This window comes from Shinella sp. S4-D37 (assembly GCF_040812195.1).
Taxonomy (GTDB): Bacteria; Pseudomonadota; Alphaproteobacteria; order Rhizobiales; family Rhizobiaceae; genus Shinella.
Genome location: NZ_JBFNXL010000002.1, coordinates 337788 through 392876, shown reverse-complemented (window position 1 = coordinate 392876; position 55089 = coordinate 337788). Strand labels below are relative to the sequence as shown.

Here is a 55089-nt window from a genome sequence, read left to right as displayed (position 1 = left end):
TTTGCGGCGGTCTCTCCTTCCGACCAATTGATCCTCTCAGCCGAAATCCCGCTTACTGCGAGGGATCGGCCGCGTTGAACTCACGCATCAGCTCCGGCATTCGTTCTGCCAGCCACCGCGCAAAGACCTGCTCCTTTTTCGGGATCGTCACGGTCGTTCCCGACAAGGTAGATTTCATGCGACCGAAAACGCGGCCGCCAATAGCGAAATCAAGAATTTCTTCCTGAACGTGTTCTTCCACCTGAGACAGCGGCGACGTGGTCGCACGCATTGCCTGGGAAATACGCTCGGCACCATCTGCCTGTTGAAACTCCGCCGTGGGGACAATTTTTCGGACGGCGTCAACCTTACTCGCGTCTTTGAGCAGCTCTGCAAGCGCAGTCCATTTCGGGCGACCCACGGCCTGTCCTCGGCCTATTGCAAAGATGATGTCTTCCGGAATGACGGACGTTACGCGGAACATTTGTGAGACCGTGACTTCGGATAGCCCCATGATGGAAGCTGTCTCACGCTGAGAGATGCCACTACTTTTCAGCTGCACGGCCCACATAGCTTTTTCGATCCAGCTGAGATCCTCTCGTGGACCATTCTCAAGCGTCTGCTCCTCGATCAACTGGCGATCAGTCAGGTCTCGTACATAGGCCTTGATCTTGATGTTTTCAGGACGATCAGCTTCCGCCATGATTGCCAGAATGGCGTCGCGCCTACGACGCCCATAAGCCAGTTGATAGTGATCGCTCTTGGTTGGATGAGGCCGGACAAGGACTGGGATTCTCTGGCCTTCCGTGGCTATTGAGAACTTCAAGGCACCGAACTTTTCATCGGCTTCCGCATCGTACTCAAACCTGTCCTTGAAGGGCGAAACCTCCACTTTCGACGGATCGAGAGAAACAATGACGTCTTCGCTGAGATGGGAAAGCGCCCTTCCGACGTTGGAAATGACTGGCGATGAGTGGCGACGAGTAAGACCAATCCTGTCGGCCCCATCGCTCGCAGGAGCCGCATCACCACGATTTTCGGCATCCGCCGCCATGCGTTGGAGTATGCTCTTCTTCATGTGCTACGCCCCCAAACCTTGCGAACGAGTTCAAGAATTTCGAAGTTAACGCGGTCGGCGCTTTCGATGGCACGCTTGAGCGCTTCTCGACCGACCTCGCCCGCTTCAAGCTCGTAGAGGGTCTTCTTAGCGACCGCGGCACCGGCAATGGCAGTCGATTCCAAGGCATCGGCAACCAGAACGTCGCTTCCGAAAAGACGGCGCATAACGCCCGACATATATTTCTGCGGCCCATCGTTCGGGTTTACGCGGGTCAGTAGGAAACGGAAGAAGTCGTGCTCGAACCGGGCACCGAATTGCGCCAAGGTTTCACTGAGATCGGAAATCATAATGAGAAACTGATTGCACGACGCGACATCCAGCATGGCGGGATGCACCGTGATGATCAGGGACGTAGCCGCATAGAGTGCTGCAAGGGTGGAGTAGCCGAGCGACGGCGGCGTATCAAGAATTACGATATCGTATCGATCTTCGACGCCAGCGATCGCATTGTTGAGCCGTTCAAAGAACAGTCCGAGATCGTCACGATTTTTCTGCGAGAGGTAGGAAGGGGTGTCGAACTCAAAGTCCATGAGTTCCAGGTTTCCAGGGACGAGATCGACACCCGGAAAATACGTGGTCCGGATAACGTCTGCCAGCGGCCGTCGGTCGTTATCGTACCGGATTGCGGCGTAGGCCGTTTCATTCTCCCCGAGATCGAATTCCGGCTGGAGACCGAACAATGCCGTCATTGATGCTTGGGGATCCAGATCAATGCAGAGAACGCGATAGCCTTGAAGACCAAGAAAATGGGCAAGATGGATGGAGGTCGTCGTTTTGGAACTGCCGCCCTTGAAATTCGCTGTCGCGACTATCTGCAGTTTCTCCCCCGCACGACGATGAGGCAACAGGGTTTGGGCTTCGTCCGGACGAAGCCCCGCGAGAAACGCGCGAAGCTCCTTCACCTGTTCAATAGTATAGGTGCGTCGATTGTTGTCGGCCCGCTCAGGTACTGGCCCCTTCCCTGCGATGGTGAGCTGCCGCAACGTGCTTTCAGGAACGTTCAGCAGCCGAACGAGGTCGTTTGTCGAGAATGTGCGCGCGAACGTCTTCTTCGCGGTCGGCGGATAAAATCCTTCGCGCATCTCGTGCAGTTCCGCCGACAGCTTCGACGTATAATTGCCGATCTTCGATGCGGTATCGGTGACGCTTCGAGAAGCCGGTTGAAGCATGTGTTCCTCTTGACGGTTTTGGACGCGATACGCGATCGTTTCCGTCATGGTTGCCAGACAGACTCCGATTCTTCAAGGTGTTTTTCGTTAACGAAAGATTAAGGCAGGCAGCGTGTGGAAGCACACATATTTCTGATATGGAATTCGAGCGATCAAAATCGTGCGACTTAACAGCTGTTAAGTTCACATGAGACGGCACAGTTTTCTCGGCGATATGTATTGGCCGCATAGATCGCAACTTAACAGCTGTTAAGCTGCAAAACCTCGTGCTGAACCACGAATCTAGCCCGCCCAATATACTATAGATACCAGGCCCACCCCAGGGAGAGGGATAGGGGTTTGGGGAAAGAAAGGAGGGAACCGTTCCCGTTCCCAGGGGTGGGTTCACGCGAGGGGCTTGCCCTTCCCTTCGGGAGGCGGTTTGAAGGAGGGGGCTTACCCTTTCCTCCATTGGGGTGACTGTTGAGAGAGGGCTTGCCCTCTTTCAGTCGGCGTCCGGTCCCCAGAGCGGATTGCGTCCCGGATCCTCGACGCCGTCATAATCGGGCGCCATCGCATTGATCACTGCCGTAATCTCGCAGCCGCCTATATTGGTACGACCCTACGCCACAAAGATGCTCACCGCAGTCTCGTTTGCCTCGATCGCCCGGATCGCATCCTCCATATCATCATGAGGGCGGAGATTTTCGATGGCGATCACGTCGCCGTCCTCGTCGTAGCCGCCGTGAAGATACATCGGTGCATCGGCCAGTCGCTTCGCAGCCCGCTCCGCTTCGTGGATCAGGCGGAAACCCTCCTTCCGCTGCCTCCAGTATTCTGCGCTGCTGCCGTCGATAACGGTGATTTTCCGTTCTGTCATAGAAGCCTCCTTTTCGCTTTGACGAAAAGGAGCCCGCATTGGCGCCCCAAGCCGTCAAGGGCGCGCAGCGACCGCCGAAGGCGGCGGGTGGGGGAACCGAAATGCGTCAACATTTTGGGGGGCGCCCGTCCTTTACGGCGCAGGGCCGAATGCTACACTAGGAAGTCAGAGAGATGAGCCCGCGGCCCCGATCAGGGGCCGCGACCGCACGGGCCGGGGAGGCTTGGAGGGGGTGGACCACCCCCTTCATGGGTGGGGGTTTGAAGGGGCGGGGCTCTGCCCTGCCCACTCATGGGGGCGAGTTTGAGAGGGGCCGGACAGCCCTCCTCTCAAAGATGCCCCGGCCGGTCAATCCGGCGGGGGCTTCTAGCCTGTGCCCTGCAATTTAAAACAGGCGCAGTTGCCCATTTCGTTCAATGGCTGGAGCGTCTGGCCCTTGATTCGGTGCGGCGGGGCCGCCGGCTACCACCGCAGCCCGGCGCGGTACGGCAACAGAAATAGCCCTCTTCTCCTCCCCTGCCCCGGCGTTATCCCTTGCGTGCCGCAGTTTGGCCGACCACCCGCCTATGACATGGGCCATCGTGTGCCATTCCTCCCGAAATCGCATTGCCAGGCTGTCGCCCACGATCACTGTCGCCGGGATATGAAGAAGCGAGAATTGAATATAGGCCATATGGACGGCGCGCGGGTCGATGTCCACCGCGGTCACATGGAGGAGCTGCTGGTAATTGAAGCCCGATTCAAGGATAGCCTCGGCCAGAGCAATGATCATCGCCCCGCTTCCTGCGGCGGGTTCCTACGCCAGCATCAAACCGCGTTCCGGCAATCACCTTCTGCATGTCCTCGGCACTCCCGGCGGTGATGCGGGCCATCAGCTAGCAGACTGGATAGGGGGTATAGAATTGCCCCTCGCCTTGTCGTGTAATCCGAGCGCATGGAACGTAGCACCCAAGATATCCTGCGGCCCCTCTTCCAGCGCCATGACCACCTCGCCCATGATATGCGAGAACGTGGTCATGGTTTCCCGCCCATATTTCCGGGCGATTTCGAGAAAGCGCGCCTCACGCTTCTCGAAATTCACCAGATCGACGGCATTGCTCATGGTGATGGCGGTGCTCTCGCACCAGTCGCTAAAGACGGTATAGAAGTCATGCTTGTAGCGGCAGGTTTCAAACAGCTTGACGATGGAATTGAGACGGGGGGAGGTCATGGGATCACCTGTCCGGGCCGGGCCGCAGGGCGCGCTTCGCCAATCGCCGGGGCGTGGCCCGGCGTTTCGTCGCGGGTGGTTCTTGGGAGATTCAGCGAAGGGTGCAGGCCGCGCCGGAGACTGGCGCGACCTTGCGCAACCGATTACTCGGCTGCTTCGGGGAACATCTCGCCGTTCGTTACCGGCTTTTCATCAATGTCGAACGGGCATTCGCCGTCATCGTCGGCATTGGCTTCTGCCAGCCGTTCGCGCTCCTGCTCTGCGGAGAGGGCAATCCGCACCAACTCGGGAAGCCATCCGGTTCCGGCAATCCTGCGCGAGGCAAGGTCCACCGCGTCGGCCTTCGACATGCCGGTAACGCCGAGTGCGTCGTCCTCGCCTTTGTTCGGTGATCGCCTGCTTGATGCCGGTCTTGCTGATCCGGCTGAAGTAGTTTTCGCCGGTCGGCTCGTACCATTGCGTCACGTCGATCTTGAGGGCTTGTGCCAGCCGATCGGCATGGGCGCGCTGCAACTTCCGTTCAAGGTAGCCCGACTTCACCGCGTTCACCGACTTCGCCGCTGCATAGGCCAGCAAGTCGAGAAGCGCTGACGTCGGCTGTTCGAGGCACCAATCCATGAGATCGCCGGGATTGCCGGGAATGGTGTGGCCGTAGTTTTCCTTGAGTTTGTCCAGCGCCACAATGCCCTTGCATGCCGCCGGATCGGCAATGCTAGTTTTGAGCGGTTCGCGCTTCACCGTCATTTCAAGGCATGTATGCTCGTTGCTGCCGTAGCTGCCGAACAGGTTCACCAGCATTGCATGCACCACCGCCGCAAGGGCGACGTTCGGATTATGTGCAAGCTCGGCCCGGATGGCGGCGGTCTTCTACGCGGTCAGTTCCTTGACCATCGGCTCGGGAAGCTTGAAGGGCCGCTCATAGCTCGGTTCAGGGTGAGGGGTAACCGTGCTGCCGCCCTCCTCACTCTCATCGGTATCGCTTTCGTCCTTTTCGTCGCCTTCCTCTTCTTCCTTAGCCTTTCACGACGTGGTCCTCCTTTGCGATCATCAACCGGTTTGCCGGCGAACGACTATTCGCTCGCAACCTGCGCTTCGATCGCCGCTTTGTCGATCACGGAAAATACATCGGCAATCCTGCCGTCCTTGATTTCGTAGAAGACGTTTTCCGTGAAGGAAATGCGTCGGCCGTCGACCTTCAACCCGAGAAAGCTGCCTTTTGGAGAGCAGTTGAACATCAATCTGGCGGCGATCAGCGGCGGTTCGCAGGCCAGACGGTCAATGACGAAGCGCAGATCGGGAATGACCTCGAAATCCTTGATCAGCATCGAACAATAGCCCGCAAGCCCAAACGGCCGCCCGTTGTGCCGGGCGTCGTCGGCCACAAACCGGCCGAGTTCATCCCAAGCCTGCCGGTTCAGGCAGTCGATATAGGCATGATAGAATTCGCGTAGCATCCTGTTTCTCCCTCATGGGGCGTCTTTGACAGGCACGTCTTTCACCGCGTCAGCGAACTTGCGCATGAGACGAACGAGTTCATCGACGTCGGGCGCATCCCACGATGCGAAGATCGCACGAACATTCCGCTCACGCGCGGCGTCGATCTTGTCGGTCATCGCCTTTCCCTTCGGTGTGACCACGGCTTCCGTGACGCGTCGATCGACGGCACCCTGTCTGCGCTCGGCCAATCCAAGGCTTTCGAGCTTGGCAACCTGCCGGCTGACAGTCGTGTAGTCGCGACCGGTCCGCTCGGCGAGATCGACAATGCCGATCGGGCCACGGCGCTCGATCCCCACAAGCAGCGGAAACAAGGCGCCATCGAGCGAAATCCCGGCTTCACGCACCATTTGCTCGTCGCGCTGTGGCTGGTTCATGATGCTGACGATATCGATCAGCGCCCCGTGCAGCTCGCGGATCTGGCGGCCGATATGTGCATCTTGCACATTTTTTCTTGACGACATTACGCTTCTCCTATTATGTGCAATATACACACAAGGAGATAGGAATGACAAATGATTTTGCAGCAGATGTGCTCATCTGCGGCGCGGGCGCGGCTGGTCTGACGCTTGGGATCGAGCTGGCACGGCGCGGCGTGTCCTTCCGGCTGATCGAAAAGATGGCGCAACCTTTCCCCGGCTCGCGCGGCAAAGGCATTCAGCCGAGAACGCAGGAGATTTTTGAGGATCTTGGCATTTTGGACAAGGTCGTCGCAGCCGGCGGCATCTATCCACCTTCGCGTGAATATCACCGCGATGGTAGCTATACGGAAAAGGACACCATCGAGCGCCACGAGCCGACGCCGGCTGAGCCCTATCATATCCCGCTGATGATCCCGCAGTTCCTGACCGAACGGATCATGCGCGACCGTCTGGCCGAGCTCGGGAACCGCGTCGAGTTCGGATGTGAGCTGGTCGGGTTCGAACAGGATGCCGACGGTGTGACGGCACGCACCGTCGGGCCGAACGGTGAGGAAACAGTCGCCGTTCGCTATCTCATCGGCGCCGACGGCGGACGGAGCTTCGTACGAGGTGCGCTTGGTGTGAATTTTCCCGGCAAGACGCTGGGTGTGCGAGCGATCGTCGCCGATGCTGCGTTGACCGGGCTCGACCGCGAGGCGTGGCACCAGTTCAACGATGGCGACATGCAGCGCATGGCCGCCGTCTGCCCGCTTGCCGGAACCGACCTTTTTCAGATCCAGGCCCCAGTTCCGCTGGAGGGGGAGGTTGACCTTTCGGGCGAAGGACTTGTCCGGATGATCGCGGAGCGGACAGGCCGCAGCGACATTCAGGTCCAGGCGGTAAGCTGGGCCTCTGCCTATGCGATGAATGCCCGGCTTGCGGATCGCTATCGCGTCGGCCGGGTGTTTCTGGTCGGCGATGCGGCCCATATCCATCCACCGACCGGCGGCCAGGGCCTGAACACCAGCGTGCAGGACGCCTATAACCTTGGCTGGAAACTTGCTGCCGTACTCCACGGCGCCGAGGATCGCCTGCTCGATAGCTACGAGCAGGAGCGGCGTCCGGTGGCGGAAGCCGTTCTCGGACTTTCGACCCGGCTGCTCGATGCGCAGAAGCAGGGCGGGATGCGCCGCGGGCGTGAGGTGCACCAGCTCGATATCGGCTACCCGGACTCGCCACTCTCCAAGGAATTGCCGAAACGGGTCGATGGTCTGCGGGCCGGCGATCGTGCGCCGGACGCGCCAGTCAGGGGCGCGGCAGGCCAGCCGCTGCGACTGTTCGAACTCTTTCGCGGACCGCATTGGACACTTCTGGTCAATGAAGCCCCGCACGCGAATGTCTCGCCACGTCCAGGACTATATGTCCACCACGTCGGCCGGGGAGGGGACGTCGTCGATGCCTGGGACCATATTCGCAATGCCTACGCCTTGGCAGCGGGGGAGTGCGTGCTGATCCGCCCCGACGGATATCTCGGCGCGATGGTTGATGTGGGCGAGACCGTGAAGCTCGAAATCTACCTCGCTCGCATGGGCCTGGCTCAGCTTGAGAGAGTATCCGAATGACCGGCAAGGAGTCGTCAGAAGATCAGGTCGATGCGCCGCGGAAGCTCGACTGGCGGCTGATGCTGCCGCCATTTGCCGTGATCGGCCTCTATGCGGCCGGCATCGGCGCGGTTCTCCCCGTGCTGCCGTTCTATTTGCGTGAGATGGGAGCAAGCCCGCTTGTCTTCGGCATCGTTCTCGGCACGGAAGCGCTGAGCCAGTTCGCATCCGCGCCTCTGTTGGGCCAGCTTTCCGACCGTTTTGGCCGCAAGCGGGTTCTTCTGGCCAGCCAAAGTCTGGCGATCGTCAGCCTGCTGCTGCTCGCCCTTGCGCAAAGCGTGTTCGTCGTGTTGCTGGCGCGCTTCCTGTTCGGGCTTACAGCCGGCAACTTCTCGGCCGCCGCTGCCTATGCGGCAGATAACAGTTCGCCGTCCACCAGGCGGCAGGCTATCGGGATCGTGAGTGCCGGCGGTGGCCTCGGCGCTATCGTCGGCGCGGGCCTCTCCAGCGTTCTGGCCGATATCTCGCTGACCGCTCCGATCTACATGGCGCTTGCCTTGTCAGCCGCCGGAATCGCCGTAACAGTCCTCGGCCTCAAGCAGGGTCATCTAACGAGGCCTGCGGCCAAGCAGGCGGACCGGGAGAGGATCTCGTTTCGGGCGATAGCCGGCTTGCCGGTGATCCGCGTCCTCATCATCGTCATGCTCTGCCACTTCTTTGCTTACGGGATGTATACTTCGCAGCTTCCGAATTTTCTGCCCGAGCGAGTCGTCTGGAACGGCCAGGCTTTGGGGCCGCGCGAGTTCAGCTATATCATCGCGGCAGACGGCGCCATCAACATCCTCGTCCAGCTGTTCCTGGTCAGATGGCTTGGCCGGTTCTTCTCCGAACGGGGCCTGATCCTACTGATCTTCGCCCTCATGGCGATAGGGTTCACCAGCACTGGCATGGCGGGCACGATTCCAGCGCTTGCCTTTGCTGTCTTCTGCATCAGCACCGGCGATGCCCTTGCCAAGCCGACCTATCTTGCCGCGTTGTCAGTCCACGTACCATCCGATCGACAAGGCGTCGTCATCGGAACGGGACAAGCTCTCGGCGCGATGACAGATGTCGTTTCTCCAGTACTGGCGGGGTTCATTCTCGGAACGGGCTTTCACAGCGTCTGGATCGGAACGGTGGTGGCAATCGCGATCACCGGGGCTGGCGTCGCGGCCACGCGCCTGCCGCGCAACGGCAATCCAGAGACGCCATGGCGTCATCGCTAAAGGCCGGTTTACCGATACATACGTGCAGCGGACAATCTCCATCCAGGCGTGGCGGTAGGAGACCCGGGCCGAAAGCCAAGCCCAGGAAACCGGTGGGGCGGGAAGGGAGTTTGATGGTGTGGAACGGCCCTCCTCAGGCAACTGAGTTTGCCGCATACTCTCGCGAGAGTTCACACAGGGAGCAGTTTCATGGTTGCGATTGCTACGATTGGTCTCGATTTGGCAAAATCGGTATTTCAGGTCCACGCCGTCGATGCCGCAGGAAATATTGTGACGCGTCGAGCAATCCGCCGATCTCAACTTTTAGACTTCTTTGAACGAACTCCTCCTTGCCTGGTCGGGATGGAGGCCTGCGCCAGCGCTCACTACTGGACGCGCGAGTTCGGCAAACTCGGCCACCGGGTCCGCATCATGCCCGCCTCCTACGTCAAGGCTTACGTGAAGAGGAACAAAACCGATGCCGCGGACGCCGAAGCCATCTGCGAGGCTGTCACACGACCGACGATGCGGTTTGTGCCGGTGAAGTCGGATGTCGAGCAATCCGTCAACATGATGCTCAAGGCTCGTGATCTCCTTACCAGGCAGCGTACTCAGACGGTCAATGCGCTACGCTCTCATCTCGTCGAGATGGGTATCGTGGCTGGTGCAAGATTTAAAGCAAGCGCCAAGCTCATCGAGATAGTGCGCGACGATACCGATCATCGACTGCCACCGATCGCCCGCTTTGCATTGATTGAGATCGCGGACCAGATCGAGCGCCTGACAGAGAAAATCATGAAGCTGGAAAACGTGATCGTTTCGTCCGTTCGAGAGGATGACGTCTCTCGACGCCTGACCAGCATTCCAGGCGTCGGCCCGATTACTGCAGCAGCGGTGAGGGCGCTCGTACCGGATCCAGCTGGGTTCGATATCGAAGCGGGGCAATCCTCAACTGCGAAGTCTCTTCATGGTGGGCGCCATGGCGATCCTCAGAATGTCAAAATACGGAGCGACTATGCAGCCTTGGGTCGCCAGCCTTCTGAAGCGGAGGCCCTTCAAGGTCGTCGCTGTGGCCATGGCCAACAAGACAGCCCGTATCATCTGGGCTTTGATGACCAAAGACGGATGTTACGAACCGACATCGAGAGTGTCGCACGCGTGATATTTTTACGGAACTCCGGGGCGATAGCGCCGGAATGAGAGGCAAGGTGCAGCTGAAGTGATGAACCAAGGGGCGAATTCCAATGCAGATCAGACCATTCCCCTCTTTGCGCGTTCGAGCGCGTGTGTTTGATTGGGCGATCCAGCATTACGGAAATCATCATGGCCAGCGGTCGCATGCCCGCGCTGATAGGCCGGACATACGACCGCACCGCCCGACTTGGAAAATTACAGCAGCAGCGTCTTGCTAAACGGGCCGTTCCACATACGAGGGGTGGGGCTTTGGGGCACCCCTCGTCCTGTTCAGCGCCGCTCGACGCGGCGAGGAACAGGCACCCGACCAAGCGCCTCGCCGGCCCGCACTATCGCGGGGTCTCAGTGTCCCAACCGTCATGGGGAGACGGCCGGAGCCGCCTCCAGGTCTCCCATCAATCGTCGTCGTCGCCGTAAAACGGCTCATGGCCGATGCGCCAGCTCCCGTCGGACCACATGGACGGGACATAGGGGTCATTCCCGAATTCGTAGGCGATAACGACCTTGCCGCCCTCATAGAAGATTCCGAATTCGATCTTGTTCTCAATCAAATGCAACAGCGCTGCGGAGATGAATTCAGGCGTGGCTCTGGTCGGGAGGTGGACTTCGGCGTCCCACGCGGCGCGTTTCGGGTCGCGATCGTCGATGAATTCGGCGGAGTCGTTGTTTTCGACCTGCGCCATGAAAAATCTCCTTGCTGCTCGGTGTGGTCGATGCGGCGCCGGATAGCGTCTTTGTAGGCCTTGCTATAGCCTTGGGCCTTAAAACGGGCGACCTCTGCGGCAACCGCCTTCGTAAAATCCGTGTCGTCCATTGCAGTGAGGCCACCGCGTTCCATTTCAGCCCTTTCCATAAGCCTTCCCTCCGGGGGTTTTATATCGATCTGGCATTTGCCTGAAGGGGAAGCCCCCTCGGGCGAAGCCTCCCCGATCAGAGGGGGGAGGGCGAAAGCCCGCCCCATGGCGGCGGTCGTTCGGGTCAAGGGGTCGTGACGGGGAAAAAACGGAAGGTTCGGCGCGCAGCGGTGAAAGCCGTTTTTTTTTGCCGACGCGACAAGCGGCTTGCCGCGCCTGCCCCTTGATACGAACGCCCGACGATGTCAGGGGCGAAACAAACGATGCGGCCCAACAACGGGCCTCATTGCCGGGGGCTAGCCGCCGCCCGGACAAGCGATCGTTACCGGGATCGGCGGAGACGGCCGCAGGCTGGCTCCGTGCTCGCATAGAGCGCGGCCGACCGGAACGGGCGGTGGTCCCACCAACTATGTCATTGCATATTCCGCATGAAATACGTATATTAGGTACATTCAGAATCGAGGCCGACAATGAAGCAGTTCACCTTTTCCGACATGAATCGGGCATCCGGGGAAATCCTCGAAGCCGCCCTTATCGAGCCCGTCGCGCTCACCAAGCGCGGCAAGCAGAAGCTGGTGATCCTGACGGCCGACGCCTATCAGCGCCTGAAGGGCGAGACACATGCCAAGGCGTATCGCTTGGAAGACGCGCCCGACGAGATCCACAATGAGCTGATGACTGGCATCGACGCAATCCTCGACGATGCAGGCCGCGATGTTTGAGCGGGGGCAGGTCGTCCGTTTCCATTATCTGTGGGCGCGGCAAGCAAGCGCGGGCGAGGAATCCGGCCGCAAAGCGCGTCCGGTCTGCATTGTCGTGCGCTCGCCCGGAAATCCGGGTGCGGTCTATCTCTTCCCGATCACGTCGCAGGAGCCGCAGAGCGAGCGCATCTCCCTTTCTCTTTCCGAAATGGAATGCCGCCGTGTGGGCTTGTCCTTTCCCTGTTGGATTATCCTCGATGAGTACAATCGTGTGGAGCTCGACAAGGCGTTCGACTTCGACGCGACCAAGCCTATCGGGAGCGTAAGCGCGGCTTTCCTGGAAAAGATCGCGGCCGTCATCAAGCAAGCTTCCGCCAGCCGCCGGGTCAAGGGCGTCAACCGATCACAGGGGGAATGACATGGCAATGACCGATCACGAACGCGCCGCGTTCGAACGTCTGCTGAAAATCGCGCGAACGTCTTCTTCGCGGTCGGCGGATTCGATCTGGCGGACCTGTTCGGCGTCGATCAGGCGATTGCCGCCGATATGGGAACGGTGTTCATCTGCCTCGGCCGCCAATCCCAGGCGTTCTACCCCAAAGACTATCGAACGGAGATCGAAGCCCTTATCGAGTCTTGGCGGCCCGAGATCTGGGCCGCAAGCCAAGTCTGACCGGCATGACGGGCGGGAAGGGTGTTTGATGGGGTGGGGCTTCGGGGTACCCCTCGTCCTGGCCCGCGCCGCTCGATGCGGCAATGGCCAGGCTCGTGGGAGAGGTAGCCGCCGATTACAGCCTTGCAACCATGCACGTGAGGGGCGCTTTACGCGCCCCCGGCTCCGTCCTGAAGCTGCTTGACGACGCGCTGCCGCCCATCGGCCGTTTTCGTTCAAATGACGCTGCCAAGCGCCGTGCGTGGGCGACCAACGGAAGCCGTTGGATTTCAGGAGCCGGCGCGTCTCGTCATCGGGCTTACCGGGAAAGACAAGCTCAATGCGCGCCGCGTCGGTGTTCTCGATGATCTCGATTTCGCCGAGGCTGGTTTCCACCGTCGTTTCGACATCCCCGCGCTCCTGCAACCGCTCCAGCGAAGCGAGGCGGTCTTGCAGGCGGCGAATTTCAGCGCGATCAAGCGTCGTGTCGAATTTCAGGGGCGAGCCGTAGGCTTCCGCGTGCTGCAAGGCACGGCCGATGACATGGGCTTCAATATCGGTCTGCTCCACCACGGCGCGAACGATCTCCGCCATTTCGGCTTTCCTTGTGCGCATCGTACGGATGATCCGGTTCGCGGTCTTCGCCTGCTCGCAGTCGTTTTCCAACCCGGCGATCTTTTTCCTGATCTTCTCCAGCGCCTCCGGATCATTCGAGCGGATTGCCTCGCCCTCGGCGCCGTAGGGAAAGGCACGCCGCTTTGCAGCTTTACGGGCCTTCCTGTCGTGTTCGCGGATTTCGGCGCTGCGCGCATCGGCCGACCGCTGGCGCTTTTCGTTTCTCGCGACCGGGAAGTTTGCCGCGCCGGTGACGAACCAGCTCATGCAACGGCTCTCGGCCGCCCAGAATGCGCGGGTGATTGCCACATGCTGCATGGCGAAAGCCTGCTTTTCCTCCGTGACATTGAAGCCGACGTCGACGCTCTCCTGCGCGGCGAGCTGGTCGACATAATCCCCGAAGCGATTGATGCGGATGGCCAGATCGGACAGTTCGAGCGCGGCCCGCCGCTCCGGGAAATGGCTCAAGGCATCAAAGCTGCTGATAATGCTGCCGGCGGTGATGCTGGCTGCATAGCTGCCGACCGTCACGACAAGGGTATTGTTTTCAACGACTGCAATAGTCATGCCCGTTTTCCTTTTCGGTTTCGCCGGGGGCGAAGCCTTCTTCCTTCGCGCCGAAGGACGTGCCCACACGTCCTCGGGACGAAGGGAGGGGGCGAAGACCGCTCCCGGCAGGGCGGCGATCCGGTCATGGGTCGGCCGGGGGGGAAATCGGAAGGTTCGGCGCGCAGCGGTGAAAGCCGATTTTTTCGCCGGGCGACAGCGCCTTTGGCGCGCCAGCCCATTGGCCAGATCGGCGGCATGTCGTACGAGCGGCAGGGAACGAGCGGCCCGTCACCGGGCCTCAATGCTGGGGGCGCAGCTCCCTCCCGGACAAGCGATCCGTCACCGGGATCGGCGGAGACGGCCGCAGGCTGGCTCCGTGCTGGCATAGAGCGCGGCCGACCGGGACGGGCGGTGGCCCCACCAGGCTATCGAAGAAGATCACCATCATGAAAAAACGCCCGTTCCCCACGAGGCTCCGGGAAACCCTACGGCGCTCCTATGACGATCACGACTGAATGTGCACATGGTTATTCTGGCACCAAAAGCGATGCCGTTACAAGATAGGGACTTGGCGGGTGTGCTGCGCGGCCGTTGCCTGACGACGATTGATCAGGCACCTATTCGGTCGTTTCCTCGTAGGTGCCTTGCTCTTTCAGAAAATCCTCGAAGGGGTCGCCGAGAGAACTGCGTTCGATTTCCGTGCTCAAGTCACGCCGCTCATCCGTTATTCTTCCAGCTTTAATGCGGGCAGAGGTGAAGCCTTGTCGGCAACATATTCCAAGGATCGATCATTGCCGTACATGTACCAAACTTGGTACGTCTACACAAAGGGTCTCAAGAGAGACGCATATCGCTGGCGGGGCAGGGGCCACCGGCCGGAGCGGTCGATGGCCCTCGATCCGATCAAACGTGTCTAGGAATGATCGTGCACCCGGCTTTTTGAAACCAGGTTGAAGAGCTGCGCGATGACGTCGGTCGTGTAAACCTGCTCCCCGTCGCGCTCGTAGCTGGAATTCGATATCCGGGATTCGACATAGACAAGGTCGCCTTGCCCGACGTTGCGTTCGATCCACTCGGCCTGCTTCTTGTCGAGGATCGTCACCTGGACCCAGTCGGTCGCGTTTTTCCGATCCCCATCCGCCAGCCATTCGCGATTGGTCGCGATGTTCACTTTCAGCACATTTTTGAGCGGTATCATATTGCCAACATGGCCAAGAAGAGTGTGACGATTGACAGTTCGCATGGATTTAAACCTTCCTTAAGTGCTCGAAACCGTTTATTTGTGCAACTCGAACCAATGCCGCTCGGTTTGGCCAGAGGTGTCATTCTTGATGTCGAAATAGTAAGGCTCTGACCTGAGCGGTCGGGACATGGAGACCGTTTGTATGCAGCTTCGCTGCCGATCAGAGTTATAGAGACCGTGCGTATTGCCCTGGCAAACGTTGACTGTCTTAACGCACAAGTCGCCGTTCCTGGCGAAGCCGCTGCGGTCCCTGCTGCTCCCGACCTGATAGCCCTCCGGGCATTGCGCATACCTCTCGTAGCCCGGCGCTCCCGTGCCACCTTCGGGGCAGGTCGGCCAGTCGAAGCCCGGCTTCTTCATCGCGGAGATCAGCCGGTTCATCGGCGGATGGCAGGCGGGCACGCCCCTCCAGGATGGGTTGGAAGACGAAGCGCAAAGCAGGACTTCGCAGCCCCACTCGCTTGCGAAAGCCGGAGAGGGAAACACGGCGGACGTCAGAAGCATTCCGACGATGATGTTGACGGGTGTGGCTTTGGCAGACATCGGCAACTTTCTCATCCAACACACTAATTCGTAAATTATAGTTTATCCGACGATGGCGAGCAAGCGTAAGAAGCCTGACACTGATCTTGGCACGATGATCCTGCGAAACATGGCGATGGTCATGGAGCGCGAGCGGGAGAAGCGTGAGTTGACGAAAAAAGAGATGGCGCGTCTCTGCGAGATCACCAGTCCCTTTTATTTCGCTATTCTCAATGCGACAGCCAATCCGTCTCTCCAGGTCATCACGCGGATCAGCACGAATTTGAAGGTTCCGCTGCAAGAGCTGATGATGGGCATTAAATCCAGCGACGGCTGAGTTTCACGGCCGCGCGGCTAAACCGATCCGACACTGCTGTTGCGGATTCCATAAATTATAATTTATCATTATCCCATGCGCTTCGCACCGGACATGGCGTTCGGGCCAAAAGGGATGACAATCTTGAAATACCCGCTGATTTCGGCGCTGCTCCTGACGGCGTCCGCGGCATGGGCTGCGGACAATCCGATGTGGCGTAGCGGCTTCACCTGGTCCTGCACGTTTTCGACGGTCATTCGATGCGAGCGGGCGACCGATTGCGCATCGAGCGGGGAGGCGGGCACGATCGCGGTGACCTATCGAGAGAACCAGCTGGTCGACGCGGAAGGGAAGGCCCATTCGATCAAGCGTCATTATGTTCAGACCGTCGCCGGCAGTCCCATCGGGAGCGAGGTGAAGATCGAGCTCGACACGAACGAGATGATCTGGCTTTCACCGGCTGATGCGGCCGGAACATTTTCGGACAACTGGATCGGAGCGATGCTTTCGCCGAAAGCCGGCGTGATCGTGCAGGAGCTTCGTCCGCTGATCTGCAAGCCGATGAAATAGATCGCGGTGGCCTCCAATGGCTATCGTCTGAAGTAACGCCTATTGTCCTTGAGCCACCACGGATACCGTGGTCGCGCAACGCATGATCCTCGCCCGCTTTGGCGGCCGCCTTCCGGCAGGCCGCCACTTTGGTCCTGTTCCCGCTACGAAAGAGTTCGGGAAATTTGCGACAAGCGAAGGCCGCAGTGGGTGGGAAACGGACTGACAGGTTTCGGGCGGCTACTTGGGGAAAGCTGCCATTCATATGGCCAAAGAACTTCGGCTGAAAGCCACTCCGCCAAAGCCAAGCTGACGAGGTAGGTTTCCACCGGCGGCTATCCCTCGTTCCAGCGCAGAAGTTCGTCTCAAATATCTCGCCCTACGGAAACAGTCAGGCAATCGAGCGCAATACACCGCCGTCCACACGCAAGGCTGCGCCGGTCGTCGCCGAAGCTTGTTCTGAAGCGACATAGACCACCATGTTCGCCACTTCTTCTGTAGTTGCGAAACGCTGGATCAGCGTGGTCGGGCGCATCGTTTTCAGAAAGCCCTGCTCGGCCTGCGCGGGCGTGATGCCTTGGCCGTGCGCAACCGATTTCATCCAGTTGGACAGGATTTCCGAATCGGTCGGACCGGGTAACACCGCATTGACGGTGACGCCGCTTCCGGCAACGAGTTCGGCCAACCCGCGCGATACGGCGAGCACCGCGGTCTTGGTCACTCCGTAGTCGATCATTTCCTTCGGGATGTTCAACGCCGATTCGCTACTGATGAACACCACGCGTCCCCAGCCGCGTGCCGTCATCTTCGGTAGGTAGTGACGCGCCAGGCGCACGCCGCTGAGCACGTTGAGGTGGAACAGGTCGAGCCATTCCTCATCGGTTTGATCGAAGAAGTTGTTCGGGCGCGCGGTGCCGGCGTTGTTGATCAGGACGTCGGCATCGGGCGCTTGCGCTATCAGCGCGGCGCAGCCTTCCGGCATGGCGACATCGGCAGCAACGCCATGCAGTTCTGCCTGCGGCAACAGCGCGCGCAATTCGCGCAGCGCCATGTCCACGCGTTCCTGCGTGCGGCCATTGACTACGACCGACGCACCAGCGCGTGCCAGTCCTTCGGCAATCGCTCGGCCAATCCCGGCGGTAGAGCCGGTCACGATGGCTTTGCGGCCTTTGAGTTGGATGTGCATGTGATTCTACTCCGGTGGATGGCGGCCCAAGTGGCTGCGTTCGCGGCTTCGGCTCCCGCTAGGCGGGCGAGGTGTTCGACCCAGTCTTTGTGATCGGCGCCCCGCGCGATGTGTATCGTCGACTCAGCCGATATCGACGTTCATGGCGAAGTCCCAGGTGCCGGCGCCGTTTTTGGCAAGGCCGATCATCATCAGGCCGAGCGCCTCGAGCGTCTGGGCCATGTGCAGGCCGCCGACATCCAACAGACGCAGCCCGAGACTTTCTAGGAAAGTCGAGACGCGCGCCTTCGCTGCTGCATCGTCAGCTGCGATGAACGCGTCGAAGGGGCCACCCTTGGCAAGTACGTGACCGAAGATCGTGTTGAACGCCTTCACGACATGCGCGCCAGCGGGGAGGCCCTTGGCAGTCTCCTGTGCGCCGGAACTGCCGGAGGGAGTGACAAGGCCTGAAAGGTCGGGGGCAACCGGATTGGCGATGTCGATAACAACCTTGCCGTCGAGCGCGTCCCCAAAGTCGGCCACCGCGGCTGCCGCGCCGGAGTAAGGCACAGCGAGGATCACGATGTCACCTTTCGGCGCGGCGCCGTATGTCCCTGTGGTCGCGCCGGACCCGAGCTTGTCGGCCAGCGCCTGCGCCTTGGCGGGGTCGCGGGTGATCACCTCGACGGTATGCCCGGCCTTGGCGATACGGCCGGCGATCGCCGTGGCCATGTTCCCTGCGCCGATGATGCTGATAGTGCTCATGTTCAGTCTCCTAAAAATTGCAATGCTGTTCACGATTTCTACGCAGGGTCAGCCGGTCGGGAAGTAATGGCCGTTGTCGAGATCCGCGATCAGACCCGGCTGAGACGGCTCCCAACCAAGGGTGTGGCGGGTGATGAGATTGGATGCCGGGAGGTCCAGCGTGACCAAATTCGCGAGGAACCCGAAGTATCCCGGCAGCATCAGGACGTCTGCGGGAATGGGCACCGCGGGTAGCTTGAGACGACTGCCAATGGCCTCGGCGATCTCGCGGAACGGGATGCCTTCGTCGCCGACCGCGTGCCAATTTCTGCCGGCCGTGCTCTTCTCCAGAGCCAGACGGAATAAAGAGGCAAGATCGCGGGCGTGCACGGCTGGCCACAGGTTTGCGCCGGCTCCGGGGAAGCCGACGACACCCTTCTCCTTCGCGAGCCCGATCAGCAGCGGGAGGAAGCCGGTATTGTCGGTCGTGCTGTGCATGATGGGGGGAATTCGCACAATCGAGGACCGTACGCCCTTCTCGGCCAGGCCGATTGCCGCAGTCTCGACGATATTACGAACCCGCAACTTGCCCTTGTATCCGCCGCCGGGAAGAGCCGGGTCGGCCTCAGTCGCCGGTCGGCCCAGGCCTTCCCAACCGGGCGAGCCAATGCTCCCCGACACGACCAGCGGCTTTCCGGTTCCTGCCAAGGCCTCGCCGTAGGCGAGCATGATCTGGACCTCTGCGGCAGCCACGGCATCGATGCCGCCGGAGGGAAGCAGATCCTGCCGGTGCGCGACGTGAATGACACCGTCGGAGTCTGCGGCCGCCACCTTGAGCCCGTCGAGGTCGGAAATATCCCCGCGACGCACCTTTGCGCCGAGCGCGGACACCGCCGCCTCAGACGCTTCTGACCGGGCCAAGCCGGTGACCTCGTGTCCGGCGACGATGAGATCTCGGATGATGTACGGACCGATATGGCCGGTCCCGCCAGTAACTAAAACGCGCATGTTTCTGCTCCTTAAAAGTGTTTCGATGCGAGAGGTGGACGCAGCGGTGGCTCAGCCGAGAAGGCTGACGCCGATTGAGAAGTTGGTGTGCTTGACGGAGTGGGTCATGAGGCCTAGCCACAACATGCAGGCGTGCTCCAGCGTCCGCGCCATGGTCAGCTGCCCGGCATCCATCGGGCGCAGTCCGAGGCTCTCGATGAACGCCGAGACGCGTGCTTTCGCCCGTGCCCCGTCCCCGGCAATGAACACGTCCAATGGGCGGCCCCCGACTGGGCCGGCAGCCAGGATGTGGGAGGGCAGGGCGTTGAACGCCTTGACGATATCCGCATTGGCAGGGGCGGCATTGGCGATCTCCTGCGCCCCGAAACTGTCCTCAGGGGTCAAGAACTCCGTGAAGTCGGAGTTGATGGGGTTGGTGATGTCGATGAGGAGCTTGCCTGCCAGTCCTTCGCCGTACTGCTTCACCACGTCGAGAACGGCTGAGTAGGGAACCGCCAGGATGACGATGTCCCCGGCCGGGGCGACACCGAATGTTCCTGTCGTTGCGCCGGCTCCGACTTGCTCGGCCAGCGCCCGCGCCTTCGCGGGGTTGCGACTCATCACCTCGACGGTGTGTCCGACCTTGGCGGCAAGGCCGCCGATCGCTGCGGCCATGCCGCCTGATCCGATGATGCTGATAGTGCTCATGACGATTCATCCGTCGAACTTGACCAGATCCTTAAAGATCAGTTGACCCCAGCTATTTCCGCGCGCCTGGACTAGCAGCCCACCTTCCGAAAGCCCGCCAAGCCTGATCGGCGCGAAACCGAGATTTTCCGCGAGCGCACCAATCTCCGCTGCGGCGCCGTCATCGTCGCTCGCCAGGAACACGACTCTCCTGCCACCATGTACGGCCGGGTCCTGGTCAAGGACCGCGGCGACCAAATGGTTGAAGCCCTTGACCAGACTTGCACCAGAGAAGGCCTGCGCGACGAACTTGGAAGAAGGCTGTCCTCCCAGATCCTCAGGGGGCACGCCGTAGGCATTGGTCACATCGATGATGGTCTTCCCCTGCCAGGTGGGCAGCGCCTTCGCGACATCCGGGTGCGACTCGAAACGAACAGCCAAAAAGATGATGTCCGCCTTGACCGCTTCCGCCAATTTTTTGGGAATGATCGTGGGTCCGATCGCGGCCGCTGCGGATGCAAAGCTTTCCGGGTCGCGCGTGGTTGCAACGGATACTTCGATGCCGTTGCGGGCAAATGCCTTGGCCAGAGCCTGGCCGATATTGCCGAAGCCGATAATTGCATAGCTCATATATATTCTCCTTGGGTTTATCACGCCCTACGGCGCTCCGAACAATCGAATGGAGCGCCCGGCCGTGCGTAGCGCGTTAGATTTGCGCTAGGCCGCCGTCGACGGCGACCTCGCTGGCGGTCATGAAGCTGCTGTCCGACGACGCGAGGAAGGCGGCCACCGCTCCGATCTCCGCCGGATCGGCCATGCGCTGGAGCGGAGTCATCGAGGCGAAGGCTTTCTGGCCCTCCTCGCCCAGCGCTTCCTTCGCGAGTTCGGTCGCCGTCGCCCCCGGCGACAGCACGTTTACCCGGATGCCGGTGCCCTTCAGGTCCTCCGCCCAGGTCCGCGCGAGGTTGCGCACTGCCGCCTTGCTCGCGCTGTAGGCGCTGAACGCCGGGGCACCCGTGGTGCCGGCGCTCGATCCGGTCAGGATGATCGAACCGCCTTGGCCCATCAGCGGCAGGGCCTTCTGGACCGTGAAGATCGTACCCTTCACATTGGTGTCGAAGGTTTCGTCAATGTGCTCGGCGGTGATCTTACCGAGCGCAAGCGGGCTTCCCGCCCCGGCATTGGCGAAGACGATGTCGAGGGTTCCGCGCTCAGCCTTCACCGCCGCGTAGAGTCGGTCGAGGTCGGCCAGATCGGAGACCGAGCCCTTCACCGCGCGGGTATTGGGCCCGAGGTCGGCCACAGCAGCGTCAAGCGCTTCCTGCCGGCGACCGAAGATGAAGACGAAGGCGCCCTCCTCGATGAAGCGCTTTGCAGCGGCGAGCCCGATTCCGGTAGCCCCACCCGTGATGACTGCAACCTTACCCTCAAGCTTTCCCATGACTTCTCCTTTCGTGGTGTCGGGACAGCATCTGCCCCCGAGAACCTCGAAATGGGTCCGCCGGCGTCAGTTGTTGAGTGCGGAAACATGCATATCGGTGGTGCGAAATCGATCCGGCTAGACGACTGACGTCCGGCCGCGACGATCGGTGTCCGCCGTTCTTGATTGGACCACGTTCGTCTACGTGGGCTATGATGACCGCCCATATTGCTGTTCGATGTGTTAGACAGGGGCTTTGGAAGGCGCACCCCGCGGTGCGGGATTGCACCATGATCGACTGGGATGACGTTCGCTACTTTCTTGCCGTCGCGCGCGGAGGCTCGGTGCGGGCTGCTGCCAAGCGCCTCGGGGTGAACCACTCGACCGTGCTGCGACGCGTCGCTCAGCTCGAGGAACGCCTCGGGGCGCACATGTTCGAAAAGCTGCCTTCGGGCTACCGCCTGACGGCTGCGGGCGAGGAGGTCCTCGATCTCGCGAACCAGATGGAAGTGTCGACGCATTTGCTGGAGACGCGCGTCTTCGGTCGCGACCAGAGCGCGCGCGGGCTTTTGCGGGTGACGCTTCCACCGTTCCTCGCCACACACCTGCTCATGCCAGATCTCGCCGACTTCGCGCGTCTGCATCCGGACATCGAGATGGAAATCCTGTCGACCGGCGAGGTGGCGAATCTGACCAACCGAGAGGCCGACGTCGCGATCCGCATTGTCACCGACCGCAAGACCCTGCCGCTCAATCTTCACGGCCTGAAGGGACCGGAGCTGTTCAGCGGCGTCTACATGTCTCGCGATCGACTAGCCGCCTGGCGTGCGGGCGCGCCTGATCCCATCCGGTGGATCGTCATAGACAATCATGGAATTCCGAACTGGGCGCGCGAGGGAGAGGTTCGTACCACGGGGGTTCCGTTCAGGACCCCGGACGCCGAGACGCAGATCGTAGCGGCGCAGCAAGGGATCGGGATGACGAAGCTGCCGTGCTTCATCGGAGATACCGACCCCCTGCTGGTGAGAGTGCCGGGCACCGACCTGCCCATGCATGGGACGCTCTGGCTTCTCACGCAGGGGGAGACACGCAAGACGAAGCGCGTGCGGCTCTTCACCGAGTTCGTATCCCGCAGGCTCGCCGCGTACGCGCCGCTTCTCGCGGGGCTGTCCGTATCGGGCGGCTGATGCGCGGCAGGCAGCCGGCGACGCTGGGGTGGAAAACGAAATAGCGGCTTTCGGGCAGACAGAGGGCGGAAGCGGCCTTCCAGTATCGCAAAAACCTGTCGCGCAAGCCGGGCTTTTGCACTTGACCGCTGCGACAGGAATTACCCCGAAAAATCAGCGTCGGCAATTTTGGCGCGAAACTTAGGAATTCTGCGCCTCTGCGCATTATAGAACCGCACGACTTGCGGGGATTTTGGGCGCGCCCCGCTCAGCGGGAGGTCGCAGAGCGCGAACGGGCCGAGCGCCAGAGAAAGACCGATACGGATACGATGATCCACGCAAGCGCTATGCCGACAAGGTTGGGATCCGCGCGGCCGGGATCGAGCCGACCTTGGTCGAATATCTCCAGGAGCCGCCGACGCGCGAGCAGCTAGTAACGATGATCGCAGATGCTGGCCTGACGGTCCGGGAAGCCATCCGCGAGAAGGGCACGCCCTATGTGGATCTCGGTCTCGACAACCCAGACCTTACCGACGAGCAGTTGCTCGATGCGATGGTCGCGACACCGATCCTGATCAACCGCCCCTTCGTCGTGACTCCATTCGGTACGAGGCTGGCCCGCCCGTCCGAGGCCGTGCTCGACATCCTGCCCGACACCTTCAAGGGACCGTTCTTCAAGGAGGATGGCGAACAGGTTCTCGACCAGGAAGGAAAGCGCATTGCCTGACACGTTCCCCGCTTTGCAGGATCAGCACCTGCGCACGACCCACATCGATGCCCTGCGCCCTTCGTTCTCGACGCACAAGCCCCGTATCCTGATCCTCTACGGCTCGCTTCGCGAGGTCTCCTATAGCCGCCTGCTGGCATTTGAGGCCGGCCGGCTGCTCGAACGGCTTGGATGTGAGGTTCGTGTCTTTGACCCGAAGGGTCTGCCGCTCCCTGACGAGACGCCGGGGACCCATCCGAAGGTGCAGGAACTGCGCGAGCTTTCGCAATGGTCGGAAGGCCAAGTCTGGGTGAGCCCGGAACGCCATGGCGCGATGACTGGCATCATGAAGTCGCAGATCGACTGGATTCCGCTCTCGGTCGGATCGGTCCGGCCGACGCAGGGCAAGACGCTCGCCGTCATGGAGGTCTCGGGCGGCAGCCAGTCCTTCAATGCCGTGAACCAGATGCGCATTCTCGGCCGCTGGATGCGGATGATCACCATCCCCAACCAGTCCTCCGTCGCCAAAGCCTATCAGGAGTTCGATACCGATGGCCGGATGAAGCCCTCGTCCTATTACGATCGGGTCGTGGACGTCTGCGAAGAACTGGTGAAGTTCACCATCCTCACGCGCGACGCCTCCGCCTACCTCACCGACCGCTACAGCGAGCGCAAGGAACAGGCGGCCGAGCTTGAGAAGCGTGTATCGTTGCGGTCAATTTGACGGGCTCGGCGCGGCGACGAGGTTCCGCTTCGTCGCCATCGCCACCGCGACAAACGCCGCAATACCGATCGAGCCAAGCGCGGCGCTCAAGATGAGCGACGCGCCTATGCCGAACTGCTCCATCGTCGCCGCAAAGGCGAAGGGAGCCGCAGCGCCGGCAGCTAGCCGTGAGGCGGCCATCTTGCCGGTGAGTGCGCCGTATCCATCCGAGCCGAACAGGTAGAGCGGCAAGCTGCCCTGTGCGATGCTGTTGATGCCCGATCCGAGGCCGAGGCAGATCGAAAAGGCGACCGCGCCGGGGAGCCAGTTGCCGGACAGCGCCAGAATGACAACGCTCAACACCATGAAGACCGCGGAGAGAACCGCAAGGCCCGGCGGTGCGAGCCGCGTGCCGAAGACCATGTTGATCAGGCGGCTGAGAACCTGCGCCGGGCCGAACAACGAACCGATGACGACGGCGGCGCCTCCGAAGCCGAGCGACCAGAGCACCGGCACCATATGCGCCAGCATCGCTCCAAGGGTGAAGCCGAGGAGCGCGAATGCTGCGGAGACGGCAAGGACAGCGCCGCGCCGACGCTCGCGCGGAATGGCCCCGATGATAGGATCGCGCATCGGTCTTTGCCCACCGGCCGCGGCCACCTTGCCTTTCCGCATGATCCAGGCGTGGCACGGCATACAGAGGACGAGGTTGAGCCCGGCATAGAGAACGTAGATCTCGCGCCAGGTGAGATAGCCGAGCAGCGCAGTGGCGATCGGCCAGAAGATCGTGGAGGCGAAGCCGGCGATCAGCGTGAGGTAGGTGATGCTCCGCGATGCGGACCGAGGATCGGCTTCCACCAGTGCCGCGAACGCGGCCTGGTACTGGACCATGCCCGACGATATCTCCAACAGGACAATGGCCAGCGCGAAGATCTCGACCGACGGCGACCAGGCGCACAAGATCAAGGTCAGCGCGGACAACGCCGACCCGATCGCCATAACCGTCGCCGCACCGATGCGATCCATCTGCCGGCCGATGTATGGCGCTGACAGACCGCCAACGAACAGCGAGGCCGAGAAGACGGCGAAGACCTGCGCAACCGTGATGCCGAGATCCGCCGCCATTCCGGGCGCTAGGATGCTGAAGCTATAATAGAGCGTGCCGTAGCCGATGATCTGGGTCAGGCCGAGTGCGCCGACGATGCCGACGGGAACATTCGCGCTACGCAATGACGTCGCCCCTGATCCCGGCGGTATCCGTCTTGCAGCAGCCATCGGACCGCTCGACACCCTCTCGGATAGCAGGGTGGCCGGCGCAGCAGTCCTCCATTAGGAACTTCACGAGATCGGCCAGCGCATCGTAGCTGGCGCTATAGACGATCGAGCGGGATTCGCGCCGCTGCGCGATGAGGCCCGACCGTTCCAGTTCCTTCAGATGAAAGGACACATTGGAAGGCGAGACGCCCATGCGCTCGGCGATCAGCCCGGCGGCCAGTCCATCCGGTCCGGCGACGACGAGCGTTCGGACGATGGCAAGGCGGGTTTCCTGCGACAGGGCTGCGAATGACGTGAGGGCTTGACGCTCATCCATATTTCAATAATCCTTGAATCATTGAAAAATAGGAGTAGCGCACATGAATGCGATCGACAAGGCTGTTTCGTCCGACATCACGCTTGGCCAGCTTCTCGACGGCCTTGCGGCTGCGCCCGAGGCGCCGCTGGTGTTTGTCTACGAGGGTCAGCCGGTTAAGGCAGGCTATCATGTCACCGAGGTCAAGGCGGGTGCATTCTCGGCGCTCGATTGCGGCGCCAATCCGGAAGCCTGGTCGGAGATGTTCGTCCAGCTCTGGGATATAGACCAGGACGGCAGGAACCACATGCCGGCGGGGAAGTTCTCCGCGATCATCCGCAAGGTTTCCGATCACGTTCGGCTTGATCCGGCCGCTAAGCTCACCTTCGAGGTCAGCGACGGAAGTCGGCCGATGGCGCTGTATTGCGCATCGTCGCCGCGATTGGCTGGGGATCGGTTCGAGGTAGCGCTGGCTGCTCGGCCGTCGAGCTGCAAACCGCGTGATCGCCGGCTGGCTGACCAAGCAACGGAAGCACGTTCCTGCTGCGGGCCGGCGACGGCCACTCCGAGGTGTTGCGCCTGACCTTCCCCGAGACTTGCATCTATGCCGGGCCTCTTACTCCGAGCTACTTAAAATCTCGGGCCTTGGAGACGGGTTCGGCATAGCCTCCGGCTCGGGATACCTGATTTTCCCGCGGAAACTACCGCCGTCGGGCCAGCGGGTCTGGAATTCCAACAGGTGTTGGTTTCCGCGCAGAACTGAGCCGGTTAGGCGCATAATTTCCATTGAGAATTGAGCCATGTGAACCTTCCCCCAACGCGGTGAGCGACGGGGGCAACGGAGTGATCCACATGGGACTTTTAAACATCATCCGTCGGATGGCGCTGCGCGAGAAGCTGTCGATCCGCGAGATCAGCCGGCGCACCGGGCTGTCACGCAATACGATCGCGAAGTATTTGAGTGCTGGTACAATCGAGCCGACGTTCACGGTACCGGAACGACCGAGCAAGCTTGATCCGTTCGCCGACAAACTCGCTAGCTGGCTGAAGACCGAAGCCGGGAGGGCGCGCAAGCAGCGCCGAACGCTGAAGCAGGAATTTAAAACGACGATGTCGGTGTTCAATGCATCGATGTGGTAGATCGAGCAGAAGGGATTGGTGTAGACCGCTCGATCTCCCGAAATCGCGTTTTGGAGCTTGAGGAAATTGGCAAACTTCGCGTCGTGCGCGGCGCTGAATTTGCGCTTGTCGAAGGCGTCGTTAATCACGCTGAGTTCGTTGGAGTGTGCTTGCCATTCGACGTGTTCGGCTTTGAAGTCGCTGACGGCAGCCTGTTCGACATCGTGGTTTCCCGGAACGATGAAGAGGCGCTCGTTCGTCGTGTTTGTAAGTTTCAGGATCGGATCAAGAAGCAGATCGTAGGCTGCGTCATGGGTGTCGACGGGCGGACCGTTGGTCAAATCACCGCTGAATAAAATGATATCGGGGCGTCTTCGGCCAACGCACTGCGTCTTGATGTCCGCCAAGAGTGCGTCAACGACCATCTTTTGATCGCGTAGCTTACGAGCGCTGTAATGGAAGTCGCTGACATGCAGTATAGTGATACGGTCTGGGAATGTCATCGAAGTGGGGTCTCTGCTATGCAATTCGGAAGCGCTATGCCGTCGGATTTTGTCGTCGAATTACAGGATGGATCGGCTATTTACCTTCCGCAATACCCTGACGCGTAATTTGTTTTGGATACTCCCGAATAGCTGGTGGCATTCGGATTTTTCGTGCGAGATCGAGGCGTGTTGTTCAAGCTTGTCGTTTGGCAAGCGCCGTTGGACCCAGTCTGTTGGCGCATGAAACCATCCTTAACGCGGGCCGCGTTTTGTGCCTGTCGCCTTCGACTGGACGGAGCGGCTATCGGGATCGTGCATGATCGTCGACAGCAGTATTCGTCTCATGAAGGTGTGATACGTAGTCATAGACGCCGCCGAGCACGTCGAGTGAGAGCCGCTATAGGGTTTCCATCTCCGCCGCCACTTAACACCATCGATCGCCGCACAATGGTCCGTGGCCCCAGGATCGTGTTTCGGGTATTTAGAAGGTACCCCCTCATTTTCATAGACGGCCTCCGACCAGGACATCTGATGGCAATGTATTGCGTTCCCTCAATTATCGCGGTGGTTGACTCACTACCCAACCTTTCCACAACCGAGTATGTATGGCGCTACCACGGGTGAGGCGGGTGCCAAAGGAATGCGTAGGAATGGAACTTTAGGCCGCGCTCGTTTGCGCGGGGGAATGACCGGGTTTTCCAGGTGCGCGATGATCGCGATCACGCTTGCGTTGACACCGCTGTCTGATATTCGAGCTCAATCACTTTCGGGCGTCGGCATTGGTAGTGATAAATCGGCCTTAAACCAGCTCGGTGTTTCGCCGACTTCATCACAGGCCCTCGGTCCCCACACGGCTATCAAGTTCGCGCTTCCGGGCGGAAACTCGCTTTCGGCAACCTTCCTGCGTGCGAACGGGAAAATCGTCTACGTGGAGACCGACTGGGGCGGCCAAGGCGCGGGAGCCTATTCCGATTTCGAGGGTTTCAAGTTTGGCGAAACGACACTCGATGACGTGCGCGCCAGGTTCGGACACAATGGCTTGATGTTCGGTGAGCGGCCAGCCGTTATCATCATGGATGATGGTACGCTGGCATTGCTCAATTCTTACGAAATCGCCGGCCGCAGCGAGATAGCCACGTTCGTCACCAGTATCTCGCCAGCGGAAATGGAAGCTCTGCAGGCCATGAACGGCAGTTCGAAGCTTGCCGATCTCGTAGGCCCGCGGGCCAAGCTCACGTCGCTCATACTCGCCGAGCGCGAGTATGCTGACACGATCTGGGGAGCGAACAAGACACTCGACGCTGGATACACGCCGATCTCATGGGGAGCAGCTTCCGAGAAAACGATGGAGGCGAGCGCAAAGGTCGATAACGGCTACGACGTCTCTGACATCTACACAGGCGGCACCAAGCACCCCGACTTCGGAGGAAGGGACGCCGCGTTCAAGACCTTCAGGACAAGGATTAGAAACGGAATGAAGGCCGGACCGAGTTTTGCGGGAGAGTATTCTGTAATCCAGGTCGGCTGCGGCTCGGGGTGTTCGTTCGTCGTCGTCGCGAGCAATCGCACGGGGCAGGCCTTCAATTTTCCCCGTGGCGGGGAGGAGAACATGTATCTCGCGTTGAAATATCGCCTGTCGAGTAGGCTCCTTATCGCGCAGTGGGCATCGCTCGATGACGACAAATGCTACGTTGAGCGCTTTGAGTTTTCCGGGGCCGATTGGACCCCCCTATCCAAGGATGACGTTGGTAATCTGGAAGCCTGCTACAAGCCAATCGAGGAAAACCTGTGAAGACGGAAGCGGGCGGCGCGACGGCAGGAGATGCACGTGGGGGTCCTGGTGCATTGCTCGCCCGGGAGGTTCACGTTGACGACGAGTTCATGCCTTACCTCGAAGCAGCGCTCGCGAGGTTCGCCTATCTTTATCCGGGGTCGTCGGTCGAGCGCGGACCGCCACTCTCTGTCGCGGTCGCTGAGGGGGGCGACATCGACGCCGCCGTCCGCGACTTCCGCTTTGTCCTCTATCGCCAGAAAATCTATGCCGACACATTCGCGGTTCGCGAAGCCATCGTCAAAGGGGTGATGGGCCGATGAATGTCTTCCCGCTCAAGTTCCGGCAACGGGATGACGGCACCTTGTTATTCGCAGACGACGCGGGTGGTTTCTTTCGGGCCGACGAGGATTTCCTGACGCGCTACGCGAAAGACAGGCTCACCGACGACGACTTTTCCTTCCTAGAGGAAAACGGTCACGCCTACCGTCAGGTCGCCGATCACTCGTTCAATGCATTCATGTATCGCTGGGCGAAGCGGCTCTACGCACCCGGAGGGCTGGACTACATTATCCTGGTGCCGACGCTACGCTGCAACCTGTCGTGCGGATATTGCCAGGTGTCGAGAGTGAACGAGAACACGCCGGGGTTCGACTGGGACGAGAGGACGCTCGAGGCGACCTTGAAGTTCCTCGACAGCCTTACGACGACGAGACTGAAGGTCGAGTTTCAAGGCGGCGAACCGCTTCTCCGGATCGATTTGCTGGAAAGGGTGAGGGAGTTTTGCCGCGAGCGCTTCGAAGAGGTAGAGTTCGTCGTCTGCACGAATCTCCACCTGTTGGGTGCCCGTGAGTGGGCTTTCGTTTCGGCCGACGACACTTTTGTCAGTACCTCTCTGGATGCGAACGCATCAGTGCACCAACGGCAACGAACGATAACGGCCGAGCGCACCACGGAGTTCTTCGGCAACCTGCGCCGCGCCATGGACGCCCTCGGCCCCTCGAAAGTGTCAGCATTGCCGACAATAGACGTAAGGAACCTTCCAGACCCGCATTCGGTAATCGAAAGCTTCACGGGCTTCGGAATGCGTTCGATCTACCTGCGACCCGTCAATTATCAGGGGTTTGCCCGCAAGCAGTTCCAGGCGTTGGACAGCGCGGCAAGATGGAATACCTACCATTCGGAATTCATCGATGCGTTGATCGACTACAACTGGACCACTGACGAGCCCGTGGAAGAATATTATTTCGTCCACTGTCTGAGGCGAGTGCTTAGATCGGGCCACAATGGGCATACTGATCTCAGAAATCCGAATGTCCTTGGCCAGAGTTACCTCGTTATCGACCACGACGGCGCGTTCTATCCGACTGACGAAGCCCGTATGGTCACGCGCATCGGTCGCATCGATCTATCAATGGGAAACGTTCGTACGGGTCTTTCTCCCGAGACGGTTGACGGGCTGAATGCCGAGGCAACGAACAACGTCCACCCGGATTGCGTCCACTGTAGCTATCAGGCGTTCTGCGGCGTCGATCTGGTTGACGACTTGTCCCGTTATGGTCGCATTGACATGCCAAAGCACGCTACGGACTTCTGCCAGCGGCATATGCACCTCTTCGACAAGGTCTTCGAGCTGATCTATTCCCAAGACCCCAAGGTTCAAAAATCCGTCGCCATCTGGGCCGGAATGCCGGAGTACGACCCCGCTATCGCGAAAGTGCACTCATGATCGATCTCCGGCTCAAGATCGAACCGTTTCCAGCCGTGGAACCCTTAGTCGTACGGCTCCGCTATGATGCCGCCTCGGGTGAGGACGATGCCGCCTCGGGTGAGGACGATGCCGTCCTCGTAGACCGTGACGCCGGGCGCTGCGAGTTTGACTACAATGGGTTTTCGTTGGTCGTCCATGCGCCGGATGGCATCGACCTTGACGGTGATGTCATCATGGTTCTACCGGGACAGGGCAGCGCGCATCGTCTCGTCAGGGCTGCCTCGCCACACAATACCTTCCTGGTTACCGAGCAGTGCGACCAGCTCTGTGTCATGTGTTCGCAGCCGCCGAAGAAGCATCATGCCGATCTCTTCCCTCAGTTTCTCAAAGCGGTCGAACTAGCGCCCAATCGTGCTTACATCGGTCTATCCGGTGGTGAGCCGATGCTGCATAGGGAAAAGATGTTCGCGTTCTTGGAGGCGGCGGCGGTCGTACGGCCGGATGTCCGCTTTCATATCCTCACCAACGGACAGCACTTCGAGGAGGCCGACGCGGAACGTCTAACTGGCATTGGCGTCGAGCGCGTGCTCTGGGGAATCCCTCTTTACGCCAGATCGCCAGAACTCCACGACCAGATTGTCGGGAAACCGGGCGCTTTTGAGCGCTTGCAGCGTTCGCTCTCAAACCTCATGTTGGCCGGGGCTTCCGTTGAACTTCGCACCGTGGTCATGCGGCAGAATTTCGCGGAGCTACCAGCGTTGTCCAATTACATCTGCAATCGCCTACCATTCATCTCGGTGTGGGCGTTGATGCAAATGGAACGCATCGGGTTCGGCCGAATGAATTGGGCGTCCAGCTTCATGGACACGTCGTCCGACTTCAGCGCGCTCAGGTCTGCCATCAACATGGTTTGCGCAAGCGGTATCGAAGCTGCCCTCTATAATTTTCCGCTTTGTTCTGTGCCGCAGCCGTATCGCCATCTCGCGCCTTCCACGATTTCCGATTGGAAACGGAAATATCTAGGGTCTTGCGAAGGCTGTAGTTCGCGCGAAGCTTGTGGCGGCTTCTTCGAATGGTATAAGCACGATGAGGGATTTCGGGGGATTTCACCATTATGAAAACAAGGATATTCGCGATTCCGTCGCTGCTTGCGGCGGGCTTCTTACCCGCCAAGGCGGACGCTATGCCGCTCGCGGGCGTTGTCGAAAAGAAGAGCCTGTCGGTTTCCATCTTCGAACGGTTGAAGCTTGAACACATCTATACGCTCGCGGGCCATCGTTCTCATTCCAGCCACCGCTCGCACTCAAGTCATCGGTCTTCCAGTGGCGGCGGCTACGTCTACCGAACGCCGAAATTCTATGAACCTCAGCAGGTGCTTCCGGTCCTGCCCAAGACCCGTACATATCAGGCCCAGCCTGATTACACGCCGGATAGTTCGGCGACTGCTTCGGGCGATTTGTCGGCCGTACCACTAAAGCAAGACCTGAAAGTCCTTCCGGGGAACTCGGACAAGTTCAAGCAGATCGTGATCCAGGTGCAGAACGCGCTTAGCCTGTACGGTTATTACGAGGGCGTGATCGATGGGAAGATCGGCCCGCAGTCCAAGGTCGCGTTGGCGAAAATGCAGGAGGACTACGGTCTGAAGGTTACGGGAACCATCACGCCAGAGGTGCTCAATGCTCTCAACATTAGGGCGTATTGAGACTGCCCGGAGCTTTCGCGCCGTAGGCGCGACGACCCTCGACCATCCCACCTGCGTCAACTATCCGACGGCTGCGTACTATTCCGACATCGTGTGACTGACGCTGCCGTCGTATCGCAATCCGGGGTATCGTTGCTGATATGAGATAAGGACCATCATGCATGACAACTGATACGCTCGCGCTTTTAGTCGACGGCGACAATGCCTCGCCGAAGATGATCTCGGGCCTTCTGGCTGAAATCGCCACCTACGGGACCGCTAGCGTCAAGCGCATTTACGGTGACTGGACGAAGCCGAACCTCAATGGCTGGAAGGAGTGCCTTCTCGAGCATTCGATCCAGCCCGTCCAACAGTTCGCTTACACCTCTGGGAAGAACGCTACAGACGGCGCGATGATCATCGATGCCATGGACCTGCTCTACACAGGCCGCTTCTCTGGCTTCTGCATCGTGTCCAGTGATAGCGACTTCGCGAGACTGGCCGCACGTATCCGGGAGCAGGGAGTGACAGTCTACGGCTTCGGAGAGCGCAAAACGCCGAGACCGTTCATCACTGCGTGCGACAAGTTCGTCTATGTCGATGTGCTTGGGGGAGGGGTTGCCGAACCATCCCCGGAAAAGGCAACATCCACGCCGAAGACGGTAAAGCCGGAGGCGGACAAGGGCGCGGCATCGCAGGGCGTAGCCGCAAGCGGCAAGCTGGACAAGGCTGCCCTGGCGATGCTCCGCAAGGCGGTGGAAGCGTCGGCGGATGACGATGGCCGAGCCCACCTCGCGCGGGTCGGTGCGCACCTGTCGAAGCAGTCAGCCGATTTCGATGCCAGAAATTACGGATACGCGAGGCTTAGCGATCTGGCGGAGGCTTCCGGCATACTCGAGGTGGAACGTGTAGGCGGACAGAACAAGGTCGTGACCGTGAAGCTGAAGAACGGCTGAAAGCACGCGATCGATTCAGACGAGACTAGGCTGCGACAACTCTCGGAAATCATTAGACAACCCGGAAGCAATCCGGCATGAAAATGCGGGTGCTTGAGGGGGAAAGAATTGTACGTGCCGCCATGGACGATTTTCGCGGGTCTCGGGGCGCTTGATCGCCGCGAACTGTGTAATCTCATCGCAAGCTTCGAGGCCATAACGCTGTTGTCCATGTCCATGGACCGCGTCAGCGATATGTTGTCCCGCTTTCAGAAGAATGCCGAGTCATCAGATGCCACGGCTTTCGCTCGCCGTCTAAAGCTCGCCGCCGACGAACTGTTTGCGTCCGATATCTCAGACCGCGCGCTGCGGATTCGCCTGTGGGTCAGGATCGCGGAAGCCCTCGACCTCGACACCACCCTTCCGTTGTCGTCGAGACGGGCCAACTCGGTTGGCGCGGGTGTGGCGTACAAAGCATCGTCGGTGATGTCCGTGCCTGTCGCCGACGACAGCGAGAACGTGCCGCAGACGGGCATCCAGAAAGCCTGGCAGGCGGTGAAGGCGCTACGCGGTCGTTCCCACCAAGATTTCGCCTCCCTGGTCGCCGATCAGGCGCAACTCGTCGCCAAGGCAGTGGCCGAGGCGTCGACATCCGGTGAGATGCCGGAAGAACTGGCGAGCGCACTTGGCCAGCGCGTCCGTGACCATATTCGAAGCTTGCCACCCGAACTGCGGGATGACGCTATGCGGGACGCCCTGACGGCAGGAGATCGGGCAGCATTTACCGTACTCGCGACAGGTACCGCTGCGTTCTCCATCGGTATGGGCGTGAACCTGGCCGGGTTCAGCGCCTACATTCTCGCTGCCCAGGCCTCGGCGTTTATCCCGTTCATGAGTGGGCCAGCCGTGGTGTCGACGCTTTTCATGCTCGCGAACCCGCTTTTCAGTATCCCGGCCGTCCTCGGTATCGGATACCTGGCAAACAACTACGTAAACGGCGGGCAGGCTGCCAAGCTCGCCGCTATCGTTTCGGTCCAGTTATCCCTTCGTGGGCTGTCGGCAGAACGGGACGGTCTGGCGGTCGTACTGAACGATTTCCGAACCGCGGCCAGAGCTGACCTGGCTTCGCTGTCCACGGCGACCATGGCCGAAAACATGCTTCGCAACGCGGCCATCGCAAACGCGACAGGCGGGCGTTTGCCAAACGCGGTCGGCGATCTGAATACTGGAGCGTTCGTCTCCGAGCGGCGTAGCGACCTGCTTACGGGCGTACTCTCGAAGAACCGCAGCGATGCATTGGAAATGGCCGCTGTGACGGCTCTGTCGGCGGGCGACATGCTCTACAATGCGGTATCCATCGATCCGATGGTTCTCGCCGCGGCCGATTTCTCTAGATCGGAAGACCTCGGAGACATCTTCAAGTTTGGTGTGTTTGCCGAGCGCATCGGATCGATGAGCGAGGCCGCTGCGGCGGGAGCAGGCAATAACCTGCGTGGTTATGTCTCCGAACAGCTAGTGGCAGTCCGCCTTTCGGAAGTCGGCCACGTGGTCAGCTTTCCAGAGACCTCTAACAATGCGGGTTTCGATCTCCTCGTAGACGGTGTCTCGTTTCAGGTGAAATGCCTGCAGGGCCTTGAAGGTCTGCGAACGCATTTCGCCAAGTATCCCGACATGCCTGTGTACGCCAATGCCGAATTGGCGGAGGCCGTTATCAGCAGCGGGGAGGAATGGGCGAAACTCGTCTTCTATGTCGATGGCTTTGATCGCGAGATCGCCGACCTCGTCATGACAACCTCCCTCGAAGCCGCCGAGGCGTTGGGCGACCTGAACGTGCCGTTCTTTGCCATGGCGGTTGCCTCGGCGCGAAACCTCCACAGTGTCTGGCGCGGCCGTATGCCCCTGTCCGACCTGCCGTTTTCGGTCGTGATGGATGCCAGCGTCAAAGGTGGACTTTCGGCCATTGGCGCGCTGTCGGGCAAGGCTATCGGCCTGATGGCTTTCGGCCCGGCCGGAGCGCTGGTCCTGAGCGGTGTCGGTGGTGTCAGTGCACTGGTCGGCGCGGGCTGGACGAGAGAGCAGGCAACGCGATTGCTGTCTTCCGACTGGCTTGCCGACCTTGACGCGTCCACCGAGCTGTTCCGTACCTCGCTTCTGGCGGTTGTTAAGGCCAAGATCGCGATGCTCGAGGCGAAGAAATCCGCCGTTCCAGGTACGCTTCCCGAGATCAACGACTGGATCGACGCGCGCTTCGCGGACGACATCGTATCTCTCGGTGAAGTCACGTACGATATCGAGACGGCAATTCCGACGCTCAGTCAGCCCGCGAAGGCACGAGCCTGCTTGGCTGCCATGGATGCGGCCAAGGTTCATCCCCTTGCCGTCGAGGCGGAGTTGGCGGACCTTTTGAAGGTGCTTGGGTCCGAGCCATCGAAAGCAGCATCTGCTGGCAGGAAGGTCTCGGACGCATGGTCCGCGTTGAAATCGAAGCTGCCCAGTGCGGGCTAATGGAGGTATTGCATGCAGGCGTTAATCGGGATGGCGAGGTCCAGGGTGATGTTGTTGATCGCCGCAGCAGGCGCAGCGGGAAAGTTGTCTATCATTCCTGCGCGGGCGCAGGACGATCACTCGATCTACTACGGCTCGCGTGCCGGCATGCACGTGACGACCGTCTCCAAATCCGGGATCGGTACGTCAAAGGCCGTTATCATGATCAAGCATACGCCCAAGTAGCAGATCAATTTGTTGAAGCGAACGACGAGTTCGAGGCGTAGACTGCGGAAAATCAGTTGTTCCGGGGTTTGGGAAAAACCAGACTTCATTTTGCGGCACGAAATGTTGCCTTGGGCAAAACTGCGGTGCTTTCAGCAAGAATCAGGACACTTCAACTTTGCGGCTGGAGAAGCTAATCCAAGTGCATCATACCCATTTTGCAGGGTAGGGGATCACGCCTCATCCTGCAAATGCGCCATGAACGTGAGCGCGACGAACACCCCACCTTTCCTTTTGCGATCGCGGCCGCGAGAACAGCTCCTTCACCGATAGGAGCGGAACGGGATGGTCGAAGATCGCGCTGATGCCATGCTTGAAGCCATGGATGAAGGCATGCATGAAGCCAGGCATGAGGGAAAGTATCGTCGGATCGAGGTGATCACGGGTCGACGCCAGCGGCGGAATTGGACCGACGAGGAGAAGGCGCGGATCCTTGCCGAAAGTGCAGAACCTGACGTGAACATCTCGGCGATCGCCCGGCGCTGGGGCGTCAATCGCGGCCTGCTGAACGTCTGGCGGCGCGAAGCCGGGCTGACCTCTCGACGATCCGCGCAAGCCGGCGCACAGCAGGCCATGTTCGTGCCGGTGACGGTGGTTGGCGATAGAACGTCTTGCGAGAACTCGCCGTCGGATGTCGCCCATGACGCCGCGGGGCGTATTGAGATCGAGATTGCTGGCGCGCGTATGACCGTGATCGGCTCGGTGGCGCCCGAATTGGCGCAGGCGATCGTGGCAACGTTGCGAGCACGCCGGTGATTGGACTTTCGCCTGGTGGAGTGAAGATCATGGTGGCGACGCAGCCGGTCGACTTCCGGCGCGGCATGAATGGGCTTGTTGCGCTGGTGGCGTCAGCGCTTGCAGCTGATCCCTACTGTGGTGACGTGTTCGTGTTCCGCGCCAAGCGTCTCGATCGCCTGCGCTGCATTTATTGGGACGGATCAGGCATGATCCTGGCGACGAAATGGCTGGAGGCTGGCACGTTCGTTTGGCCACCGATCCGTGATGGCGCGATGCAGATGAGTAGCCAGGAGTTCTCCCTTTTGCTGGCCGGTATCGACTGGACGCGGGTCAGGCGAAACACCGTAAAGCGGCCAACGAAAGCAGGCTGATCCTATTGGATTTGCTTGAAGATTCAGGGTCATGTGCTAGGGTCTGCCATGCCGCTTCGACCCGACCCTTTACCTCAGGATGCCGCGCAATTGAGCCGAATCATTCTCTCGCTCGATGCAGAGAATGCCGACCTCAAGGCGCGCGTTGCCTTCCTGGAGCGGCAGCTCTTTGGGCCGAAATCGGAGAAGATGACGGCGATCGACCCGAAGCAGGCGACGCTTGAGCTTGGCGATCTCAGCGACATTCCCGCGGCGGCCAATGACGATGTTGCACCCGTGGCTGACGGCCGAAAGCAGGAGCGGCGATCGCCGGCGCGCAACATCGGCCGGTTACCCAGGCATCTCCCACGGTATGAAGAGCTCATCGAGCCGGAGAGCAAGATTTGCCCGTGCTGCTCGTTCGAGCTGCATTGCATCGGCACGGACGTCAGTGAGGCGCTCGACATCGTGCCGGCGGTTGTCCGGGTGAAGCGGACGATCCGGCCGCGCTACGCATGCCGGGCCTGCGAGAGTGCCATTGTGCAAGCGCCAGCGCCGGCGCGTGTGATGGACGGCGGCATGGTGACCACGGCGTTTGCCGCCCATGTCGCCGTTTCGAAGTTCGCCTGGCATTTGCCGCTTCATCGCCAGGCGCAGATGCTTGCCTCCTGCGGCGTGATCATCGATCGCGGCACGCTCGGGGCCTGGGTGACGCGGGTCGCCTGGTGGCTTGAGCTTCTCTATGACGCGCTGCTTGCCTTCATCCGCTCCCAGCCAAGGGTGTTCTGTGATGAGACGCCGCTCCCGCGGCTTGATCCGGGGCGTAAGCGAACCAAGGTCTGCCAACTTTGGGCGCAGGCGGTCGACGATCGGCCATGGAATGGTCCGGCGCCGCCGGCGGTGGCCTATACTTTTGCCGAAAGCCGCAGCGCGCGCGAGGTCGAGGGGCAATTGTCGTCGTTTGCCGGCGTGCTCCAGGTCGATGGGTACCAAGCCTATAAAACCTTGGCCAAGCGCCGGGGGAGGAGCAATGTCGCTCCCATGCGGCTGGCCTTCTGCCTTGCCCATGCCCGACGCAAGTTCGTCGAAATCGTCAAGATGACCGGGTCTGCTGAGGCCCTGTCGATCCTTGCCAGGATTGCCGAGCTCTATCGGATCGAAGCGAAACTGCGCGGCGAAAATGCCGATACCCGGCTCACGGTGCGGCGTCGCGAGGCAGCGCCCATCATGAGCGAACTGAAGGCCCAGCTCACCGAACTGAGCGACGAGGTGTCGTCGAAATCGGCGCTTGGCAAGGCCGTCACCTACACGCTCAACCACTGGAACGGACTGGCAGCCTTCCTGGAGGATGGCCGGATCGAAGTGGACTCCAATGTGGTCGAGCGTTCGATGAAATCGGTGGCTCTGACGAGGAAGAACTCGTTGTTCGTGGGCAGCGAACGCGGTGGCAAGACGTTCGCGGTCCTCGCATCGCTCGTCAACACGGCAAAGCTCAATAGTGTAGACCCCGAAGCTTGGCTTGCCGACGTGCTCGAGCGCATCATCTCCGGCAAGGTGACCGCGAACCAGATGGATACGCTCTTTCCATGGACCTGGAAGGCCAACCGCGAGAGCATTGCAGATCAGGAGCGACGGGCGGCATGACACAGAACAGCCAAGGGGCTACGGCACGACCGAAGCTCGATGACGAGGCGTTCGAGGCGTTTATCAGGGCACGCCGTCCAGTCTCGCCGATCTGGTCGATGAGCGGCCTCGACGGCTATCTCACGGCTCTCATCATCGGCCCGAGGTTTATCGACCCGCGTCAGTGGATCCCGGAGCTGACTGGCCCGGATGCCCTGAACCTGCCAATGGAAACAACCGAGCATCGAGCCGTCCAGACCATCGTTGCGGAATACAACCGGATATCGGCAAGCCTCGCCGAAACGCCGAAAGATCATCGGCCCAGGTTCACCAAGATCGATGATCAAACCTTTGATCCCTTCGCTTGGGACCTCTGCTTTCTATTGGGAACAAGGTACGCGCCCAAGCTTTGGCAGCCCGTCCTTGGAGGTCATGCCGTCACTGGGGATATCGTCGCGCCCATCCGCAAGCTCGGCGAGGCAAAACGGAACGCGACCCGTCAGGATGCCGTTGCCGTCGCCGAAGCGCTCGTCAAGATCCGAGCCTATTTTATGCCGAAGCGGGCAAAGCAAAAGTTCTGACCGACAGCCGGAAGCCTATTCAGTCAATCACGGAAGCCGTGGGCTCTTCGTTGCGCTCACCCATGAACACCTCGGCTGGTGTCTTGTAGCCGAGGCATTTACGGGGTTGGTCGTTGAGATGACGTGTGAGTTGGATCAGGTCGTGTTGTGACACGGCTGCCAGATCTGTAGCGCCTGGCATGAAACGGCGAATGCGCTTGTTGGTATTCTCGACTGTCCCTTTTTGCCACGGTGCACTCGGGTCGCAGAACCAGCTACGCGCACCGATCCCTTCTTCCAAAGCCCTGAATCCGGCAAACTCGGTACCGCGATCAAATGTGAAGCTTTGACGCGCGAACGCCGGTAAAGGAGAAAACGCTCTGATGATCTTGTCCATGATCGGGCGTGAGTGCCGGCTCGGATTCTTGATGAGAACTGTATAGCGGCTTCGGCGCTCCACAAGGGACGTGACATTGGCATGTCCGAGTGGGCGTTCAAAGATGAGGAGGTCGCCCTCCCAATGCCCAAACTGCGATCTATCTCCAATAAAATCAGGACGTTGGGATATGCGATGCGTGGCTGGGAACGCACCGTCGCGCGGCTTCCTGGAGCGCAGTGGACGACGTTTGCGGCGCGCTTCCGGTAAATACTGATAGAGGCCTAGCCCATAATCTTCCTTGCTGTAGATGAAGCGATAGATTGTCTCTTTGCAAACGCGAACAAGACTGAGCCTCTCCAACAACAGCCGCCCGGCGATCTGCTCTGGAGACCAGCGTGCCTCCAACTGGTTGATGATCTCCGAGCGTAAATTCGGGTGGCGCCGAAGCTTTCTCAGCCGGCGTCGCCGCTCCTTGGAGATATCGTGAGCAACCGTGCTGTAGTAGCCGTCGTAGTCCGGCAGTTCGCGATCACGAAACGTATTGCGCTTGATCTCGCGGTAAATCGTCGAGCGGTGACGGCCAAGCTGACGGGCCATCTCGTTGACGGGAACTTTTGCCGCCACCAGCTGATGTAGGCGTCGCCGGTCAGCGAGGGTGATTTGTGTATAGCATCTGGACATGCCAAAATCTCCGAAGTGAAGCCATTGAAATTAATGGCATGTCGCACTTGGAAATAGAATGTACCCGACTACAAAACATGTGTGGCGTAATCAACATTATGGAACTTTCCTTGCCTGATCAGCCGACGTGATAACCGCCATCGACCGGCAGCGTGATGCCGGTAACGAATTCAGCCGCCGGCGATGACAGAAACAGTGCCGGGCCGACGAGATCCGTGGTCGTGCCCCAGCGCTTGAGCGCCGAGCGCTGGCTGATAACCGCCTCGCTCTCCGGCACCGACCACAGGCCCCTGGTCATGTCGGTGCGGTGATACCCGGGCGCGATGGCATTCACCCGCACGCCATCGCGACCGTATTTGTGGGCAAGCGCACGCGTCAGTCCCACGATGCCGGTCTTGCTGGCGGTGTAGGCCGGCACGGTTTCGTCGGCGAGATAGCTCAGCATCGAGGCAATGTTGATGATCGCGCCTTTGGACGCCTTGAGCAGCGGATAGGCGGCGCGAGAGAGACGCATGGCGCTGGACAGGTTGATGTCCATGACGTCGAGAAACGTCTCTTCGTCCCATTCGGCATCCGGCCGCGCGACGCCTTGGCAATTGACCAGAACGTCAAGTTGATCGAGGCCACCGAAGAACGCGGTGACCGCCGCATTGTCGCGGACATCAAGCAGGCCGAACGTGAGCCGTTCGGATGCCGACGCCTTCGCCGCCGTTAGCCGCGCCTCAGAGCTGCCGGTCGCGATCACGCTTGCACCCGCTTCGGCGAAACCCCGCGCTATGGCATTGCCGATCCCGCTGGTCCCCCCCGATACGACGACCTTGCGGCCTTCGTGAAGACCGCTCTTGAACGCTTCGACTTCCTTCATGACAATTCCTCCCTGCCCAATCGTGTCAGGCCAACGTTTCGAGCGCGGCGATCACCATGGCTTCGGTGACCGGCAACGGCTCGTTGTGAATGATCTCGCCGGCGCGGCAGGCGCGTCTTGCGACGATCGCCAGCTTTTCCGGCGTCACCTCTGCAATCCCGATATCGGCAAGTTTCGTCGGCAGCCGCACGGAGAGACAGAACCGGCGAACCTTGTCGTATTCGTCCTCAAGCCCATGCAGTTTGAGACCGGCCAGAACGCCGATTGCGACCTTTTCGCCATGTAGGTGGTGGTGGACGTCGTCAAGCTCACAAAGTCCGTGATGGATGGCATGAGCAGCCGCGACGCCGCCGGATTCGAAGCCGATGCCGGAGAGCAGAATGTTCGCCTCGACCACACGCTCAAGCGCGAGACCCGCTTTCTTCGCATCACATTCCGCGAGAGCCGCCGCACCGAATTCGAAAATCGTGTCGCGGCAGAAGCGCGCGACCTCGTAGGCCAGTGGTACGCCGGGCATTTTCATGCAGTTGAAGGCGCCGCTGGCGCGGCAGGAATCGGCCTCGTGCCAGGTGGCGAGGGCATCGCCGATCCCGGCGGCAAGAAAGCGGGCGGGCGCCTTGGCGATCAGCGCCGTATCGACCAGAACCAAGGCCGGATTGCTCGGCAGGAACGTATCATAGGCGACCGTGCCGTCCTCGTTATAGACCACGGCCAGCGCGCTGCAGGGTGCATCCGATGCGGCAATCGTCGGGAACACCAGCGCCGGCAGATTCAGGTCGCGCGCGGCGGCCTTGGCCGTATCCAGCGCCTTTCCACCCCCTGCCCCGACGACGACGGCCGCTCCGGCATTGCGCGCGGCGGCCACCAGTTCGGCGATCGCCCGTTGCGAGCATTCGCCGCCATGGCGGACGATCTCGACTGCGGGACCCTTGGCAAAGGACGCAACAACATCGTCCTTCAGCAGGTCAAAAATGCCGTTGTCTAGCAGCACGATGGCCTTGTCGCCGAAGGATGCGGCTTCCTGGCCGAGGCGGGCGATCGTGCCGGCACCCTGGATATAGCGGCCAGGAAAGCGTGCGCCCCTTACGACACCCGCCGTTTCCGCTTTTACCAGCATACATATCCTCCATCGGCCAGAACGATCGAGCCGGTCATCAGGCTGGCGGCGTCGCTGGTCAGGAACAGGATGACGGAGGCGACCTCATCCGTCTTGCCGAGCCGGTTCATCGGCGTGCCGCCCACCCAGTGGCGATACATTTCCGCGTTCTCGTAGACATACTTGTTCATTTCCGTGTCGATATAGGTCGGCGCCACGGCGTTGACGCGTACCCCGCGCGCGCCCCATTCGGCGGCCAGCGACTTGGTGAGGTGATGCACCGCAGCCTTCGAGGCGTTGTAGTTTGCCTGCTCCTGCGGGCGGTTGACGATGAAGCCCGACATCGAGCCCACATTGACGATGGAGCCCGCGCCCTGCTTGAGCATCGTGCTGCCGAATGCGCGGCAGCACCAGAACACGCCGTTGAGATTGACGTCGATCACTTTGTTCCAGACATCGTCGGCCATGGTTTCCGCCGGGTGGTTGGAAATGGCGATGCCGGCATTGTTGACGAGAACATCGACCCTGCCATGGCGGGCAAGGATGGCATCGTGCACCTTCTGCACCGAAGCGACGTCGGTCACATCGAGCAACTCGCTGTCGACGGAATAGCCCTTGGCCTTCATCTCCGCCGTGGCGGAGGAAAGCAGGCCCGGGTTCATGTCGGTCAGCACCACGGTGGCGCCGGCTTCAGCCAGCGCTTCGACGGTGGCGAGGCCGATGCCGCGGGCGGCACCGGTGACGACGGCGACCTTGCCGGTCAGCTTGAACTTGTCGAGATACATCTAGGCAATCCTTGAAACGGGAACGGTTGAGCCGGGGCCACCAAGGTGCGGCCCGAGCGTAGAGACGAGATCTTCAGGGTCGGCGACGATGACATCGGCCGGAAAGACGATGTCGGGCCGATGCGGCTCGGGCCAGCCGATCACCGTCATGCCGGCGGCGAGACCGGCGCGCGCGCCCGGCACGCTGTCCTCGACCACGAGGCATTCGGACGGATCGACCCTGAGAAGCCAGGCAGCCCGGAGATAAGGCTCGGGGCGCGGCTTGCCGAAGCGGACGTCGTTGCGCGTCACGGTGATCAGGCCAGGAGCGGCAATTCCGGTAGCGGCGAGATTGGCCTCGGCGATCATACGGTCGGAGTTCGAAACCACGGCCATGGGCAAGGCGGTGACGCGGAGAAGGTCGAACACATCAGGGATGCCGGCGCGCAGCTTCAGGCCGGACGCCTGCGCGACATAGAGTTCGTATTTGGCGTCGATCAATTCCTCCAGCGACCGGTCGAAGCCGATCGTCTCCACCAGCAGCGCATGGCAGTCGCCGATGGTCATGCCGGTGATGCGGGCGGCGAAATCGTCCGGCACCGCATGGCCGAAGGACTTAACCGCCGTCACCATCGTGTCGAAATGCAGGACTTCGCTGTCGACCAGCGTACCGTCCATGTCGAAGAGGACTGCCTTGATACTCATGCCGGCAACCTGTCGAGGTCATCGTAAAGCGACTGGCTATGGAAATAGAGCTTTTCAAAGAAGGCCTGCATCGGCCGATAGATCTCCGACCATGCCGGCTCCGGCTTGATTTCCTTGCTGTAGCGGACATAGGCGTCTGCCGCCGCCTCGACATTCGCATGGAGGCCGGTCGCCGCAGCCGCCATCACCGCGCAGCCGACAATGCCGCATTCAGCCTCTTCCGGCACCAGGATCGGCAGGTCGTAGACGCTGGCCTTGATCTTGAGCCAGAGCTCGGTCTTGGCGCCGCCGCCAGACGCGATGACACGCTCGATCGGCTTGCCGGAAATACCGTCGAGAATGTTGATGTGGCGCTTGACCGCGAAGGCGACGCCTTCCAGCACGGCGCGGTGCATATGCGGCAGGCGATGCGCGGCGCCGATGCCGAAATACTGCGCGCGCGCGTTGCGGTGGTCGCCTAGGCGCTCGCCGGCGAGATAGGGCATGAAGAATAGGCGTTCGGAGCCTGCCGGCGCCTCGGCGGCCTTGGCGACGATCTCCTCATAGGAGACCTGCTTTTCGTGAAACGCCCGACGCGCCCAGCGCATGGCGTCGCCACCGGATTCGAGCAGCATGAAGGCGGCCCAATTGCCTTCGACCGTGCCGCAGTTGGACACCGACGCATTGAGCAGCGGCCGGTCGGCGATGGCGGTGATGATGGCGGACGTGCCCATCACCTCGGCGCCGACGCCCGGCCGGCAGACGCCGGAGCCGAGCAGCGCCACCGGATAATCCGCGCCGCCGACGATGACCGGCGTGCCTTCGCGCAGGCCGGTTTCGCGGGCGGCCTCGGCGGTCACTGCCCCGAGAATTTCGGTCGGATTGCGCAAGGGTGCGAGCTTTGCGCGATCGAGACCGAGCAGGCCGATCATGCGCTCGGACCATTCGCCGGTGCGCGGGTCCATCAGGAAGCTGGCTCCGCCGTCGTTGCGATCCATGGCGATTTCGCCGGTAAGCTTCAGGTTGATGAAATCCTTCGGCATCAGCACGGCGGCGGTGCGTGCCCAGGCCTGAGGATCCATGTCGCGCAGCCATTGCAGCTTGAAGCCGGGCCAGGCGGGGGTGGCCGGATTGGCGCTGTCGGCAAGATAGGTTTCAGGACGGTGCTGCCTTTCGAAGGCTTCGACATAGGCAACGGTGCGCTTGTCGTTCCAGAGCGGCGCGGTCTCGCGAGCGAGATTGCCCTTGTCGTCGACCAGCACGGTGCCGTGCATCTGGCCGCAGGCAGAGACGACGGATACATGACCTTTCCCAGGCAGCTTTGGACCAAGCTCCACTCGACAAATCCTATCGAACGCCTCAACGGCGAGATCAAGAAACGAACAGACGTCGTCGGCATCTTCCCAAACGACGATGCCATCGTCAGGCTCGTGGGCGCGCTGTTGCTCGAACACAACGATGAGTGGACTGTCCAAAGGTCCCGCTACATGATACTTGAGACCATGGCCGCTATGAGCGATGATCCGCTCACCAGCCTGCCAGCAGCGGCAAGCTGATCCAGTCCCGGCCCTAGCCGGAAGACACGGCAATCGCCGAAGCTACACCATTCCCTGGGACACGATCGATGCTTTTCCGTGCGGCTTCGGCATCGAAGGCCCCCGCCAGGGTCCCGGCGGCGATTTCACCGCGATGCTTGAGCGCACCCTGCGCCAGCACGACCTGCTTGCCGCCGACAAACCAGCGACAGGGAAATATGCCCGCCCGTATGCCCCGGCGCGTGAAGCACGCAGGAACTCGGCTTGCGGGAAGCATTCGGCATTCGCCACATGATCGAAGTGCAGGTGCGAAAGAACGATCGTCCGGATATCGCTGTTGCGAATTCCTCTCGCCTCCAGCCGTGCCCGTGTCGAAGAGCGCATATCCGGCGGTCGTGCGCACGAGGACCGCCGAGCTCCATCCAAGGAAGCTGCGGTCCGTGCGGCCGGGAAAACCGTTCAGCAGGGACTCGTAGCTGACTTCCATCGACGTCTGTAATTTCATCTTGCGTTTCTGTCGTTGTCTATGGCCGCGGGTAGCCGGCATCGCTGTTCATATCATATCTTCGGCGCCTGCCTTCGCCGAATGGCGGCGAAAGTGACGAAGTGAAGCAAAGCGAGGCCGGCTATGACCGCGATGGCAGCGCCGTAGCCCCCTGCCCAGTCGTGGAGGGAGCCGGCGAGGACCGGCCCTGCCGCCATGCCCGCGCCGGAGGCGAGCCGGCAGACGCCGAGAACCGCAGAGAGGGCGGAAAGCGTGACGACGAGGCGCGCGCGGTCGGCGAGCAGGACCTGCTGGCCACCGAAGGCGACACCGAGCACGAGGGGATAGACGAGAAGCGCGGCGACGTTCGCCGTCACGAGGATCACCACGAGCATGCCGAAGGTCAGCACGCCCCCCAGCGCGGCAAGCGCCATGACCGGCCCGGAGCCCCACAGATCGCAGAGCCAGCCGGACAGCAGGCGCCAGACGAAGATGATCAGGCCGGCGACGGCCGCGATCCAGACCGCCGTCTGGCCATTGACGCTGTTGTCCTCGAACAGCGCGATCTGCTGGGTCATCAGGCCGTGATAGGCCGCCGAGCCGCAGAAATAGCTGATGACGAGCGCCAGTATGGTGACCCTGCCGAGCCCCGCCATGCCATACCTGCCGCCCGCGCGGGACGCGGACTTCACCCGGTCGATCACGAACAGATGAAGCGGCACGGCGATGCCCATCAGGACGATGCCGAGGGCGGAATATGTGAAGCGCCAGCCAAGATCCTCGATCATCCAGCTCATCACCGGCAGGCCCAGGAAGGCGGCGAGGCCCGACCCGGCATCGGCAATGGCCATCGCCGTTGCCGGCCGCTTGCGGAAGCGGCCGGCAAGCACGGCGAAGATCGCATAGGAACTGGTGCAATGCGTCCCCAGGCCGCCGACGAGGCCGAAGGCGAGCCAGAACTGCCCGATCGTCGACACATGCGCGGTCAGGAGAAAGGCCGTGCCGAGCAGCATCGCCGCGCCGGCCAGCAGGACGCGGCTGTTGTACCGGCCGAGCAGGTAGCCGAAGAGGGGCGCGCTCACCGCATTGATGAGCGCGAAGGCGCCGTAGGCGCCGGAGATCGAGGCGCGGGACCAGTGGAACTCCCCCTCCAGCGCGACGAGGAACAGGGCGAAGGAATTCCACACCAGCCCCGAGACCATCATGAGCAGGAAGGCGGCCGCCAGCCGCACCTGTTTGGCAAGGCGCACGCTGCGGCGTCGCCCCTCCGCGTGAAGCGCTCTGCTGTCGGCGACGGCCATCGCTCAGTTCACGCGGTAGCGCTTGACCATGTCCCAATCCAGCTCGACACCGAAGCCCGGCCCCTGCGGGACCTGGATGATGCCGTCCTTCGGGTTGGGGCGGTTGGCGATCAGGCCGGCCCAGATCGGATCGCGCGCCGGCTCGAAGCACTCGACGCACAGGCCGTTGGGGATGGCGGCGATCATGTGCATGGCGATCTGCGCCTCCTCGTGATGGCCGACGCGGATATCGTTGAGGGCGCACAGGGCGGCGGCGCGGCGCCATTCGGTGATGCCGCCGGCTTCCGACGCGTCGAAATTGACGATATCGACGGCTTCCGCGGCGACGAGGCGCCGCACGCCCGCGGCATTCATCTCGCTCTGGCCGGCATCGACGGGGATCGAGGTCGCACGGCGGACCTGCGCCATCATGCGCGCGTCGTCGTACCAGTGGCAGGGTTCCTCAAACCAGGCGATGTCGTATTTCTCGATCAGGCGGGTGAATTTCACGGCTTCGGCCACCGGCCAGCCGCGATTGGCGTCGACCGCGATCCAGAAGCCGTCGCCGCCGCCCTTGCGGGCCGCCTCGACGCGCTTGGCGTCCTCCTCGGCCGAAAGGCCGCCGACCTTCACCTTGCAGCCGGCAAGGCCGGCCTCGCGCAGCCGCTCCATTTCCCGGCCGAGGTCGGCCAGCGTCTTGTCCTTCTCGTAATAGCCGCCGATGCAGATGATCGGAAGCTCCTGGCGGTAGCCGCCGAGCAGCCGGCAGACATTGACGCCCGCGGCCTTGCCGATCAGGTCCCAGAGCGCGCTGTCCATGCAGGCGATCGCCTCCATGACGAGCTTGCGGTCGCGGTTCCACTCGGCCGCCTTGAACATCTTCTGCCAAAGCCGCTCAATCGCGAAGATCTCCTCGCCGATCAGCATCGGCGCCAGTTCCTTCTCGATGATCTCAACGACCTCGCGCATATGGTCGCGGTTGTCGCCGTTGTAGATCTCGCTGACGAGGCCGCTGTTCGTCTCCATCCGCGTGATGATGGTGCAGCGCTTGGTGACATTGTACCGGCTGCCGCCGAAATTGCGGGCAAGCGGGATCTCGACGGCGATGACCGTCACGTTCTTGATCTTCATGATTTCCTCCGTTCGAAAGATTATTCGCCCTTGGCGCCGCCGTCGGCGAGACCGACGACGAGCTTGCGCTGGACGAGCAGGTAGAAAAGGATTACCGGAACCGTCACCAGCACGGCGCCCGCAAGCAGCATGCCCCAGGAATAGATGTTGTCCTGACCGATCCAGGTGGCGAGCCCCAGCGGCAGGGTCTTGTTCATCTCGGACGACACGAAGACCAGCGCGAAGAGGAACTCGTTCCAGGCATGGTTGAAGCTGAAGACGCCGACCGAGATGATGCCCGGCAGGGCGAGCGGCACGGTGACGCGCATCATCGCGCCGAGCCGCGTGCATCCGTCGATCATGGCGCTTTCCTCGAGGCTCACGGGTATCGCGTTGAAATACGAGCGCATGAACCACAGGGCCAGCGGAAGCGTGAACGCCGTGTTGGCGATGATCAGCGAGATCAGCGTGTCGGCCATGCCAAGCTTGACCACGTAGATGTAGAGCGGCAGCACGATCAGCACTTCCGGCAGCATGTAGCAGACGAGCGTCGCATTGGAGAACGCGGCAATGCCGAAGAAGCGGAACCGGCTGAGGCTGTAGGCGCCGAGCCCGCCGATGACGAGCGACAGGAAGGTCGCGCCGCAGGCGACGATCAGGCTGTTGGCGAAATAGGTGAGGAAGTTCGTCTGGACGAAGAGATCGCGGTAGTTCTGCAGCGTCCATTCGTTCGGCAGGAAGGTCGGCGGCGTGGCGTAGAGTTCGCCGCCCGGCTTGAACGAGCAGAGCAGCATCCAGAAGAGCGGGAAGCCGATGACGCTGACGGCGGCGAAGGCCAGGAGATAGAGCATGACCCGCGAGGCGAGGTAATGCACGTCGGCGATTTCCCGGTTGCGCGGCAGCGACGCGGGGGCGCTGTTGGTGATGGCTGTCATTGGCGTGCCTCCGCTCTCTTGATGAAGAAGAAATAGACGGCGAGCAGGCCGCACAGGATGGCCAGCGTGACGATGGCGATCGCTGCGGCACGGCCGAACTCGAAATCCGAGAACGCCTTGAGATAGACGAGGATCGGCAGGGTCGTAGTCGCATCCAGCGGGCCGCCGCCGGTCATCAGGTAGATGATCTCGAACTTGTTGAAGGACCAGATGGTGCGCAGGAGCGCCGTCAGCAGGAAGACCGGCAGCACATAGGGCAGCGTGATGCGCCAGAACTGCTGGGAGTCCGAAGCCCCGTCGATCCTCGCCGCCTCGTACTGTTCCTGGGGGATGGATTGCAGGATGCCGAGAATGGCGATGACGACGAAGGGGAAGAACTTCCAGACGCCGACCATGATGACCGAGGCCATCGCCAGGCCCTGGCTGTTCAGCCAGAGCAGCGGCTGGTCGGTGATGCCGAGATTGGTGAGGACGGCGTTCACGACACCGACGATGTCATGCAGCATGTAGCGCCATGTCATCACGGCCACGACCGTCGGCACGAGATAGGGCGCAAGGATGATGGCGCGGGCGGCGCCGCGGAAGGCGAAGCTCTTGTTGAGCAGCAGCGCGAGGCCGAGCCCCAGGAGCATTTCCAGTGTGACGCTGCCGAAGACCCAGATGAAGGTGTTCCAGAGCGCGGTGTAGAAGGCCGGTTCCGCGAAGACCCAGGCGAAGTTCTCGAACCCGATGAACGGGCCGTCGGTATCGCCCATGCCGACATCCTGCATGGCGGTGACGAAGACGGTGATGGTCGGCACGCCGGCAAGCAGCAGCAGCAGGAAGGCGCTCGGGGCAAGGGCGGCATAGGCGAGCAGGCGGTCGCCCGAGAGCGCGGCGCGATTGTCAGCCATTGGCCACCCTCCTCTTCTCCGTCGAGGCTTCGCAGGCGATCGCCTTGCCGCTCGCGGTATCGAAGCGGCGCAATTCGCGATCGGGGACGGCGAAGGTGACGTTGGTGTTGAGAAGCGGGCTGTAGGAGACGCTGGAAGGGATGCGGGCGATGACCTGGGTTTCCGGCAGGTCGCCGGAAACCGCCCCGTAGAGCAGCCGGTCGCCGCCGAGATATTCGACCCGGTGCACGTTGAAGGTGATCGGCGTGACGGCGACGTCGGCGGAAAAGCTTGCCTTGGGCAGGAAGTTCTCGGGCCGGAAGCCGAGCGTGACGTCACCGGTCGCGACCAGGTTCATCGGCGGCGAGCCCATGAAGGTGGCGACGAACGTATCGGCGGGATGGAGGTAGATCTCCTCCGGCGTGCCGACCTGGCGGACGGAGCCGCCCTGCATAACGACGATGCGGTCGCCGAGGCCCATGGCCTCGACCTGGTCGTGCGTGACGTAGATCGACGTGACGCCGACACGGTCCTGGAACTGGCGCAGCTCCTCGCGGGAGGAATGGCGCAGCTTGGCGTCGAGGTTCGAGAGCGGCTCGTCGAGCAGGAAGACGTCGGGATCACGCACCAGCGAACGGGCAAGCGCCGTGCGCTGGCGCTCGCCGCCGGACATCTGCCGCGGCTTGCGCTTCAGCATGCGGGTGAGGCCGACCAGCTCGGCGGCCCAGCGCACCTTGTCGTCGACGAGCTTCCTGTCCGCCCCGCGCACCCGAAGCGGGAAGGCGATGTTCTCGTAGACCGTCAGATGCGGATAGAGGGCGTAGTTCTGGAACACCATCGCGATGTTCCGGTCCTTCGGCTGCAGGCGCGTGGCGCGCCGGTCGCCGATGAAGATATCGCCGTAAGTCGGCAGTTCCAGGCCCGCGATCATGCGAAGCAGCGTGCTCTTGCCACAGCCGGAGGGACCGAGCAGCACGAGGAACTCGCCATCGTTGACGGTCAGGCTGACGTCGGAAACCGCGGTATGATCGGCGAAGATCTTGCTGATCTGATTGATTTCAACTCGTGCCATGGCTCTCTCTCGCAATCTGTGACGGGGTCTGCAAACCGGCATCATCCATGATCCGGCGCGCCTGCTCCATGAGGGTGTTGTCGGCCTCGGCCACCCGCCGCCGGATATCAACGACGCCGGCGAGATCGCTTTCGAGCCCCGCCTTGCGGCGGTCGAGCATCTCGGCCATGCGGATCGGGGCCGGGCCGCCGGTGACGGCGCGGGTCTTCAGGTTTTCGCTCGGGTCCAGCGCCTTCCTCACCTCGTCCGCGGAAATGCCGAGCGGATGGCCGAACAGGGCCTGCGACGCTGCGTCGAGATCGGCGGATGTGATGTCCATCGCCGTATGATGCGCCTCGATCGCCTCGCGGACAACGCGCCCGACGATGTTGTGCGCCATGCGGAAGGACATGCCCGCCTCGCGCACGATGATGTCGGCAAGCTCCGTCGCCGTGCCGAAACCGATCTCGGCGAGATGGCGCATCACATCCGGCTTGACGGTGAGCGTGCGCAGCGCGCCCTCGAAGACGGTGAGCGCCCTCGCCGTCCGCTCCAGCATGTCCATCGTCGGCGCGTTGCCGGCGGTGACGCCGTCGTTGACATCAGCAAGGGCGGTGTTCTTGGAGGCAGCGAGCACCGTGTTCAGCGTGCCGACCGCCATCGCGGCGACCGCCTTCACATGCTCCATCGCCTGCGGGTTCTTCTTCTGCGGCATGATGCTGGAGACGCTTGAATAGGCGTCGTCCAGTTCGAGCATGCCGAATTCCATCGTGTTCCAGGTCTGGACGTCGGTGGCGATCCGGGAGACGCCGGTCATCAGTACGGCAAGGGCTGCGGCCGTCTCCTGGAGGTCGTCGCGGATCGAGACGCCGTCATAGCCGACCTCGACCAGCCGCGAGAAGCCCAAGAGGTTCGCCGTCATCTCGCGATCGATGGGAAAGCCCGTCGTCGACAGGGCACCCGAGCCCAGCGGGCTGCGGTCGCAGCAGGCAAGGGCGTGCAGGAGGCGGCCGTAGTCGCGCTCCATCAGGTCGGCGGCCGCAAGCAGGTAGTAACCGAACGAGATCGGCTGGGCATGCTGCGAATGCGTGTAGCCCGGCATGACCGTCTCGACATGCCGCCCAGACATGTCCAACAGGGTCCGCCGGAGGGTGCCGACGATGTCGAGCAGGTCGAGCAGCAGGCCGCGCAGCACCAGCCGCCAGGAGGTCGTGTGCAGGTCGTTGCGGCTGCGGCCGGTATGCAGGCGCCCGCCGGTCTCCGGGCCGAGCGTCTCGACGATGTAGCGCTCGATATAGGAATAGAGGTCTTCCTGCTGGTAATCGATGGTCAGCGCCTTGACGCCGGTCGCCTTGAGGTCGACCAGGACGGCGAGGATGCGGGCGATGTCCGCCTTGCCGACGATGCCACGTTCGGCGAGCATGACGGCATGGGCGAGGTGGACGCGCATTTCCGGCTCGAACTGGAAGCGGATCCCCGCGGCGACCGCGGGGCCGAAATAGGATTCCACCATGGCCGGTGCAGGCGGCGACTTGACGCGTTCGCGCAATGAGACGACCGGCGCCACCGGTTGTTCCTCTGACATATGCTTCTCCTGAAAAATGCGGTCCGCGTGTCCTTCACGCGGACCTTGTCTGGACGTTATTTCTTCTTCAGATCGTCCACGATGGCCTGCATGCGCTGCTGGCCCCATGCGGCGGCGGCTGCCGGGTCCTCACCCTGCAGGACGACGCGCTGCACGACCTGGGCGGGGATATCCCGTGCGACGATCGAGCCGATATAGGGATTGACCACGCCGGAGCGGATGACCGCGCCATCCTTGAACTGCGCACCGGCCTCCGATTCGAAATCGAGCGCGTTGGAGGTGTCGAAGGCGATGCGGGAAATCTCCTCGCGGCCGCCGAGGGTCTGCGCCGCCCCCTGCGTGATGACCTCTTCCTGGACGCCCTTGAGCGGCGGAATGAGATGGGGATGGACGGTGAGCGAGAAGTCCCGCAGGCGTTCGCCGGTGACGATGAACTTCAGGAACTTGCGCGCGGCCTCGACATTCTTCGAGCCGACCGCCTCCGAGGAAAGCGCGAAGCTGTTCGCATTCACGAACTTGACCCCGACGCCGCTCGGGCCGACCGGCATGTTGCCGGCGACGGTGTTCTTCAGAAGATCGGGCGTGTTGGCGGCCGCAGTGGCGATGAGCCGCGGCGCATAGATGTCGAGCCCGATCTTGCCCGTCAGGTAGACGTTGATCATGTCGCCGTAGGAATAGGAGCCGATGCCGCGCGGCGAGAATTTCGCGATGTCGCGCAGGAAGGTCAGCGCCTTGACCGTACCGGGATTGTCGAAGGTGACGTTGAGGTCCTTGTCGAAATAGGTGCCGCCCGCGCTCCAGATCATCTGCGACAGGAATATCCCCGTCATGCGGTTCTTGCCGGCGGGGAACAGGAAGCCGAAATTGCCGTCCCCTCCCGTCAGCGTCTCGGCGCTCGCCAGCAGCTCGTCCCAGGTCTTCGGGGTCGAGATGTTCCCGGCCTTCAGGAAATCCTCGCGCTGCCAGAGCACGCCGTAATTGCCGAGCGTATAGGGAACGTCATAGATCTTGCCTTCGACGGGCACGAGCGAGCCTGCAACGTAGTCGTCGCGGCCGATCTCGTCGATCATGTCGTCAAGGGGGACGAGATAGCCCTTGCGGGCGAACTCGAAGCGCTCTTCCGGCAGGACCTTAAAGATCTCCGGCATCGTCTTCGTGTTGATCGAAGCGAGAACCTTCTGAAGCCGGCCATCGGTGCTGACGGCCTCCATCTCGATATGGATGCCGGGGTTCTCCGCCTCGAAGGCCTTGATCGCGTTGTTGAAGAACTCGATACTCGGCGGGTCGGTCTCGTTGTGCAGAAAGCGGACGACCTGTTGTTGCGCCCAGGCGGTGCTGGACATCAACAGGGCCGCCAGGCTGCCTCCAACGGTCAGATACATGCGTGTTCGGGCCATCATGCCATTCTCCTCCCAATGTTCCCAAGTGCACAACCTGCTTGATGCAGGTCTCCTCTGTGCATGAAAGGCAAGGTATCGCGCTCCCTTGTCATCCGTCCACTACATGCTACCAATATCGGATATTCATTTTCCGTATAGGTGGGAAAGATGGAACTCGGCAGCCTCAGGATTTTCGTACGCGCGGCGGAACTCGGGAGCTTCAGTAAGGCCGCCGTTTCCATGGGGCTGGCGCAGCCCTCGGTGAGCCGGACGATCGGCGACCTGGAAAGGGAATGGGACGGTCCCCTCTTCTACCGGACCGGCAGGGGCGTGGCGCTGTCGGAACTGGGCGAGGAAGCCCTGAGGAAGGCACGCTTCCTGCTGCGCGAGGCGGACCAGGCGGCGGAAGACCTGAAGGCGTTCAGCCGCCTTCCGAGCGGCATCGTGTCGCTCGGCCTGCCAACCTCGCTCGTCGAGCCCACCATTCCCGAGCTCGTCAACCAGCTACGCGCCCACACGCCCGGCATACGGCTGCAGGTCTACGAGGGTTTCAGCGATCAGGTCGAACGCTGGCTGTCGGAAGGGTTGATCGACATCGGCGCCTACAGCAAGTATCGCGAAGGCAGGATGGAGAACGGGCCGCTCCTCCTGGAATCCCGCCTGGTGCTTGCCGGGCCCAGAGAAGGCTGGACCCTGCCCGAGGAGATCGCCTTCGAACGGCTCGCAGACTTTGCCCTGGTCCTGCCGGCTCCGACGAACGGGCTGCGGATCATGGTGGATTCCGTTGCCCGTCGACTGAAGGTCTCCCTCAACGTCATGGCCGACATCGATTCAACCGGCGGCCAGAAAGCCATGACCGCCCGGTGCGGCTGCTACATGGTGAAGGCACCCCATACGATTGCCGACGAGACGTCGAGGGGCCAGTTCGCCAGCAGCGTCATCCGCGAGCCCTATATCAACCGCCACGTCGTCCTCGTGACCGGACAACAACGTCCCCTCAGCCGGGCAAGCCGCGAGGTCGCGACGCGCCTGACGGGCATCCTGCGGGGACTGTCCGGAAACCACGATACGGCCAACTGACCCTTTGCTGCGGGCAGTCGCGGCAAAGGGAACCAGACGTACGAGAGAGTGGTCAGGCCGCGGCTTTCATCGCCGAGTCAGACCTCGTCGGCTCCGAGCGCCTTCAGCGCGGCGCGTAGAGGAATCTTCCACAACCGCAACAACCAG

General features: G+C 61.4%; 56 protein-coding genes and 5 pseudogenes. 26 read left to right on the top strand and 35 right to left on the bottom strand.

Going from position 1 to position 55089, the window contains the following annotated elements:
* Nucleotides 1-52 precede the first annotated feature (52 nt).
* The 8 genes from repB to AB3G45_RS03865 form a co-directional block, all read right to left on the bottom strand.
* Entirely contained in the window at nt 53-1057 is a 1005-nt protein-coding gene (repB, locus tag AB3G45_RS03900) for a plasmid partitioning protein RepB (RefSeq protein WP_367829310.1), read from the bottom strand.
* Entirely contained in the window at nt 1054-2268 is a 1215-nt protein-coding gene (gene repA, locus AB3G45_RS03895) for a plasmid partitioning protein RepA (RefSeq protein ID WP_367829352.1), read from the bottom strand. Before repA ends, repB begins: the two co-directional genes overlap by 4 nt.
* Nucleotides 2269-2869: 601 nt before the next feature.
* Entirely contained in the window at nt 2870-3127 is a 258-nt protein-coding gene (locus AB3G45_RS03890; RefSeq protein ID WP_367829309.1) for a hypothetical protein, read from the bottom strand.
* 385 nt (nt 3128-3512) lie between these two features.
* Nucleotides 3513-3899, bottom strand: coding sequence for a hypothetical protein (locus AB3G45_RS03885; RefSeq protein ID WP_367829308.1), 387 nt, complete (start codon nt 3897-3899; stop codon nt 3513-3515).
* Between the two features lie 99 nt (nt 3900-3998).
* On the bottom strand, nt 3999-4337 hold the full coding sequence (locus tag AB3G45_RS03880) for a hypothetical protein (protein WP_367829307.1): 339 nt from the start codon (nt 4335-4337) through the stop codon (nt 3999-4001).
* Between the two features lie 216 nt (nt 4338-4553).
* Nucleotides 4554-5135, bottom strand: a complete 582-nt coding sequence (locus tag AB3G45_RS03875) for a hypothetical protein (RefSeq protein ID WP_367829306.1) — start codon at nt 5133-5135, stop codon at nt 4554-4556.
* Nucleotides 5136-5407: 272 nt separating this feature from the next.
* On the bottom strand, nt 5408-5791 hold the full coding sequence (locus AB3G45_RS03870; protein WP_367829305.1) for an ester cyclase: 384 nt from the start codon (nt 5789-5791) through the stop codon (nt 5408-5410).
* 12 nt (nt 5792-5803) lie between these two features.
* A complete protein-coding gene (locus AB3G45_RS03865; protein WP_367829304.1) occupies nt 5804-6295 on the bottom strand; it encodes a MarR family winged helix-turn-helix transcriptional regulator in 492 nt (163 codons plus the stop codon).
* Between the two features lie 44 nt (nt 6296-6339).
* Between AB3G45_RS03865 and AB3G45_RS03860 the strand changes: the two genes are divergently transcribed.
* The 3 genes and pseudogenes from AB3G45_RS03860 (at nt 6340) to AB3G45_RS03850 (ending at nt 10239) form a co-directional block, all read left to right on the top strand.
* Complete coding sequence (locus AB3G45_RS03860; RefSeq protein ID WP_367829303.1) at nt 6340-7854, top strand: FAD-dependent oxidoreductase; 1515 nt, start codon at nt 6340-6342, stop codon at nt 7852-7854.
* Nucleotides 7851-9098 (top strand): MFS transporter, encoded by a 1248-nt coding sequence (locus AB3G45_RS03855; protein WP_367829302.1) that lies wholly within the window; start codon nt 7851-7853, stop codon nt 9096-9098. The genes AB3G45_RS03860 and AB3G45_RS03855 overlap by 4 nt, the downstream gene beginning before the upstream one ends.
* Before the next feature lie 189 nt (nt 9099-9287).
* Nucleotides 9288-10239 (top strand): annotated as a pseudogene (locus AB3G45_RS03850) (IS110 family transposase).
* Between the two features lie 427 nt (nt 10240-10666).
* Here AB3G45_RS03850 and AB3G45_RS03845 read toward each other — a convergent pair.
* Nucleotides 10667-10954 carry a hypothetical protein gene (locus AB3G45_RS03845; protein WP_367829301.1) on the bottom strand — a complete coding sequence of 96 codons (288 nt, stop codon included), beginning with the start codon at nt 10952-10954 and terminating at the stop codon, nt 10667-10669.
* 641 nt (nt 10955-11595) lie between these two features.
* Between AB3G45_RS03845 and AB3G45_RS03840 the strand changes: the two genes are divergently transcribed.
* Both AB3G45_RS03840 and AB3G45_RS03835 read left to right on the top strand, forming a co-directional pair.
* Nucleotides 11596-11847 (top strand): type II toxin-antitoxin system Phd/YefM family antitoxin, encoded by a 252-nt coding sequence (locus tag AB3G45_RS03840; protein WP_064334353.1) that lies wholly within the window; start codon nt 11596-11598, stop codon nt 11845-11847.
* Nucleotides 11828-12244, top strand: a complete 417-nt coding sequence (locus AB3G45_RS03835) for a type II toxin-antitoxin system PemK/MazF family toxin (RefSeq protein ID WP_367829300.1) — start codon at nt 11828-11830, stop codon at nt 12242-12244. The genes AB3G45_RS03840 and AB3G45_RS03835 overlap by 20 nt, the downstream gene beginning before the upstream one ends.
* 15 nt (nt 12245-12259) lie before the next feature.
* Here AB3G45_RS03835 and AB3G45_RS03830 read toward each other — a convergent pair whose 3' ends face one another.
* The 3 genes from AB3G45_RS03830 to AB3G45_RS03820 form a co-directional block, all read right to left on the bottom strand.
* Nucleotides 12260-13660 (bottom strand): hypothetical protein, encoded by a 1401-nt coding sequence (locus AB3G45_RS03830; protein ID WP_367829299.1) that lies wholly within the window; start codon nt 13658-13660, stop codon nt 12260-12262.
* 895 nt (nt 13661-14555) lie between these two features.
* Complete coding sequence (locus tag AB3G45_RS03825; protein WP_367829298.1) at nt 14556-14885, bottom strand: single-stranded DNA-binding protein; 330 nt, start codon at nt 14883-14885, stop codon at nt 14556-14558.
* A gap of 33 nt (nt 14886-14918) precedes the next feature.
* Nucleotides 14919-15428: a hypothetical protein gene (locus AB3G45_RS03820; protein WP_367829297.1), complete on the bottom strand. Its 510-nt coding sequence runs from the start codon at nt 15426-15428 to the stop codon at nt 14919-14921.
* A 52-nt stretch (nt 15429-15480) separates the two neighbouring features.
* On the opposite strand from AB3G45_RS03820, the gene AB3G45_RS03815 reads away from it, so the two are divergent.
* Nucleotides 15481-15744: a helix-turn-helix domain-containing protein gene (locus AB3G45_RS03815; protein ID WP_367829296.1), complete on the top strand. Its 264-nt coding sequence runs from the start codon at nt 15481-15483 to the stop codon at nt 15742-15744.
* Between the two features lie 75 nt (nt 15745-15819).
* A complete protein-coding gene (locus AB3G45_RS03810; protein WP_367829295.1) occupies nt 15820-16293 on the top strand; it encodes a hypothetical protein in 474 nt (157 codons plus the stop codon).
* A 370-nt stretch (nt 16294-16663) separates the two neighbouring features.
* Here AB3G45_RS03810 and AB3G45_RS03805 read toward each other — a convergent pair whose 3' ends face one another.
* From AB3G45_RS03805 to AB3G45_RS03780, 6 genes are all read right to left on the bottom strand, one after another.
* Nucleotides 16664-17458, bottom strand: coding sequence for an SDR family NAD(P)-dependent oxidoreductase (locus AB3G45_RS03805; RefSeq protein WP_367829294.1), 795 nt, complete (start codon nt 17456-17458; stop codon nt 16664-16666).
* 123 nt (nt 17459-17581) lie between these two features.
* Nucleotides 17582-18235, bottom strand: coding sequence for an NADPH-dependent F420 reductase (locus AB3G45_RS03800; RefSeq protein WP_367829293.1), 654 nt, complete (start codon nt 18233-18235; stop codon nt 17582-17584).
* A 15-nt stretch (nt 18236-18250) separates the two neighbouring features.
* On the bottom strand, nt 18251-19189 hold the full coding sequence (locus tag AB3G45_RS03795; protein WP_367829292.1) for an SDR family oxidoreductase: 939 nt from the start codon (nt 19187-19189) through the stop codon (nt 18251-18253).
* A 51-nt stretch (nt 19190-19240) separates the two neighbouring features.
* The gene (locus tag AB3G45_RS03790) at nt 19241-19876 is read right to left on the bottom strand and encodes an NADPH-dependent F420 reductase (RefSeq protein WP_367829291.1); all 636 of its coding nucleotides are present in this window, start codon (nt 19874-19876) and stop codon (nt 19241-19243) included.
* Between the two features lie 6 nt (nt 19877-19882).
* On the bottom strand, nt 19883-20485 hold the full coding sequence (locus AB3G45_RS03785) for an NADPH-dependent F420 reductase (RefSeq protein ID WP_367829290.1): 603 nt from the start codon (nt 20483-20485) through the stop codon (nt 19883-19885).
* Between the two features lie 76 nt (nt 20486-20561).
* Nucleotides 20562-21296: an SDR family NAD(P)-dependent oxidoreductase gene (locus AB3G45_RS03780; RefSeq protein ID WP_367829289.1), complete on the bottom strand. Its 735-nt coding sequence runs from the start codon at nt 21294-21296 to the stop codon at nt 20562-20564.
* A 269-nt stretch (nt 21297-21565) separates the two neighbouring features.
* Between AB3G45_RS03780 and AB3G45_RS03775 the strand changes: the two genes are divergently transcribed.
* The 3 genes from AB3G45_RS03775 to arsH all read left to right on the top strand — a co-directional run bounded on the left by AB3G45_RS03775 (nt 21566) and on the right by arsH (nt 23871).
* Entirely contained in the window at nt 21566-22462 is an 897-nt protein-coding gene (locus tag AB3G45_RS03775) for a LysR family transcriptional regulator (protein WP_367829288.1), read from the top strand.
* A gap of 343 nt (nt 22463-22805) precedes the next feature.
* A complete protein-coding gene (locus tag AB3G45_RS03770) occupies nt 22806-23168 on the top strand; it encodes an ArsC/Spx/MgsR family protein (protein WP_367829351.1) in 363 nt (120 codons plus the stop codon).
* Nucleotides 23125-23871: an arsenical resistance protein ArsH gene (gene arsH / locus AB3G45_RS03765; RefSeq protein WP_367829287.1), complete on the top strand. Its 747-nt coding sequence runs from the start codon at nt 23125-23127 to the stop codon at nt 23869-23871. The genes AB3G45_RS03770 and arsH overlap by 44 nt, the downstream gene beginning before the upstream one ends.
* On the opposite strand, the gene arsK is transcribed toward arsH, so the two are convergent.
* Together arsK and AB3G45_RS03755 are read right to left on the bottom strand one after the other, a co-directional pair.
* Entirely contained in the window at nt 23863-25125 is a 1263-nt protein-coding gene (arsK, locus tag AB3G45_RS03760; protein ID WP_367829286.1) for an arsenite efflux MFS transporter ArsK, read from the bottom strand. The two genes, arsH and arsK, sit on opposite strands and share 9 nt — an antisense overlap.
* Nucleotides 25073-25441 (bottom strand): ArsR/SmtB family transcription factor, encoded by a 369-nt coding sequence (locus tag AB3G45_RS03755; RefSeq protein ID WP_367829285.1) that lies wholly within the window; start codon nt 25439-25441, stop codon nt 25073-25075. Before AB3G45_RS03755 ends, arsK begins: the two co-directional genes overlap by 53 nt.
* Before the next feature lie 43 nt (nt 25442-25484).
* Between AB3G45_RS03755 and AB3G45_RS03750 the strand changes: the two genes are divergently transcribed.
* Nucleotides 25485-26003, top strand: a complete 519-nt coding sequence (locus tag AB3G45_RS03750) for a DUF6428 family protein (RefSeq protein WP_367829284.1) — start codon at nt 25485-25487, stop codon at nt 26001-26003.
* Between the two features lie 269 nt (nt 26004-26272).
* Nucleotides 26273-26515: pseudogene (locus AB3G45_RS03745) on the top strand (helix-turn-helix domain-containing protein); the annotation flags it as partial.
* A 176-nt stretch (nt 26516-26691) separates the two neighbouring features.
* Here AB3G45_RS03745 and AB3G45_RS03740 read toward each other — a convergent pair.
* Nucleotides 26692-27042, bottom strand: a pseudogene (locus AB3G45_RS03740) (metallophosphoesterase); the annotation flags it as partial.
* A gap of 691 nt (nt 27043-27733) precedes the next feature.
* Between AB3G45_RS03740 and AB3G45_RS03735 the strand changes: the two are divergent.
* From AB3G45_RS03735 to AB3G45_RS03680, 12 genes are all read left to right on the top strand, one after another.
* Nucleotides 27734-28816, top strand: coding sequence for a hypothetical protein (locus AB3G45_RS03735; protein ID WP_367829283.1), 1083 nt, complete (start codon nt 27734-27736; stop codon nt 28814-28816).
* Nucleotides 28813-29118: a hypothetical protein gene (locus tag AB3G45_RS03730; protein WP_367829282.1), complete on the top strand. Its 306-nt coding sequence runs from the start codon at nt 28813-28815 to the stop codon at nt 29116-29118. Before AB3G45_RS03735 ends, AB3G45_RS03730 begins: the two co-directional genes overlap by 4 nt.
* Complete coding sequence (gene hxsB, locus AB3G45_RS03725; protein WP_367829281.1) at nt 29115-30524, top strand: His-Xaa-Ser system radical SAM maturase HxsB; 1410 nt, start codon at nt 29115-29117, stop codon at nt 30522-30524. The genes AB3G45_RS03730 and hxsB overlap by 4 nt, the downstream gene beginning before the upstream one ends.
* A complete protein-coding gene (gene hxsC, locus AB3G45_RS03720) occupies nt 30521-31624 on the top strand; it encodes a His-Xaa-Ser system radical SAM maturase HxsC (protein ID WP_367829280.1) in 1104 nt (367 codons plus the stop codon). The genes hxsB and hxsC overlap by 4 nt, the downstream gene beginning before the upstream one ends.
* Nucleotides 31621-32208 (top strand): His-Xaa-Ser repeat protein HxsA, encoded by a 588-nt coding sequence (gene hxsA, locus AB3G45_RS03715; RefSeq protein ID WP_367829279.1) that lies wholly within the window; start codon nt 31621-31623, stop codon nt 32206-32208. Before hxsC ends, hxsA begins: the two co-directional genes overlap by 4 nt.
* 161 nt (nt 32209-32369) lie before the next feature.
* On the top strand, nt 32370-33143 hold the full coding sequence (locus AB3G45_RS03710) for an NYN domain-containing protein (RefSeq protein ID WP_367829278.1): 774 nt from the start codon (nt 32370-32372) through the stop codon (nt 33141-33143).
* Between the two features lie 114 nt (nt 33144-33257).
* Nucleotides 33258-35627: a hypothetical protein gene (locus AB3G45_RS03705; protein ID WP_367829350.1), complete on the top strand. Its 2370-nt coding sequence runs from the start codon at nt 33258-33260 to the stop codon at nt 35625-35627.
* A gap of 12 nt (nt 35628-35639) precedes the next feature.
* Nucleotides 35640-35852 (top strand): hypothetical protein, encoded by a 213-nt coding sequence (locus tag AB3G45_RS03700; protein WP_367829277.1) that lies wholly within the window; start codon nt 35640-35642, stop codon nt 35850-35852.
* 324 nt (nt 35853-36176) lie between these two features.
* Nucleotides 36177-36647 (top strand): transposase, encoded by a 471-nt coding sequence (locus tag AB3G45_RS03695; protein WP_160788234.1) that lies wholly within the window; start codon nt 36177-36179, stop codon nt 36645-36647.
* A complete protein-coding gene (tnpB, locus tag AB3G45_RS03690) occupies nt 36644-37000 on the top strand; it encodes an IS66 family insertion sequence element accessory protein TnpB (protein ID WP_160788235.1) in 357 nt (118 codons plus the stop codon). Before AB3G45_RS03695 ends, tnpB begins: the two co-directional genes overlap by 4 nt.
* A 48-nt stretch (nt 37001-37048) precedes the next feature.
* The gene (locus AB3G45_RS03685; RefSeq protein WP_160788236.1) at nt 37049-38623 is read left to right on the top strand and encodes an IS66 family transposase; all 1575 of its coding nucleotides are present in this window, start codon (nt 37049-37051) and stop codon (nt 38621-38623) included.
* Complete coding sequence (locus tag AB3G45_RS03680) at nt 38620-39183, top strand: YecA family protein (RefSeq protein ID WP_064334525.1); 564 nt, start codon at nt 38620-38622, stop codon at nt 39181-39183. The genes AB3G45_RS03685 and AB3G45_RS03680 overlap by 4 nt, the downstream gene beginning before the upstream one ends.
* A gap of 19 nt (nt 39184-39202) precedes the next feature.
* Here AB3G45_RS03680 and AB3G45_RS03675 read toward each other — a convergent pair whose 3' ends face one another.
* The 6 genes and pseudogenes from AB3G45_RS03675 to AB3G45_RS03650 form a co-directional block, all read right to left on the bottom strand.
* Nucleotides 39203-40222 (bottom strand): IS30 family transposase, encoded by a 1020-nt coding sequence (locus AB3G45_RS03675; protein ID WP_367829276.1) that lies wholly within the window; start codon nt 40220-40222, stop codon nt 39203-39205.
* 118 nt (nt 40223-40340) lie between these two features.
* A complete protein-coding gene (locus AB3G45_RS03670; RefSeq protein WP_367829275.1) occupies nt 40341-41087 on the bottom strand; it encodes an SDR family NAD(P)-dependent oxidoreductase in 747 nt (248 codons plus the stop codon).
* Nucleotides 41088-41112: 25 nt separating this feature from the next.
* Nucleotides 41113-42204, bottom strand: coding sequence for a glycerol dehydrogenase (locus AB3G45_RS03665; protein ID WP_367829274.1), 1092 nt, complete (start codon nt 42202-42204; stop codon nt 41113-41115).
* Nucleotides 42195-42968: an SDR family NAD(P)-dependent oxidoreductase gene (locus AB3G45_RS03660; RefSeq protein ID WP_367829273.1), complete on the bottom strand. Its 774-nt coding sequence runs from the start codon at nt 42966-42968 to the stop codon at nt 42195-42197. The genes AB3G45_RS03665 and AB3G45_RS03660 overlap by 10 nt, the downstream gene beginning before the upstream one ends.
* Nucleotides 42969-43652: an HAD family hydrolase gene (locus AB3G45_RS03655; RefSeq protein ID WP_367829272.1), complete on the bottom strand. Its 684-nt coding sequence runs from the start codon at nt 43650-43652 to the stop codon at nt 42969-42971.
* A pseudogene (locus tag AB3G45_RS03650) lies at nt 43649-45019 on the bottom strand (FGGY-family carbohydrate kinase); the annotation flags it as partial. The pseudogene AB3G45_RS03650 and the gene AB3G45_RS03655, both read right to left, overlap by 4 nt.
* Here AB3G45_RS03650 and AB3G45_RS03645 point away from each other — a divergent pair.
* Nucleotides 44930-45187: pseudogene (locus AB3G45_RS03645) on the top strand (transposase); the annotation flags it as partial. The pseudogenes AB3G45_RS03650 and AB3G45_RS03645 sit on opposite strands and share 90 nt — an antisense overlap.
* A 42-nt stretch (nt 45188-45229) precedes the next feature.
* Here the strand turns inward: AB3G45_RS03645 and AB3G45_RS03640 are convergent.
* From AB3G45_RS03640 to AB3G45_RS03605, 8 genes are all read right to left on the bottom strand, one after another.
* Nucleotides 45230-45550 (bottom strand): MBL fold metallo-hydrolase, encoded by a 321-nt coding sequence (locus AB3G45_RS03640; protein ID WP_367829271.1) that lies wholly within the window; start codon nt 45548-45550, stop codon nt 45230-45232.
* Nucleotides 45551-45724: 174 nt separating this feature from the next.
* The gene (locus AB3G45_RS03635; protein ID WP_367829270.1) at nt 45725-46900 is read right to left on the bottom strand and encodes an MFS transporter; all 1176 of its coding nucleotides are present in this window, start codon (nt 46898-46900) and stop codon (nt 45725-45727) included.
* A gap of 54 nt (nt 46901-46954) precedes the next feature.
* Nucleotides 46955-48061 (bottom strand): mandelate racemase/muconate lactonizing enzyme family protein, encoded by a 1107-nt coding sequence (locus AB3G45_RS03630; protein ID WP_367829269.1) that lies wholly within the window; start codon nt 48059-48061, stop codon nt 46955-46957.
* A gap of 20 nt (nt 48062-48081) precedes the next feature.
* Nucleotides 48082-48975 carry a carbohydrate ABC transporter permease gene (locus tag AB3G45_RS03625; RefSeq protein WP_367829268.1) on the bottom strand — a complete coding sequence of 298 codons (894 nt, stop codon included), beginning with the start codon at nt 48973-48975 and terminating at the stop codon, nt 48082-48084.
* Nucleotides 48972-49868 (bottom strand): carbohydrate ABC transporter permease, encoded by an 897-nt coding sequence (locus AB3G45_RS03620; protein ID WP_367829267.1) that lies wholly within the window; start codon nt 49866-49868, stop codon nt 48972-48974. The genes AB3G45_RS03625 and AB3G45_RS03620 overlap by 4 nt, the downstream gene beginning before the upstream one ends.
* Nucleotides 49861-50919, bottom strand: a complete 1059-nt coding sequence (locus AB3G45_RS03615) for an ABC transporter ATP-binding protein (protein WP_367829266.1) — start codon at nt 50917-50919, stop codon at nt 49861-49863. The genes AB3G45_RS03620 and AB3G45_RS03615 overlap by 8 nt, the downstream gene beginning before the upstream one ends.
* Nucleotides 50906-52483 (bottom strand): argininosuccinate lyase, encoded by a 1578-nt coding sequence (argH, locus tag AB3G45_RS03610; protein ID WP_367829265.1) that lies wholly within the window; start codon nt 52481-52483, stop codon nt 50906-50908. Before argH ends, AB3G45_RS03615 begins: the two co-directional genes overlap by 14 nt.
* Nucleotides 52484-52539: 56 nt before the next feature.
* On the bottom strand, nt 52540-53883 hold the full coding sequence (locus AB3G45_RS03605) for an ABC transporter substrate-binding protein (RefSeq protein ID WP_367829264.1): 1344 nt from the start codon (nt 53881-53883) through the stop codon (nt 52540-52542).
* Nucleotides 53884-54030: 147 nt separating this feature from the next.
* On the opposite strand from AB3G45_RS03605, the gene AB3G45_RS03600 reads away from it, so the two are divergent.
* On the top strand, nt 54031-54942 hold the full coding sequence (locus AB3G45_RS03600; protein WP_367829263.1) for a LysR family transcriptional regulator: 912 nt from the start codon (nt 54031-54033) through the stop codon (nt 54940-54942).
* Nucleotides 54943-55089 lie beyond the last annotated feature (147 nt).

Excerpts from the sequence above, each read along its gene's own strand:
- AB3G45_RS03815 (WP_367829296.1), top strand. The coding sequence starts at position 15,481 with ATGGCGAGCAAGCGTAAGAAGCCTGACACTGATCTTGGCACGATGATC.
- AB3G45_RS03660 (WP_367829273.1), bottom strand. The coding sequence starts at position 42,968 with ATGTATCTCGACAAGTTCAAGCTGACCGGCAAGGTCGCCGTCGTCACC.
- AB3G45_RS03625 (WP_367829268.1), bottom strand. The coding sequence starts at position 48,975 with ATGACAGCCATCACCAACAGCGCCCCCGCGTCGCTGCCGCGCAACCGG.
- AB3G45_RS03775 (WP_367829288.1), top strand. The coding sequence starts at position 21,566 with ATGATCGACTGGGATGACGTTCGCTACTTTCTTGCCGTCGCGCGCGGA.
- AB3G45_RS03885 (WP_367829308.1), bottom strand. The coding sequence starts at position 3,899 with ATGATCATTGCTCTGGCCGAGGCTATCCTTGAATCGGGCTTCAATTAC.
- AB3G45_RS03615 (WP_367829266.1), bottom strand. The coding sequence starts at position 50,919 with ATGGCACGAGTTGAAATCAATCAGATCAGCAAGATCTTCGCCGATCAT.
- AB3G45_RS03825 (WP_367829298.1), bottom strand. The coding sequence starts at position 14,885 with ATGCGAACTGTCAATCGTCACACTCTTCTTGGCCATGTTGGCAATATG.
- repB (WP_367829310.1), bottom strand. The coding sequence starts at position 1,057 with ATGAAGAAGAGCATACTCCAACGCATGGCGGCGGATGCCGAAAATCGT.
- hxsA (WP_367829279.1), top strand. The coding sequence starts at position 31,621 with ATGAAAACAAGGATATTCGCGATTCCGTCGCTGCTTGCGGCGGGCTTC.
- AB3G45_RS03785 (WP_367829290.1), bottom strand. The coding sequence starts at position 20,485 with ATGAGCTATGCAATTATCGGCTTCGGCAATATCGGCCAGGCTCTGGCC.
- AB3G45_RS03675 (WP_367829276.1), bottom strand. The coding sequence starts at position 40,222 with ATGTCCAGATGCTATACACAAATCACCCTCGCTGACCGGCGACGCCTA.
- arsH (WP_367829287.1), top strand. The coding sequence starts at position 23,125 with ATGGCGAACAGGTTCTCGACCAGGAAGGAAAGCGCATTGCCTGACACG.
- AB3G45_RS03680 (WP_064334525.1), top strand. The coding sequence starts at position 38,620 with ATGACACAGAACAGCCAAGGGGCTACGGCACGACCGAAGCTCGATGAC.
- AB3G45_RS03835 (WP_367829300.1), top strand. The coding sequence starts at position 11,828 with ATGCAGGCCGCGATGTTTGAGCGGGGGCAGGTCGTCCGTTTCCATTAT.
- AB3G45_RS03655 (WP_367829272.1), bottom strand. The coding sequence starts at position 43,652 with ATGAGTATCAAGGCAGTCCTCTTCGACATGGACGGTACGCTGGTCGAC.
- AB3G45_RS03795 (WP_367829292.1), bottom strand. The coding sequence starts at position 19,189 with ATGCGCGTTTTAGTTACTGGCGGGACCGGCCATATCGGTCCGTACATC.
- AB3G45_RS03710 (WP_367829278.1), top strand. The coding sequence starts at position 32,370 with ATGACAACTGATACGCTCGCGCTTTTAGTCGACGGCGACAATGCCTCG.
- AB3G45_RS03600 (WP_367829263.1), top strand. The coding sequence starts at position 54,031 with ATGGAACTCGGCAGCCTCAGGATTTTCGTACGCGCGGCGGAACTCGGG.
- AB3G45_RS03780 (WP_367829289.1), bottom strand. The coding sequence starts at position 21,296 with ATGGGAAAGCTTGAGGGTAAGGTTGCAGTCATCACGGGTGGGGCTACC.
- AB3G45_RS03750 (WP_367829284.1), top strand. The coding sequence starts at position 25,485 with ATGAATGCGATCGACAAGGCTGTTTCGTCCGACATCACGCTTGGCCAG.
- hxsC (WP_367829280.1), top strand. The coding sequence starts at position 30,521 with ATGATCGATCTCCGGCTCAAGATCGAACCGTTTCCAGCCGTGGAACCC.
- AB3G45_RS03665 (WP_367829274.1), bottom strand. The coding sequence starts at position 42,204 with ATGCTGGTAAAAGCGGAAACGGCGGGTGTCGTAAGGGGCGCACGCTTT.
- AB3G45_RS03620 (WP_367829267.1), bottom strand. The coding sequence starts at position 49,868 with ATGGCTGACAATCGCGCCGCGCTCTCGGGCGACCGCCTGCTCGCCTAT.
- AB3G45_RS03865 (WP_367829304.1), bottom strand. The coding sequence starts at position 6,295 with ATGTCGTCAAGAAAAAATGTGCAAGATGCACATATCGGCCGCCAGATC.
- AB3G45_RS03870 (WP_367829305.1), bottom strand. The coding sequence starts at position 5,791 with ATGCTACGCGAATTCTATCATGCCTATATCGACTGCCTGAACCGGCAG.
- AB3G45_RS03830 (WP_367829299.1), bottom strand. The coding sequence starts at position 13,660 with ATGACTATTGCAGTCGTTGAAAACAATACCCTTGTCGTGACGGTCGGC.
- AB3G45_RS03790 (WP_367829291.1), bottom strand. The coding sequence starts at position 19,876 with ATGAGCACTATCAGCATCATCGGATCAGGCGGCATGGCCGCAGCGATC.
- AB3G45_RS03685 (WP_160788236.1), top strand. The coding sequence starts at position 37,049 with ATGCCGCTTCGACCCGACCCTTTACCTCAGGATGCCGCGCAATTGAGC.
- AB3G45_RS03890 (WP_367829309.1), bottom strand. The coding sequence starts at position 3,127 with ATGACAGAACGGAAAATCACCGTTATCGACGGCAGCAGCGCAGAATAC.
- AB3G45_RS03670 (WP_367829275.1), bottom strand. The coding sequence starts at position 41,087 with ATGAAGGAAGTCGAAGCGTTCAAGAGCGGTCTTCACGAAGGCCGCAAG.
- AB3G45_RS03840 (WP_064334353.1), top strand. The coding sequence starts at position 11,596 with ATGAAGCAGTTCACCTTTTCCGACATGAATCGGGCATCCGGGGAAATC.
- AB3G45_RS03605 (WP_367829264.1), bottom strand. The coding sequence starts at position 53,883 with ATGATGGCCCGAACACGCATGTATCTGACCGTTGGAGGCAGCCTGGCG.
- arsK (WP_367829286.1), bottom strand. The coding sequence starts at position 25,125 with ATGGCTGCTGCAAGACGGATACCGCCGGGATCAGGGGCGACGTCATTG.
- AB3G45_RS03640 (WP_367829271.1), bottom strand. The coding sequence starts at position 45,550 with ATGCGCTCTTCGACACGGGCACGGCTGGAGGCGAGAGGAATTCGCAAC.
- AB3G45_RS03880 (WP_367829307.1), bottom strand. The coding sequence starts at position 4,337 with ATGACCTCCCCCCGTCTCAATTCCATCGTCAAGCTGTTTGAAACCTGC.
- AB3G45_RS03860 (WP_367829303.1), top strand. The coding sequence starts at position 6,340 with ATGACAAATGATTTTGCAGCAGATGTGCTCATCTGCGGCGCGGGCGCG.
- AB3G45_RS03810 (WP_367829295.1), top strand. The coding sequence starts at position 15,820 with ATGCGCTTCGCACCGGACATGGCGTTCGGGCCAAAAGGGATGACAATC.
- AB3G45_RS03820 (WP_367829297.1), bottom strand. The coding sequence starts at position 15,428 with ATGTCTGCCAAAGCCACACCCGTCAACATCATCGTCGGAATGCTTCTG.
- AB3G45_RS03700 (WP_367829277.1), top strand. The coding sequence starts at position 35,640 with ATGCAGGCGTTAATCGGGATGGCGAGGTCCAGGGTGATGTTGTTGATC.
- AB3G45_RS03805 (WP_367829294.1), bottom strand. The coding sequence starts at position 17,458 with ATGCACATCCAACTCAAAGGCCGCAAAGCCATCGTGACCGGCTCTACC.
- AB3G45_RS03630 (WP_367829269.1), bottom strand. The coding sequence starts at position 48,061 with ATGAAGATCAAGAACGTGACGGTCATCGCCGTCGAGATCCCGCTTGCC.
- argH (WP_367829265.1), bottom strand. The coding sequence starts at position 52,483 with ATGTCAGAGGAACAACCGGTGGCGCCGGTCGTCTCATTGCGCGAACGC.
- AB3G45_RS03755 (WP_367829285.1), bottom strand. The coding sequence starts at position 25,441 with ATGGATGAGCGTCAAGCCCTCACGTCATTCGCAGCCCTGTCGCAGGAA.
- AB3G45_RS03695 (WP_160788234.1), top strand. The coding sequence starts at position 36,177 with ATGGTCGAAGATCGCGCTGATGCCATGCTTGAAGCCATGGATGAAGGC.
- hxsB (WP_367829281.1), top strand. The coding sequence starts at position 29,115 with ATGAATGTCTTCCCGCTCAAGTTCCGGCAACGGGATGACGGCACCTTG.
- AB3G45_RS03735 (WP_367829283.1), top strand. The coding sequence starts at position 27,734 with ATGATCGCGATCACGCTTGCGTTGACACCGCTGTCTGATATTCGAGCT.
- AB3G45_RS03875 (WP_367829306.1), bottom strand. The coding sequence starts at position 5,135 with ATGCTGGTGAACCTGTTCGGCAGCTACGGCAGCAACGAGCATACATGC.
- repA (WP_367829352.1), bottom strand. The coding sequence starts at position 2,268 with ATGCTTCAACCGGCTTCTCGAAGCGTCACCGATACCGCATCGAAGATC.
- AB3G45_RS03845 (WP_367829301.1), bottom strand. The coding sequence starts at position 10,954 with ATGGCGCAGGTCGAAAACAACGACTCCGCCGAATTCATCGACGATCGC.
- AB3G45_RS03855 (WP_367829302.1), top strand. The coding sequence starts at position 7,851 with ATGACCGGCAAGGAGTCGTCAGAAGATCAGGTCGATGCGCCGCGGAAG.